Here is a 57,671-nt window from a genome sequence, read left to right as displayed (position 1 = left end):
CGTGCCGATTCGGGAGGAGCAGCGCCTCGCCGATGCCTACGCGCGCTTCAAGCAGCGGCTCGAGGCGGCCGGCTTCGAACTCGTGCCGGATCGGACGCCCTGAGCCGGTCGATGGGAGCGCGACACAGACGGCCGTCGCCTCCGGTCGCCGTCGGCAAGCGCGCGGGCCGGCCGCCGTGCGGTCCGCCGGCGCGACGGCGGGTGTCCGCCGAGCTTGGTAGGTCACGACCCATCAGGCTCGGCCAGACGCCTCAATGCCGGAAGTGGCGCATCCCCGTGAACACCATCGCGAGGCCGGCCGCGTCGGCAGCGGCGATCACCTCGGCGTCGCGCATCGATCCGCCCGGCTGGATCACCGCCGTTGCACCCGCCTCCGCCGCCGCCATGAGGCCGTCCGCGAAGGGAAAGAACGCGTCGGAGGCCACCACCGCGCCCTTCGCGAGGCTTTCGGGAAGGCCGAGGCGCGTCGCGCCCTCCTGGGCCTTCCAGGCCGCGATGCGCGAGGAATCGACCCGCGACATCTGCCCGGCGCCGATCCCCACCGTGGCGCCCCCGCGCGCGTAGACGATCGCGTTCGACTTGACGTGCTTGGCCACCCGGTAGGCGAAGCGGAGATCGGCGTACTCGGCCTCGCTCGGCTGGCGCCGGGTGACGACGCTGAGCGGCATGTCGTCCACGATCGCGGCGTCGCGATCCTGGACCAGCAATCCGCCCGCGAGGGTGCGCACCGTGGCACCGGCCGCGCGCGGATCCGGCAGGCCGCCCGCGATCAGGAGGCGCAGGTTCTTCTTGGCGGCCACGATCGCCGCCGCCTCGTCCGAGACCTCCGGAGCGATGATCACCTCGGTGAAGATCTCCACGATCCGGCGCGCCGCCTCCGCGTCGAGCGGCCGGTTGAGCGCCACGATGCCGCCGAAGGCCGAGGTCGGATCGCAGCTGAGCGCGCGCTCGTAGGCCTCGAGCAGGCTCGCCCCCTCGGCCACCCCGCACGGGTTGGCGTGCTTGATGATCGCCACCGCCGCGGTCCGGGCGGGATCGAACTCGGCCACGCATTCGTAGGCCGCGTCGGTGTCGTTGAGATTGTTGTAGGAGAGCTCCTTGCCCTGGATCTGGCGCGCGCTCGCGACACCGGCCCGCGCCGGGCCCGGCGCCCGGTAGAAGGCCGCCTGCTGGTGCGGGTTCTCGCCGTAGCGCAGGGCCTGGACGAGGCTGCCCCCGAAGGTGCGGTAGGGCGCCGGACCCGCGGCCTCCACGCGGTCGCCGAGCCAGGCGGCGATGGCCGCGTCGTAGGCGGCGGTGCGGGCATAGGCCTTCTGGGCGAGGCTGCGGCGCAGGGCGAGGCTCAGGGTGCCGGCACCCGCCTCCAGGGCCGCGAGCACCGCGGCATAGTCCGAGACGTCCGTCACCACGGCGACGTCGCGGTGGTTCTTGGCCGCCGCCCGGATCATCGCGGGCCCGCCGACATCGATGTTCTCGACGCACTCGTCGTCGGGCCGGCCGGCCAGGATCGTCGCCTCGAACGGGTAGAGGTTGACCACGAGGAGGTCGATCGCCCCGATGCCGTGGGCGGCCAGCGCCGCCTGATGCTCCGGGTTGTCGCGCACCGCGAGCAGGCCGCCGTGCACGGCCGGATGCAGGGTCTTCACCCGGCCGTCCATCATCTCGGGAAAGCCCGTCAGGTCGGCGACCTCGGTGACGGGCAGGCCCGCCTCGCTCAGCGTCCTGTGCGTGCCGCCGGTCGAGACCAGATCGATCCCGCGGGCCTGCAGGGCCCGGGCGAAATCCACGAGTCCGGTCTTGTCGGAGACCGAGAGGAGCGCGCGGGAGACCCGCACCTGATCATGGGACATAGTCTTTGGTCTTCGCGTCTTCCGCGGGGCTTGGCCGGGGCCGCCCGCGCCTGCCGGGATGCGGCGCCGGTAGCACGGAACCGGGCGGGCCGGCCAGGGCGGCCCGCACGCGGTCGGTGCGGGCGGGGACCGCTCCCACGCGAGGGAACCCGTTCGCGCCTCAGGGCCGGGCGGAGGCCACCACCCGGCGGAAGGACCAGCGCACCTCGGTGTCCTCGGCGACCCGGAGGTGCAGCACGATCTGGTCGGTGCGCCGGGCGCCGGTGAGGCCCGCGAAGTAGACGCTCTCCTCGATGGCGATCTCGGCGCCCTCGGCCTCGAACAGCCAGACCTCGCCCAGCGGCGCAGCGAGTTCGAGCCCTTGCCCGGCGCCGCGCACCGCGATCGCCGGATGCAGGTGGAAGCGCACCGCCACCTCCTGCGGCCGCAGAGCGCCACCGCCCCGGCTTCCGCCGGGTCGCCCTCCCCGCAGGAAGGCGTCCCGGCCTTCCAGGCGCCCCTCCGCCGAGAACAGCTCCCAGCGGCGCTCGTGCACGATGCCGAAATCCGGCCCGTAGCCGTCGTGGCGCGCGGCGAGCACGGTGCTGCTGCCCGTCTCGGAGCGCTCCGCCCGGACCTCGGCGGGCCCGCGCAGCACGACGGGGCCGATGCGGGCCATCAGCCACTCCGCGGCCGCGCGCTCGGCCCACCAGCCCGCGCCGCCGAGAAAGCGGCAGGAGGAGGCGTCGGCCACGCAGGCGGTGGAGTGGGCGGCCGTCGAGCGCGCCACCCGGCGCAGCTCGGGCCCGCTGGCGGGCAGGCCGCAATTGACCACGATGCGCTGGGGTCCGCTCGACATCTCAAAGGCGAGGCAGCCCGCCCCCGCCTTGAGCGAGTAGGGCAGCGGCGGGCTTCCGCCGACGTCGGCGACCACGAGGACGCGCCCGCCTTCCAGCCGCTCGTAGCCGGAATTGGGGGCGTGCATCAGCGGCCGGGCGAGCGCGCCGTCGTAGACGAGAAGCGTGGCGAGCTGGTCGGCGGCGGTCGCGCCCATGCCGTTGAAATGGCTGAGCGAGGCGTCGGCGTGCCGCAGCAGCCGCAGCAGCGGCAGCATCCGGTCGATCGCCCCGATCAGCGCCGCGGGCGGCTCGACGTTGCGGCTGAGATAGCTCTGGCGCAGCGGCAGTAGGTCGAGGAGCAACTCCATGGCGAAGTGCGGGTCGCGCGAGCGGTGGCCACCATCGGCCATGATCTGCCGCTCGAGCTCGCGCGTGAGGATGCGCGTGGCCCGGCGCAGGATCGGTTCGATGCCCTCGCAGCACAGGCCGGCGTAGCAGAGCGCCACCGCCGCGCAGAGGCGCCATTGCGGCGGCACGCCCCGGCGCAGGTCGCGCTCGAGCTGCTGAGCGCCCCTGGCGATCGTCCTGAGGAACCCCTGGTAGAAGGCGTGGTCGGCCCCCTCCAGCACCAGCGGCGACTGGCACAGGAAGGAGATCAGACGCCGCGCGGCCACCGGCGTGCGCCGGGCGAGCGCGGGATCGCCGCGGCCCGCCATGAAGTCGGCGACGAAGGCCCGTGCGTTGGCCCGGGCGAGCGCCGTGTCGGCGGCGCGCAGGTGGCGCAGCCAGCCGAAGCCGTAGAGCACCTCGGCCCATTCGGGCGAGGGCGGAGCGTAGTCGAAGGGCGAGCCGCCGCTCGCCGCGAGCGAGCGCCCGGCGAAGACGAAGAGCCCGGCATAGATGTCGTCGGCGAAGGTGGCGTCGGCGGTGCGCAGGTCGTGTGGGGCGATCACGAGCCCGCTCACCCGCAGCCTGGCTAGGATGTCCGGCGGCGCGCTGAGGCGCGCGCTCGCGGCGCGGACCAAGCCCGCGGCCTCGCGCCCGAGAAGCCGGTAGAAGCGCCAGCGATCAGGCCCCCAAGCCACGCGATCTCCTCGGGCCCGGATCACGGCCCGGCCAGTCAGTCGGTCAAGCTAGAGCGGGCCTCTTAACCATCGGTTTACGCTCTGTCATGGGTGAGGCGCATCCGGTCAGGGCCGCTGCGGCTCCGCCCGGCTCGCGCTCTCGGCCGCATCCGCGCCCCCGAGCGCGGCCGCGAAGGCGCTCAGGTTCGCGCGCATCATCGCGAGATACGTCGGCGCCGGCCCGGCCGGTCCGGAGAGCGAATCAGAATACACTTTCGCCCCGACGCGCGCGCCGCTCTCGCGGGCGATCTGCTCCATCAGGCGCGGATCGGCGATCGTTTCCAGGAACACGGCCGGGACCTTGTCGCGTCGGATCTGCCGGATGATCCGGGCGACGTCCTGCGGGCTCGCCTCGCTCGCGGTCGAGACCCCCTGGGGGGCGATGAAGGCGAGGCCGTAGGCGGCGCTGAAGTAGCCGAAGGAATTGTGCGCCGTGATAACGCGTCGGTGCTCGGGCGGGATCGACGCCACCGTCGCGCGGATCGCGTCGTCGAGGTGCGCGAGATCCGCGTCGTAGGCGGCGGCGTTGCGGGCGTAGTCTGCCGCATGAGGGGGATCGGCGTTGGCGAACCCGTCGCGGATGGTGGCGACGTAGCGTCGGGCATTGGCCACGCTCTGCCACGCGTGGGGATCGATTGCCCCGCCGGCCTTGGGGCCCGATCCGTGCGCGTGATCGGGGTCGCCCGGCAGCGTCGGGATGCCCGCGGCGGCCACGATCACGGGCGCCCGGGTGCCGGAAGCCCGGATCAGCCGGTCCATCCAGCCCTCCAGGCCGAGCCCGTTCACCACGATGACCTGCGCGGCGGCGAGCTTGCGGGAATCGGCAGGCGCCGGGTTGTAGCTGTGGGCGTCCGAGTCCGGGCCGACGAGGCTCTCCACCTGGACATGCGCGCCGCCGACCTGACGGGCGAGATCCGCCAGGATCGAGAAGGTCGCCACCACCCGCAGCGGCTCCGCGGCCCGGGCGGTCCGCGGCTCGGCCGCGCGTGCGAGGAGGGTCGCGAGCAGGAGCAGGACGAGGCCCCGCGCCAGGCCGCCGTATCGCGTGTCCATCATGCGCCGTTCCATTCCGGAAACCCGGCGGAGTAATGTAACAGTGTTGCATACACAAGCCGGATACACCCGGCGCGCACAGAGCGGACCGCGGCTGCCGCACATGAACGCGATGTCATGTCCCGGACAGCGGGGCGCCACCCGAGCTCGGCCATTGTGGTCGTCGGCGCCCACCCCGATCCCGCGGAGCGGCGGGCTGTGGCGCGCAGGATGGAGACTGTCATAAGCCGACGCACGATCCAGGGTGTCCTCCTCGCGGGCGTGGCCGCCCTCGGGCTCGCGGGCGTCGCCGCCGCGCGGGACGGCCGGCCCGACCCGTTCCACGGCGGGCGCTGGAGCTCCCTCTCGCCCGAGGACCGGGCCGCCTTCGCGGACGCCCGGATCGCCGCGCTGCACGCCGGCCTCCGCCTGACGCCCGACCAGGAGAAGCTCTGGCCGCCGGTGGAGGCCGCGATCCGCGACATGGCCCGCCTGCGCCGCGAGCGCAGGGCGGCGATGCGCGAGCGCGGCCGGATGATCGACGACGCCCCAGGCGCGCTCCGCGCCATGGCGGACGCGGCCTCGGCCCGGGCCGACGCACTGCGCAAGCTCGCCGACGCCTCCGCGCCGCTCTACGCCACGCTGGACCAGGACCAGAAGCGGCGCGCCCTCGTGCTCGCCCGTCCGATGCGCCCGCATGGCGGCTGGCGCCATCACGGCCGCGGCCCGCGAGAGGACGGTCCCGGCGAGCCGCGTTGAGCGGCTCGCGGAGGCCATCGCGTCCCCGCTCCCTTGATCCGCGGCGGCGGCGGCTGCAAACCGCGGCCGACCTCCGCGGATTGGACGAGCACCCCATGGCGCGCCTGAAGGGCGACACGATCCCGCTTCTGCGCCGCCTCTGGCGCGAGTGGCTCTCTCCCCACCGGGGCACCCTGGCGGTGGTCCTCGTGCTGATCGCCGTGGTCGGCGCCGCCACGGGGCTCTACCCGGCCCTGATCAAGGCGGCCTTCGACGCCTTCGACCACAAGGACCCGTCGGCCCTCACCTACGGGCCCGTGGTGGTGATCGCCGTCACCGCCCTGCGCGGCTTCGCGCTGCTCGGCCAGACCGTGCTGACGAACCGCGTGGTCACCCGGGTCGAGGCCGACATGCAGGCCGCGCTCTACGGGCATCTGATCGAGGCCGACCTCGCGCAGCTCGGCCGCGAGAGCCCGGCGGCCTTCACCCAGCGCTTCACCACCGACTTCGCCTTCATCAAGGAGGCCCTGACCCGCATCTCCACCGTGCTGCTGCGCGACGTGGCGATGCTGCTTGGTCTGGTGGTGGCCCTCGTCTGGATGGATCCGGTCCTGACCCTGGTGGCCGCCGTCACGGTGCCCTTCGTGGCCGGGCCGATCGGGCGGATCGGCAAGAAGCTCCGGCGGGTCTCGACCACGACGCAGGAGCAGATGGGCGCCACCGCGAGCCTGATCTCCGAGAGCCTGTCGGGCGTGCGCGTCGCCAAGACCTACGCGATGGAGGGCTATCTCAAGGAGCGGGCGCGCCAGTCCCTCGACGAGGTGCGCCGCCTCAAGATGAAGGCCGCCAACGCCCGCGGGCGCCTCGATCCGCTGCTGGAGATCGGCGGCGGCCTCGCGGTGGCGGCGGTGCTGGTTCTCGTCGGCCAGCGGGTGATGTCGGGCGAGCGCACCGTCGGCGACTTCACCGGCTACGTCGCCGCGCTCCTGCTCGCCGCCCAGCCGGCCCGGGCGCTCGGAACCCTCAACGCGATCCTGCAGGAGGCCGCCGCCGCCCTGCGGCGCTACTTCGATCTCCTCGACGAGGCGCCCACCATCCGCGAGCGCCCCGGCGCCCCGGCGCTCCGGGTCGAGCGCGGCGCGATCCGCTTCGAATCCGTGCGCTTCCGCTACCGGGAGGACGCGCCCGCCCTGGAGCAGATCGACCTCGAGGTCGGGGCCGGCACCACGACGGCGCTGGTCGGGCGCTCGGGCTCGGGCAAGTCCTCGCTCCTCAACCTCGTGCCGCGCCTCTACGACGTGACCGCGGGCGCGGTCCTGATCGACGGCCAGGACGTGCGCGCCGTCACCCTCGGCTCCCTGCGCGCCGCCGTGGCCGTGGTCTCGCAGGAGGTGATGCTGTTCGACGACACGATCAGGGCCAATATCGGCTTCGGCCGCCCGGGCGCGGACGAGGCCGCGATCGAGGCGGCGGCCCGGGCGGCGGCGGCGCACGATTTCGTCGCCCGCCTGCCCGAGGGCTACGCCTTCCGGGTCGGCCCGGCGGGCCAGCGGCTCTCGGGGGGCGAGCGCCAGCGCATCGCGCTGGCCCGCGCCTTCCTGAAGGACGCGCCGATCCTGCTCCTCGACGAGGCGACCTCGGCGCTCGACGCCGAGTCCGAGCGCCTCGTGCAGGAGGCGCTGACCCGGCTGATGCGGGGGCGCACCACCCTGGTGATCGCCCACCGCCTCTCCACCATCCGGGAGGCCGACCGGATCGTGGTGATGGAGGCCGGCCGCGTCGTCGAGACCGGCCGGCACGCGGAACTCCTCGCCCAGGAGGGCGCCTACGCCCGCTTCCACCGGATGCAGCGCGACGAGCCGGACCCGCCCAGGCCGATCGCCCCGGTCGCCGCGTCCTGATCGCGGACACCGGTCTGGTCAACACTCAATCCGCTTGACCATATGGATGGCCGCGGAGGGTGGGACGCGGCGGTTGGCTCGATGCCCCGAAGCGGACGCTGTCTACCTTGCTTGGCTTTCGCATAAGCGGCGCGTGTGTGTAGACGGCGCACGTCCCGCAGACGGTGACCGGCGCCATGCTGATCCGCATAGAAACCGGCCCGAACCTCTCGGTCACGGGGGGCTCGCGACGATGCTCTGCCTCACCGTCATCCGTCGCGAGGGGTAAGACGTCGGCGTCTGGAGCTTCCTCGAGCTCGGCCGGCTGGTGATGCCGCGTGCCCTCGTGCCGGCGGTGGCGGGATTGCTCCTCATCTGACCGGCGGCTCGCACCGCCGGCGCAAGTTTAGGCGCAGCTAACCAAGTCGCTGGTCGGTGTGCTCGGCGGTACCGGCGATGTCGGCCGCGGCCCCCGATGCACCGGGATGCTCCGCCACGAAGCGCTCGAAGGTGGCGCGGTCCTTGGCGCGCTTGAGCCTGTCGACGAAGCCCTCGAATTCCTGCAAGCGGGTTTCAAGAGCGCGACGCTGGGCCTCGATCCGGCTGATCTCGCCCTCGCGCCATTCGTCGAAGGCGGTGTTACCGCTCGTCCGTATCGACGTGGACCAAGCCTGTGCGAGGGGCCTGACGCCACGCCCGAAAGGTCGGCGCATTTGTTCTAGACCGGGGAGGCCGGACAGCTTCAGATCGTACCGACCGAGCGCCTGCCGCGCCACGAGGACAAGGCCGGCGAGCCCACCGACGTAAAGGGTATCGTGGATCCAGGGCATGATGGGCATGTGAAGGCTCCATGCGCGCGTATCGGCGCTGTTGGCGATGACCGAACCATGCCACCGTGCCGCTGCTGCAGGCTGAACTGGTTGGTTCAGACTGGGTTAAGCTTTCCGCCACCTGGGCAGAGCGTTCCTCGTCAGCTTGCACGACACGCTAGACCCACTCCTCGTCGTCGACGGGCTCTGGCCACGGTCCCTAACGGGCGAGGGCGAAGCGCCCAATCGCTCTCGCTCAAACCCCTTGCTCAGGTGGCAGGAACGGGCATCCCGGGGGATCGTCCAAGTGATCTGACGCCTTCGTGATGTCCCTTGAAGGGCCTTCCGGCACGCCCGATCTCCAGCGGGCGCCTGCGGATGGGCGCTCTACGGAGAAGATCATGCCGCACCACGACACCGTGGCCCTGACGGGCACGATTGAACACGTCTTCGCACATCGCTTCACACTGGCGGCGGACGGGAAGACCCACCTAGCCGACCTGACCCCAAAGGGGTTGGAAGCATTCCCCCTGAGCGAGGGGCTTCGCGTATCGCTTGAGGGTGAGCGCCGGCCTTCCGAGATCAAGGTCACCCGCATCGCAACCGACGGCCGCGAGCCGGTGCGGATCGAGCACAAGAAGCCGAACCACGCTCCAGGCCATAAGCACGCGAACGTCCCTGCCGACCTGGCTCGCGTCCTCGACGCGGTGACGGCCGAGGGCTGGGTCCATAAGGGCGAACCGCGGCAGAAGCCGAAGCACTTCGAGGTGTTGGCAATGCAGGGCAGCGGTCCCTGGACCGAACTTCACGTCGACTTCGCCGGCACGATCTACAAGCGGAAGCCCGCCGACGCCGAGAAGTGGAGCTTGGCCGGATGATGCCCGACGCGGGGCCGCCCAGGCAGCCCCGCGCCTCGATGCAGTCAGACGACTGGGCAATTCGTGCCGCGGTCAGACCAACGGTCGAGCCGGTCGGGAAAAGCGAGCCGCCCACAGGGCATCGACGTCAGCTGATAGGCCTGCGACCGCTCGGCCCCATTCTGACAAGTGGCGGACGACCGGTCGTGAACCACACACCCAGTTTACGGTTCTCATCGGGCTCCGAAGCGGACCGGCCGCTTACGGTCACCATCGGTCGCTAGTGCCGCTCATCAGAAGGCCCGAAAGCGGACCTTCCGAGGGGCCGTGAAGGGTCGGATGCCGACGCGCGCGGTCAAGCGGATTAAGTTAAGACCCTTGGATAGGGCCTCTGGATAGGGCCTCGTCCCGAGGGCAGGAGCGGCGATGGCGGGCGAGACCTTCGGGATCACGCAGGACGGGCGGGCGGTGACGCGGTTCACCCTCGCCCGCGGCCCGCTGCGGCTGCAGGCGATCGATTACGGCGCGATCATCACCCGGCTGGACGTGCCCGACCGCGACGGACGCGTGGCCAACGTGGTCCTCGGCCTCGACGCGCTCGCCGGCTACGAGACGGTGAGCCCCCATCTCGGGGCCGTGGCGGGGCGCTACGCCAACCGCATCGCCAACGGGCGCTTCGACCTCGACGGGCAATCCTATCGGCTTCCGGTCAACGAGCCGCCCAACACCCTGCACGGCGGCCCGGAGGGCTTCGCCAAGCGGCTCTGGCGCGCGGAGACCGTGGAGCCCGCCCGGCTCGTGCTGGCGCGCCGCTCCCGCGACGGCGAGATGGGGTTTCCGGGCAATCTCGACGTGACGGTGAGCTACAGCCTGCCGGAGGACGGGCTTCTGCGCATCGACTACGCCGCCTGGACCGACCGGCCGACGGTGCTGAACCTCACCAACCACAGCTACTTCAACCTCGGCGGCGAGGGCTCGGGCGACGTGCTCGGCCACCGCGTCGCGGTCTTCGCCGACGCCTTCACGCCGATCGACGCGACGGGCATCCCGACCGGCGAGATCCGCCCGGTGGCCGGCACGCCCTTCGACTTCCGCGAGGCCGCGGCCCTGGGCGCGCGCATCCGCACGGGCGATCCGCAGATCGTGCGGGGCAAGGGCTACGACCACAATTTCGTGCTGCGGGGCGAGGCCGGCCGCCTGCGCCCGGCCGCCACCTGCCTCGATCCGGGGAGCGGGCGCCATCTCGCGGTCGAGACGACCCAGCCGGGGCTCCAGCTCTACACCGGCAACACCCTCGACGGCACGCTGGTCGGCCCCTCGGGGCGGACCTACCGTGCGGGCGACGGCGTCTGCTTCGAGACGCAAGGATTCCCCGACGCGCCGAACCGGCCGGACTTCCCCTCCACGGTTCTGCGGCCGGGCGAGCGCTTCCGTGCCGCCACCACCTTCCGGTTCTCGATCGTCGGGTAGGAGTCAGGCCACGTTCAGCCGCCGCCCGCGGTTCCAGGCCAGGAACGGCACGCCCGAGAGCAGCCCCCGCAGGGCGGCCTCGCTCTGGTGGCAGCCGTTGACCGAGACCCGCGGCAGGGCCTGCAGGTGGCCGGCATGGGCGGGGAACAGGTGGCCCGGCCGGGTCGTCACAGCCGTGGCGAAGCCGAGATCTCGCGCGAGGGCGAATTCCCGCGCGCCCGCCGAGCCCGGGTCTCCCACCGGGTAGGAGAGGTGGCGCACCGGCCGGCCGATCTCCGCCTCGATGCGCGCGCGGCCCTCCGCGATCTCCCGGACGGCCGTCTCGCGGTCGTGCTTGGCCAGCATCGGATGGCTCACCGTGTGCGCCCCGATGGTGACGGCGGGGTCGCGCGCGAGGGCGCGCAGCTCGTCCCAGCCGAGGCAGAGCTCGGCCGCGACGCCGCCGGGCTCGAACCCGGCCTCGCGACAGAGACCGCTGATGCGGGCCAGCAGCTCGGCCTCCGGGCCGGCCCGCAGGTCGCGGTAGAGCGCCTCGAAGGCCAGCGTCTTCTCGGCGGGGCTGCGCGCCGGCAGGTCGAGCCTGCGTCCGCCCACCGGAACCCGGACGACCGGCAGGGCGGCGACCGCCCGCTCCAGCTCGACCCACCAGAGCCGGCCGCGCTGATCCGCGAACGCGCTCGTCACGAACAGCGTCCAGGGCGCGCCGTGGCGCGCCAGCACCGGGGCCGCGTGCCGGGCATTGTCGCGGTAGCCGTCGTCGAAGGTGAGGACGGCGAAGGGGGGCCCGTAATCCGGGGCCGCGAGGCGCTCGGGCAGGGCGTCGAGGCCGATGATCTCGAAGCCGTTCCGGTCGAGCGCGCGCAGCGTCGCGTCGAGGAAATCCGGGGTGATCGCCAGGAGCCGGTTCGGTGCGAAGGCGGCCGGCGGCTCCGGTGTGACGTGGTGGAAGGTGAGGATCACCCCGGCGCCGCGGGCGGCCGGTGCCAGCCAGCGGTCGGCACCCGTCGCGGCGACGGCCCGGAAGCCGGCATCGAACAGGCGGTGGCGGGTGCGGGAGGAGACCATCGGGGCGCTCCGGACGGAGGCCGCGAGTGTTCGGCGCTCCGGGTAAACGAATCGCCAAGGCGCGGCCGCCTCGGGAGGTGTCCCGCAAGGCTTCGTTACCCCTGTTCGGGCTCGACCCGCCCGGAACGCGGTTCCCGCGGGGGCCGTACACCGCCCCTTAGGGAGGCGCGCGCCAAGCCTGCTCCGGGCACGGCCCGGGGCCGATCCCGGGCGCGCGAGGGGATGGGGCATGGCCGTTCTCGTTCAGGACGTCGAGCCGCTGCGGGCCGGGACCCGGGCGGCCCGGGCGCAGAGCCTGCAGGCCGAGATCCTGCCGGGTCTCGCCGCCGCCGAATCCCTGTGGCGGGCGCTCGAGGTCCAGCCGGCCGCGCTCGGCACGCCCTATCAGCGCTACGACTGGCTCGCGGCCTTCGCCCGCACCCTGCCGGATCCCGAGGCGGTGCGCGTCCTCGTGCTGCGGGACGGGGCCGGACGCCCGCGCCTCCTCCTGCCGCTCGTCCTGCGCCGGGTGCGCGGGTTGAGGCTTGCCGTCCCGCTGGGCGGCGCCCAGGCCAATTACCACCTGCCGCTGTTTGCCGGGCGCGACGCGGCGGCGATCCCGGCCGAGGATCTGCGGCTCGCCCTGCGCGCGGCGGGGCGCGCGATGGGCGTCGACGTCCTCGCCCTCGGCCACCAGCCGCGGAGCTGGGACGGGGCCCTGAACCCGCTCGCGCTCGGCGCGGATTCCGCCCCGAGCGACGCCTACGGCATGCTGCTCGGACCCGATCCGGAGGCGAGCGTGCGCCGGGCCTTCAGCGGGGACGCGCGCAAGAAGCTGCGCTCGAAGGAGAAGCGCCTCGCCGAGGCGGTCGGCCCCCTCGCCTATCGCCGCGCCGAGGGCCCGGAGGAGGCGGCGCGCTGCCTCGCGGCCTTCCACACGCAGAAGGCGGCGCGCTTTGCCGCGATGGGCATCGGCGATCCCTTCGCGGCGCCGGCGACGCGCGCCTTCCTGGAGGCCGCCGCCGCGGGCGCCGACCCGGCGATCGAGATCCACGCCCTCGTCGCCGCGGAGGGCGGCCGGGTGCTCGCGACCTTCATCGGCGCGGTCGACAGGCTGCGCTTCAGCGGCATGGCCACGTCCTTCGACGCCGACCCCGCGGTCGCGCGCTTCAGCCCGGGCGATCTCCTGCTGCAGCATCTCGTGCGGGACCAGACGGCCCGCGGGCGCCGCGCCCTGGACCTCGGCATCGGCGAGGCCCGCTACAAGGCGAGCGTGTGCGACGAGACCATCGAGATCGCCGAGGTCGTCCTCGCCGTGAGCCTGCCGGGCCACGCCTACCGGCTCGCCGCCTCGAGCCTGACCCGGGCCAAGCGCCGGATCAAGCGCGATCCGAGGCTCGGGGGGCTGCTCGACCGCCTGCGCCGCCTGCGCGACCGCGCCTGAGGCCCGGGCGGGCGCCCCGGACCGGCCTCAGGCGGCCGTCAGGCGCAGCCCCGTCTCGGCGTCCTCCCGTGCCGCCTGGGCCGGCCGGTCCTGCGCCACGAGCACCTGGCCCGCGCCCGCCTCCTCGACGAGGCCGAACAGCGCGCCGAGATCCGGATCGTCGGCCGCGGCGTTCGAGGCGAGGACGACGCTGTCCATGTGCCGGGCCACCGCGGGCACCAGCGCGACCGGGCCGGCCGCGAGGCGCAGGCGGCAGATCACCCAATCGTAGCTCTCCGCCGTGGCCTCGAGCATGATCGCCAGGGTCTCGGGCTCGGCGAGCAGGACCTCGCCCTCGATGCAGCCGGTGGCGATGCGCTGGAACCCGGCGCGGCCGGTGGGCTGGATCACGTCGAGGAAGGCGGCCTCGCCCGCGACGAGATCGGTGAGGCCCGGCAGGTCGGCCTCCGTCTCGGGACCGTTCAGGTCGATCTCCAGGACCGTCGCGCCGACGCAGAGGCTCCGCGCGAGGGTGCCGGTGAGGTCGGCCGTGCCCGGCTCGGTCTCCACCACCAGCACCGTCCGTCCGCTGCCCCGGCGCGGGCCGCTCCGCAGCCGATCGACGAGGGGGCCGAGGTCGAAGCCCGCGATCTCCGCCACGGGCGCGGCCTTCTCGGCCTGCGCGCGGGCCGGGACGGGCGCCAGAGCCTGCGCGGGCGGATTCAGCGTCTCGGGGGGCGGCGGCACGAAGCCAGGGGCGGCGGCGGGCGGCGCCGCCGCTTCGGCCGCGGCGGGGCGCAGCGCGGGCGCGCTCTCGACGTCCTGCCACCGGCTCGGGGGCAGCGGCTCGGGAAAGGCGAAGCTCTCGGCGCGGACCGGATGCAGGATCGCCCCGCCCTCCCCGTCCGCGGCGCCCGGGTGCTGCCCGCCGCCCGCCGGGTCGGCCAGGAGGTGGCGGCCCACCACCGAGCCGGCGGAGAGCATCAGGGCGATCAGCGTCGCGAAGACGAGGATCGGCACCTTCTTGGGGAAGGACGGGAGCTCCGGCCGCACGGCGCGGGAGACGATGCGGGCATCGGCCGGCGTCGCGCTCTCGGCGTCGCGGGCGGCGGCCTCGCGGTAGCGGGCGAGATAGGATTCGAGCTGCTCGCGCTGGACCTTGGCCTCGCGCTCCAGCGCCCGCAGCTCGATCTCGCTGGTATTGCCCTTCACCACCACGTCGCGCTGGCCGTCGACGGCGGCCTGCAGGCTCTCGACCCGGGCGGTCGCGATCTTGGCGTCGTTGTCGAGGGTGCGCACGACGCGCTCGGCGGCGGACTTGATCTGGGCGTCGAGCTCGGCGACCTGCGCGGTGAGTTCCTTGATGCGCGGGTGGGCCGGCAGCAGGGTGCGCGACTCGAGGGCGAGCTGGGCCCGGACCGTGATGCGGTTCTCGACGGTGCGCCGGATCAGGTCGTTGTTGGCGACATCCGGGATCTCGAAGGCGCGACCGTCCTTGATCATTCCCTTGATCGACTTCACCCGGCCCGAGAGATCGGCCTGGATGGTGCGGGCCTGGGAGAGCTGGGTCGAGAGCTCACCGAGCTGCTGGCTGGTGAGGCGCTGGCCCGTATTGCCGACGAGCCCGTTCCGGGCGCGGTAGGTCTCGACCTTCGCCTCCGCCTCGGCCACGCGCTTGCGCAGCGACTCGATGTTGCTGCCGAGCCAGGTCGAGGCGTAGCGGGCCGTATCCACCTTGGCCGCCTCCAGCGAGGCGAGGTAGAGTTCGGAGACGGTGTTGGCCGCGTCCGCCGCCAGCGCCGGGTCCTTCGCGCGGAACTCCACCGAGATGATGCGCGACTTGCCGGCCGGGTAGACCAGCAGGCGGTCGAAATAGGTCTCGAGCACCCGGTCCTCGGCCGGCCGGTCGAGGGGATTCTGCGCGAGGCCGAGCAGCATCAGCAGGCGCTGGGCGATCCCGGGCGTGCCCGCGCTCGGGTCGAATTCCGGGTTGCCCACGAGCTTGAGCCGGCGGATCGCCTCGCGGGCGAGATCGCGCGACATCAGCACCTGCACCTGGCTCGCCACCGCCTGCTCGTCGATCGGCGCGACCTGGTCGGCGCGCTCCAGCGCGGTGCGGGCGAAGGCGGGGTCGCGGCTCTCGAGCAGCAGCTTGGCCTCGCCGGTGTAGCGCGGCGACACCAGCTGGACGAAGGCGCCCGCCGCGATCGCGACGAGGAGCGTCGGCACCAGGATCCAGGCCCAGGCCCGCCGGAGCACCCCCGGGAGCTGGGCGAGCGTCAGGCCGTCCCCGGTCTGGGCCGCGGCGAACGCCGTGCGCGAGCTGGTTCGAGACATGGGCGGCCTTCAACGCGAGCGGCGATGGGCAGGACACCGCACCCGCCGCACCGCATCAAACGCCGTTAAGGTTGAGCGAAAGTTAAGGCCCGACCTCGACTGCAGGACCCGCGCTCCGAGTCAGTCTTCCTTAACCTTAACAGATTACGCCGAACCGGATCCGGCAACCACGATGGCCATGGTGATGAACCGGCGCGCACTTCTCCTGGGACTTTCCGTCAGCCTCGCGCTCGGCGGCTGCCTGCGGCCCGATTACCGGACCGCCGATCTCGATGCGACGGGCACCGGCTCGATCGGCGCCCGCTACACGCTGGCGGCGGGCGACAAGCTGCGGGTGATCGTGTTCGGGCAGGACAACCTCTCGAACATATACGCGGTCGACGGGGCGGGGCGCATCGCCATGCCGCTGATCGGGACCGTGACGGTCGGCGGCCAGAGCACCGGCCAGGCCGCCCGCACCATCGAGGCGCAACTCGCCTCGGGCTACGTGCGCGAGCCGCACGTCACCGTCGAGGTGGATTCCTACCGGCCGTTCTACATCCTGGGCGAGGTCACGACCTCGGGCCAGTACCCCTACGTCAACGGCATGACGGCCGAGAGCGCGGTCGCCATCGCGGCGGGCTTCGGTCCGCGCGCGGCCCGCGACTACGTCGTGCTCACCCGCAACGGGCCGAACGGCCTCGTCTCGGGCATCGTGCCGATGAGCTACCCCGTCCGCCCCGGCGACACGATCGTCGTCAAGGAACGGTTCTTCTGAGCGCCCACGCCGCCCGGACCGCACCCCGGTCCGGGCGGCCATCCCTCGGGCGAGCCCCGATCGCGGGGCTCCGAAGCCCCGGCTTCCGTCGCGATCCGTGCGGCTCCCGGTCGCGCCGCCCGGCCCGATCGGCCGGCCCGTCGCGAAGGACGCGCGGCCCTGGGCCGTCCCGATCACCCGTCCCGCTCCCGCTCCGACCCTGCCGGCGCCGCGGGCGGCGTCCCGAGGGGCCTCCCCGCATCGACCCCTGGAGCTCTCTCCGCCGAGGCGGATGCCGGCTCGGCGCGCGTGGCAACCACGGCTCGGAGGCGTGACCCGGCCTCGCGTGGTCGCGCACGAGCCTAGGGTCAAAAATCAATCCGCTTGACCGGATAAATGGCCCCCGAGGGCGGGGGGCGGACCCTTACCCTTCGTCCTGAAGCAGACGTTCCGGCTCCGACCCATGACAGCCATCCCGACGGCCATAGGCGTTTCCCGGAAGCGGTCGATCTTCCGTCCGGCAAATTCGTTTCGGGGTAGTGAGCGGCCTTCTACGCTATGGCCGAGATCAGACGTTCGAGCCAGCAGCGGTCAATCCTGTTTTCACTGGATATGATTCAGCGTGACGGTGGGACGGAGTTTGCCGCTGAAGCTGGCCGCACTGTCTCGTTACGCTTAATAACGGCTCATCACTCTTCAATTCGCCCCCATAGGCGCATGACGGCGGTTATGATCGGGCCAGGCTTATCCCCTGATCGTCGACCAGCACTTTGCACTGCCGGATAATCTCACAGAGTCAGAGTGTGGGTTTGACAGACTGACCGACGCTCAATTGAGCATGCTTACGACCTATTGCTACTTTCCGAAATCTCATACACTATGGGCCATCAGCATAATTTCATTGAGGGTGCGCAATGGCTGAGGCGACCAACAGCGGAAAGCGAGTTGAAGTAGCGAAGAAAGCTATAGACCTCGCTATTGCGTATAAAGGGTCGGCATACAGCCAGACTGGCAAAAGTACCACGGCAATGGATTGTTCTTATTTTGTCTATCTCGTATTCAAAGAAATATTTCAAGATTATGAATACTTGAATTCTGATGGAATAACGTCTAGTCAAAAGTTCAAGACATCGTCTGGCATGAAAGTTGGCGATGTGATATTCTTCGCTGCAGGCAAGGTTCCTTATGAGGTAGAGAAGAAAAAGAATAACAAAGAATTCGGCAACCATGTTGGTATAGTGATAGGAAATTCCACATGGGTCGGCAGGCAGACGAGTAAGCTAGGAATTGTTGGTATCAATGACGCTTGGTGGTGGCCTCGTGGTCCAAAATTCTACTCGTACGTTGGCTTAGACGAGTCTTTTGTTGCACACTCTGCAGACAAAATCAGGCGCTCGATTGCATGATTAAGAGCGCACTATGCATAGCGATCATCACTGCTGTTCTGTGTAGCTCGTCAGCTGCTAAGGAAAATTCTCTATTTGGGGAATGGATGGTAGTTGATACGGCTTGTGCCGGCTGCGAGCAGAAAGGCAGAAGCGAAGCTGTACAAAAAATCAGCATCTCGCCGGCTCGAATTCTCGATCCATTTAGCGGTGGCTGCCAGGAGGATCCTTCGTTTGATGATATCAAACCCATTACTATTGAAATTTTGCAAAAAGATAAACCTATTATGAAGTCTTGGTTAAATCTTGTTAAAAATAAGACTGAACTTCGAGCTGGTTTTATAAGCTGCATGAAAATGAATTATATAAAAGTTGCTGTGTTGAGCTCCGATTATCTCATATATTTTTATGAAGACACCAGCTCGTTTCTGCTAAAGAAAAACAAATATAGATAGAATTTGCTCTAAAAAAATAAGATTTTTGCGCAATATAAGCTGCGCGTGTTTAGTATAATAATTATTGACGTTCGACCGTTCACATGCGCTTCGGCAAGCCATGGCATGAGACTGCTCTGATCGCGCAATGGAGTTCAGTTCGTGAGCGAGCGCGGCGGCGATGTCTGCTTTCATGCTTCATCGCCCGTAACCGGAACGACAAGAAACCACCCAGCCCAGACATTTTACCATGTCTCAGTGAGCCTGACCCATAGGTCCGTCCCCCCGAGGTCCGGCGGACGACCGCCGCCGCGCCGTCGCGCGGGCAGACCGCGATGAGTCGGGCTCATCGCGGTCTGGTATTCGGTCATCCTGTGCCAACTGACCTCGAAGCAGACCTTCCCTGGGTCGACAAAGGGTCGGATGCCGGCGCGCGCGGGCAAGCGGATTGAAGTCTGACCCTAGCCGGGCGGAGTGGCGGGCGCGTCGGCGCGGGTCTGGGCGCCGGGCTGGTCCCCGGTCCCGTCTCCGGGTTTGTCCCCCGCCTTGCCGCGATCGGGGATCGCGGCCTCGGGATAGCGCTTGCGGTACTCCGACAGGAAGGCGGCCAGCGTCTCGGCCTTCGAGGCGCGCTGCGCGATCTCGCGGAAGCCCGGCTGGCGCAGCGGGTCGGCGCCGGTGATCAGGGCGAAGCTGCGGGCATCCGCGCTCTCCGCCATCGCGGCGGAGAACTTCGCCTTCAGCCGCTCCAGGCCCATGCGCTCGTCGGCGAGATCGTAGGCGATGCCGGCGCGGATCACGTCGGCGCGGGCCGCCTCGTCGAGGGGTTTGGTGCCGCGCCAGACGTCGCCGAGCAGCGCCTCGTGCGCCTCGCCCGCCGCCCGCCAGCGCCGCGCCGACCACAGGATGTCGGCGCGCAGGCGCTGCACCTCCGGCCCGGCCTCGTCCGCGATCGTCTCCAGGGCGAGGTCGGTGCGGGTGAGGTCCGAGAGCGCGCGCGCGCGCACCAGCGCCCGGGCGCGACGCAGATCGGCGGGCAGCTCGGGCAGGTAGGTGGCGTCGATCGCCTCGAGGGCCATGAGGGGCTTGGCTTCCATCAGCCGCACCGCGGCCAGCCGCGCCGCCACGCTCGCCCGGGCCGTGCCCGTGAGACGGTGATCGACCTGGTGCTGGAGCAGCTCCGCCGCGGAATCGAGCAGATCGAGCCCCACGAGCCGGTCGGCGAGGCGGCGTACGACCTCGTCGCCGCGTCGGCCGATCGGGGCGAACTCCTTGAAGTCGAAGTAGAGCGCCACCGCGTCGATGCCCGGGAGCCCGTCGCCGCGCCCGCCGAGATAGATGTCGTCGAACAGGGCCTGCGCCTCGGCATTCAGCATGCGGGCGGTCTCCGAGTTCGGCGCGATCGCGCTGGCGCGCCGCGTGGCTGCGAAGGCCTCGCGGTAGCGCCCGCTCGCCGCGTAGATCCGGGCGAGGCCGGCGATGATCGCCTCCTCCGTCGCGCCGCCGTGCCAGGTCAGGCCCAGGCCCTCGAGCCGCTCGAGCGCCTCGCCGGCCTTCATCGCGCCGGTGCTCTGGGCGAGCAGGACCCGGCGCAGCGTCGCGGCCGTGGCGACGGGAAGCGCCGCCGCATCGCCGAGCCGCGCGTAGGTGTCGAGCGCCGCCACGGTCTGGCCGGTCAGCTCCTCGACCCGGGCCTTGACCAGGGCGAGCCTGTCGCGGACCAGCGCGTCGCGCGGGCGCTCGTTGGCCCGGGCGATCCGCGCCACGGCGGCGTCGATGTCGCCGGTCTCGACGGCCGCTTCCGCGGCCGCGGCCAGGATCTCGGCGCGCAGCTCGTCGGGCAGGCCGTCGGCGAGGCCGAGCGTGCGGCGGAAATCGGTCTCGGCGGCGCGCCACGCCCCGTCCCCGGCCTCCGCGGCCGCGCGCCACAGCACCGCCTCGGGATCGCGCCCCAGCACCTCTCCGCCGAGGGTCCGGCGCGCGTCCGCGAACCGGGCGGCGCGAACCTCGGCGAGGCCGCGCAGGATCGCGGTCCGGCGCTCGGCCGCGACCAGGGGATCGTCGCCGGAGGCCGCCGCGAGGGCGGACAGCGCCTCCAGCTCCAGGCCGTTGGCGATCAGGGCGCGCGCATAGGCGACGCGGAGCGGGCCGCGCGCGCCCGGAACGGCCGAGGCCGCCGCCTGGAACTGCGCGCGCAGCGCGGCGGCCACGTCGCCGAGCTTGGCCTGTTCCCAGGCTTCACGCTCGATCACCGGGGCGCCGGCCTCCGCCAATTCGGTCTCGGGCGGGCGCGGCACCGAGGTGACGGCGAGGCCGCCCTCGCGCCCGATCGTCACCCCGTCGAGGTCGGGCCGCACCGCGAGGTCGTCGGCGCCCGCGAGCACGGCGAGGCCGTAGCGGCTCGGCAGCAGCTCGAAATCGACGAAGCGCAGGCGCTTGGACAGGCTCGCCGGGCGCCGCGTCCGTGTGGTCACCACCGCGACGCGCTCGCCGTCGAGATCGACCCAGGTGGCCGCGCCCGGCTGGAGGAGGTCGACGGCGATGCCGAAATGCCCTGCTGAATCGGGGCGTCGGGACGGGGTGAGGACGCCGCTCGGCCTCAGGGTCTCCCCGGCCACGAGTTCCCAGCCCGCGCCCTCCCCGACCGCGACCGGGATGAGGTCGAGCAGCCGCCCCTGCGGCACGGAAAAGCGCAGCAGCACGAGGTTGCCGGTCCGCCGCGGCGCGCCGAGCGGCTGCAGCGCCGCCGCTCCGGGCGGCTGCGGGCTCACGGATTCGTCCGTTTCGAAAGCGAGCGTCGCGATGCCCGCCCGCTCGAACAGGGCGACGGGCGGCAGGCTGCGGAAGCCGAAGACCAAACCGGTGCCGGGCGCGCGCAGCGGCGGCTCCGCCGGCCTAGCGGGCGCGGCCGCAGGGGCGGGCGCGTCGGCGCGCGTGCCGGTCCCGGCCGGCCGCGCCTCCGCCGCCTCGCCTCCGGCCGGCGCCCCGCGCTCGGCGGACGGGGTGGGCAGGATCTGGCCGGAAGCGGGCTGGCCGGAAGCGGGCTGGCCGGGGATGGGCTTGCCGGGATCGGGCTGCGGCGCCTCGATCTTCGCGACGTCGATGCTGACCTCCCCCTCCTCGCGCTCCACCGTGACGGCGTAGCCCTCGGCCGGGGTCAGCAGCAGGCTCGCCTCGGCGTCCCGCGACTCCGCCGCGAGGGCGGCCAGCGCCGGCTTGGTGCGGCCGTTGGCCTCGGCGGTGTCGATCGTCCAGGCGCCCGGGATGCGCAGACGGGTCGCGGGACCCTCCTGCACCGTCTCCGTGCGGATCTCGGGCGGCAGGCGCAGCGACAGCCGCGTGAGCGTCGGCAGGTGGGCGAGTTCGAGAGCGAGCGTCCGGCGCACCGGCGGCGGCGTGCGCGCCCGCAGCGCCGCCTCGGCGGCGACCGCCCTGCGGGCGAGATCGGCCACCACCTCCGGCGGCAGCGGCGGCGGCAGGCCCGCCCAGCCCTCGGGCAGCAGATCGACGAAGACCTGCTCGCCTGCCTCCTGCACGTTGACGCGGTAGGGTTTCTGAAGGCCGAGGCGCAGGCCGCTGCCGTCCGGATCGCGCCGCACCAGCGCGATGTAGGCCGGCATCTCCTCGGCGAGGCGATCGCCGCCCGCGCTGATGCGCTCGCCGTAGCTCAGCACCAGCACGCCGCCGGAGACGCGCGCCTTGACCGAGACCGGCTTGTCGAAGGTGAGCGCGATCCGGCCGTAGCCCTGGGGCTCGGCGCCCCTGGCGGCGACCAGCCGCGCCGCCTCGGCCGGCGCGAGCGCGAGGCCGAGGACCAGCGCCGAGGCCAGCCCCGCGCCCATCGTCCGCCGCAACCGGGGCGGCCGGCCGCCTCCTGTCTGCCGCCGGCGGCCCCGCCCCTCGCCCATTCCACCTGCACCCGAGTGCGGCGGGCGTCCCCGTCGGGGGACGCGACGCCCCGCCGCCACATGGGGGAAGTCTCGCGCGGCGCGGCTAACGCGGGCTTAAGATGCGGCCCCTCGGATGCGCCGATCCACGACGGAGCGCCTCCGTCGCGGCGGCGCCTCAGCGGCGGGCGATCAGGTCGGGGACGATGCGGCTTCCCGGGCCGAAGGTCTCGATGGCGCGCCGGCAATTGGCCGCGACGTCCTGGCGGTAGCTCTCGCGATAGGCATCCGTCGCGAGTTTCAGCACGCCGCTGCCCAGATCCGCCGGCTCGACGCCGAGGCGCCGGATCGCGGCCTCGAGGCGCCCGGCATCGCCGCGCAGCTCCGGGCAGGCGGCCTCGACGAACCCCACCAGCCCCGTGAGCTTGGCCGCCATGCTCTGGGCCCGGTCGAGCTGCGGCGGCGGTCCCGCCTCGGGCCCGGTCCCCTGCGCCGTCGCCGCTCCGGCCGAGACGGCGAGCAGCGCCGCAAGCCCGATCCGCCTCATCCTGCTCTCCCGCCTCGCCCTTCGGTCGCCCGGGCTATCAGCTTCCGAGCGCGATCGCACGCGCGAAGGCGGGCGCGAAGCCGGCGAGCGGCAGGGTGATGGCGACCGGCTCGCCGCCCGAGGCCTTCTGCCCGGTCACCACGAGCGCCTTGGCAGTCTTCATCGCGTCGGTGGCGAGGGCGGGGAAGCTGATCGGCACGAGGCAGCCGTCGCCGGTGCAATAGGCGTAGAAGGCGCCCTTCCCGAGCGCGGCCTCGTCGAGCTTGAAGGTCACGCCCGGCTCGATGGCGAGGCCGAACGGCATCAGGATCAGGCCTTCGGCCCGCCCGTCCCGCGGGGCCCGCAGCTCCAGGGCGAACTGCCGCCGGCCGGTCGCCTTGTCGCCCTGGGACTGCGCGACCATACAGGTCGTGCGGCCGTCTCCGCGCGCGCAGCTCGTCGTCCACTCGCCGTAGGTTTCGCTGAGGGTGTCGGCGCCCGCCGGCCAGATCGCGGCGGGCTGGGTCGCGGCAGCCTGGGCCGCGGCGGGCTGGGCAGCCGATTGCGCCGGGCCGGGCTTGGCCTCGGCGGCCGGCTTCTCCGGCGGCTTGGCCCGCTGCACCGGCTTCGGCCGCGGCCTTGCCTTGGGAGCGGGCTCCGCCGCGGCCGGCGGATCCGCGGCGGGCGCTTCCGCGTCCTGAGCCGCGCAAGGCGCCGCGCCCAGGAGCAGGAGGGCCAGCACGGCCGCACGCCGACGCGCCGGGCGGACGGGTTCGGAACGAAGCGCGCGTGTCGCCATGGCTGGATCGATTCCCCCAGCGCCGCCGGTGCGCCGCCGCTGCGACGGATCCCGGAAGGCACATACGATCAAGAGCTTAGAGTCGTTTCAAGATCCCGGTGGATCGTTGCCACGGCTCTAGCGCCTGTCGGGGAGGGACGCAATCATGCCCGTTTCGGAAGACGATCAGGGCAGGCGGTAGGCGTCGACCGTCCGCGGACCGCGACCGCGCAGGCGGCGGGCGAAGCGGAAGGCCAGGGTGAGCAGGCCGGGATCGCGATCCACCGGCTCCTCGGTGTGATCGGGCAATTGCGAGACGAGAACGGATAGCATGGCACGCTCCTGAGTGAGCAGGCGCTTCCCGTGGGGCCTTGGACCCTTCTGTTGCATTGCAATATCGAGGCTGCGTCGGACGCGGGCAACGCGTGCTTTTGCGGATGACGCATGCAATCCAATCATGGATCAAGGCGGCGACCTCAACCGTCCGGTAACCTCTGGCGCGCCGGTTGACCCGCAGGGTCCCGGGCGTCAGTAAGGGCCGCGCGGGCGATGCCCTGGGGCGCGGCACGGGCCGGCGCCGGTCCGGGCTCGGAACGCCGGGCGGCTCTCCGCCCGCCGCTTCGGGCGGCTGTCGCCGATCCGTCATGGATGCCGCTTAACCACGGGCCGCCTCCAGCCATAAGGAACCACCCCACGATGACCGATCAGCCGACCCGTCACCCGATTCACGGCCGCATCAGCGGTCCCATCGTGATGATCGGCTTCGGCTCGATCGGCCGCGGCACCCTGCCGCTCATCGAGCGCCATTTCACGTACGACCGCGCCCGCTTCACGGTGATCGATCCGGTCGACACGCACCGGGCACTCGCCGAGACGCACGGGCTGCGCTTCGAGCAGGTGGCGCTGACGAAGGAGAACTACCGCGACGTGCTCACCCCGCTGCTCACCGAGGGCGGCGGCCAGGGCTTCTGCGTCAACCTCTCGGTCGACACCTCGTCGCGCGCCATCCTGGAGCTCTGCCGCGAGCTCGGCGCCCTCTATATCGACACGGTGGCCGAGCCCTGGCCGGGCTTCTACTTCGACAAGTCGAAGAGCCAGGGCGACCGCACCAACTACGCCCTGCGCCAGGACATCCTCGATGCCCGCGCGCAGAAGCCCGGCGGCACCACCGCGGTCTCCTGCTGCGGCGCCAATCCCGGCATGGTCTCGTGGTTCGTCAAGCAGGCGCTCCTCGACATCGCCCGCGACACGGGCGTCGAGACCCCGACGCCGAAGAGCCGCACCGAGTGGGCGGCGCTGATGCGGGAGCTCGGCGTCAAGGGCGTCCACATCGCCGAGCGCGACACCCAGCGCGCCAAGCACCCCAAGCCCCAGGGCGTCTTCGTCAACACCTGGTCGGTCGAGGGCTTCGTGTCGGAGGGCAACCAGCCGGCCGAACTCGGCTGGGGCACGCACGAGACCTGGATGCCCGGGAACGCCCGCGAGCAGAAGACGGGCTCGCGGTGCGCGATCTACCTGCTCCAGCCCGGCGCCGACACCCGCGTGCGCTCCTGGACGCCGACGGCCCAGGCGCAGTTCGGCTTCCTCGTGACCCACAACGAGGCCATCTCGATTGCGGACTACTACACCGTGCGCGAGGGCGAGACGCCCGTCTTCCGCCCGACCTGCCACTACGCCTACCACCCGGCCAACGACGCGGTGCTCTCGCTGCACGAGATGTTCGGCAACGCCGGCCGGGTGCAGGAGCGCCAGCACATCCTCGACGAGACCGAGATCGAGGACGGCATCGACGAGCTCGGCGTGCTGGTCTACGGCCACGCGAAGAACGCCTACTGGTACGGCTCGCAGCTCTCCATCGAGGAGACGCGGGCGATCGCCCCCTACCAGAACGCCACCGGCCTGCAGGTGACCTCCGCCGTGCTCGCCGGCATGGTCTGGGCGCTGGAGAACCCGGAGGCCGGGATCGTCGAGGCCGACGAGATGGATTTCCGCCGCTGCCTCGAGGTGCAGACGCCGTATCTCGGCCCCGTCGTCGGCGTCTACACCGACTGGACCCCGCTCACGGACCGTCCGGGCCTGTTCCCGGAGGACATCGACGCGAGCGACCCCTGGCAGTTCCGCAACGTGCTCGTGCACGGCTGAGGCCGCGCCTGAGACCGAACGCCCCGCTGTTGCGGGGCGGGCGGGCGATGCTACCATCCGGGCCGACGTTCACACGCTGAGGCCCCGATGGCGCTGGCCGCGAGACGCGACGCCCCGATGCGCGTCCAGGAGTACCGCGGCTGGGTCGAGACCCGGCCGGACGAGGAGCGCTGGGAGTTGCTGGACGGCGAGCCGGTGCTGATGGCGCCGGCCAAGCACCGCCACCAGAAGATCGTCTACAACCTGCTGCGCCGTCTCGGCGACTTGGCCGATGCGCGCGGATGCGACGCGCTGCCCGGCCTCGCCATCCTCAGCGAGACGATGGACGATTTCGCACCGATTCCGGACATCGTCGTGCGGTGCGGGCCGCCGCTCCCGGACGGCTATGCGAGCGATCCGATGCTCGTCGCGGAGGTTCTCTCCCCCTCGACGATCCTGAACGACCGCGGCCGCAAGGCATCCTTCTACCGCACGGTCGCCAGCCTCCAGATCTTCCTGATCGTCTACCAGAACGAGCCTAGGATCGAAGTCTGGCGCCGTGCGGCGGATTGGGAGATGCAGGTCCTTGGTCCAGGTGACCGCATCGAGCTGCCCGAACTCGGCGGCGACGTCGCCGTCGCCGACGTCTATACCCGCGTCAGCTTCTGAATTTTCGTTAGGTCCGTCGCCCTTGCCCCACTTCGAAGAGTTCTACGCCGACAAGCTGCGCGGCTCCCTCGGCGTCACCGATGCCGAGGCGGTGCTCGACCTGCGCGGCGCCGACCGCGTCCGGGCGGAGGCCTCGCTCAAGGACATGCTGGAGCGCAGCCGGTTCGGGAAGGGCAAGAGCGTGGCGATCCGCCTCGACGCGCCGCCGGAGGGCGGGGGCGAGACCCTGTTCCAGCCGATCGGGCGCCAGCTCCTCGACGCCAAGCGGCGCGGCCTGGTGGAGCGCCTGCAGACGCTGCCCGCCCAGGACGGCCTCGGCTTCTACGTCGCGCTCTCGGGCAAGACGCAGCGTCCGGCTCCGTGACGCCCCTGCGGCGGCTCGGCGGCCGCAACACCTTGGAGCGCCTCGCCCGCTTCGGCTACGGGGCCCGCGGGCTCGTCTACTGCGTGGTCGGCGCTCTCGCGGTGCTCGCCGCCGTCGGCCGGGGCGGGCAGGCCGACGGCAGCAAGGGCGCCCTGCGGGCCGTGCTCGGAGGCCCGTTCGGCGCGGTGGTCGTCGGGATCATCGCGCTCGGTCTCCTCGGTTTCGCCCTGTGGCGCCTCGTCGAGGGCATCACCGACGCCGACCGGCGCGGCAGCTCGGCGAAGGGCCTCGCGGTCCGCGGCGCCCACCTCGTCAGCGCCGGGATCTATGCGGGCCTCAGCCTCACCGCCGCGAGCCTCAGCCTCGGCCTCGGCCTGCACGGCGGCGACGGCGTGCAGGATTGGAGCGCGTGGCTCATGGCCAAGCCGCTGGGGCGCTGGCTCCTGGCGCTGATCGGGCTCGCGGTGGTCGGCGGCGGCTTCGGCTTCCTCGGCAAGGCGATCTCCGGCGACGTCACCGAACGCCTCGCCCTCGACGCCGGCCGCCTGCGCTGGGCGCGGCCCCTCGGGCGCTTCGGCTACGCCGCGCGCGGCATCGCCTTCCTGATCATCGGCGGCTTCCTCGTCGCGGCGGCGTGGCACCAGCGCTCCTCGGAGGTGAAGGGTCTGGCCGAGGCCTTCGGGCTGCTGCGGGCCCAGGTCTACGGCTGGGTCCTGCTCGCGCTGGTGGCCGCCGGGCACGTCGCCTTCGGGGCCTTCGGGCTGATCCAGGCGCGCTACCGACGCATCGACGCCCCCGACATCGACGAGACGGACGACGCGGCCGCGCGGGCGCTGCGCGAACTGGCCTGAGCACGATCGCGTCGGGGACGATCGTGCTCGGGCGCGACGAGCGCCCTGCCGAGCGGGCCTGGGCCCGGCCGCGGGAGCGAGCGGAGCGCGCGCCAAGGTCGCGGAGGCCGCCGCTGGGCTACGCGGCGGGCGGGAGTCGGGGTGACCGCGTCAGCGATGGCCCCGGCCCGAGGCGCCGGCCGCGTTGACAGCATCCGGCCGTCGGCGGATACCGCGCCCACCCATGCAGCCGCGCCACACCAAGACCGCCGTGATGGTCGTCCACGATCTCGTGGCGACCGCTCTGGCCGTGGTCCTCACCTTCAGCTTCCGCTTCACCGGGGCGCCGCTCTCGGAGCGGCTGCACGCGCTGCCGCTGCTGCTGCCGCCGTTCCTCGCGCTCGCCGGCCTCGTCTACGCGCGGTTCCGGCTCTACCGGACCAAGTGGCGCTTCGCCTCGCTGCCCGATCTGGCCGGGATCGTGCGCGCGGCGAGCGTGCTGGCGCTGACGCTGCTCGTGGTCGACTACGTGCTGGTCTCGTCCGACCTCTACGGGTTCTACTTCTTCGGCAAGATCGCCATCGTCCTGTACTGGGTGCTGCAGATCTTCCTCCTCGGCGGCACCCGGCTCGCCTTCCGCTACCTGAAATACGCCCGCTCGCGCCAATCGAGCGCGCGGGCCGCCACGGTGCCGACGCTGCTCCTCGGCCGCGGCGGCGACATCGAGGTGCTGCTGCGCGCCATCGAATCGGGCTCCGTGAAGAAGCTCGCGCCCCGGGGCATCCTCTCGCCCCGCGCCGACGAGGCCGGGCAGATGATGCGCGGCGTGCCCGTGCTCGGCGGCTTCGCCGATCTCGAGCGGGTGCTGGCGGCCCTCGCCGAGCGCGGGCCCCCCGTGCGCCGCCTCGTGGCGACGCCGAGCGCGCTCGCGCCCGAGGCCGAGCCCGACGACCTGATCGCCCGGGCCCGCCGCCTCGGCCTGCCGCTGGTGCGGGTGGCGAGCCTCGGCGAAGGCGTGCGCGACGCCGAGCTCGCGCCCCTGGAGATCGAGGACCTGCTGCTGCGCCCGACCGTCGCGATCGACCGGACGCGGCTGGAGCGCTTCCTCTCGGGCAAGCGGGTGATCGTCACGGGCGGCGGTGGCTCGATCGGCTCCGAGATCTGCCTGCGGGCGCTGGCGTTCGGCGCCGCCCGCATCCTCGTGGTGGAGAGTTCCGAGCCCGCGCTCCACGGCATCCTGAGCCAGCCGGCCGTGCTGGCCTCGGGCGGCGCCGTGACGGGCGCGCTCGCCGACATCCGCGACGGGGCGCGCCTGCGCGCGGTCTTCGCGGAGTTCGGCCCGGACTACGTCTTCCACGCCGCCGCGCTCAAGCAGGTGCCCTACCTCGAGCAGGATTGGAGCGAGGGCATCAAGACCAACGTCTTCGGCTCGATCAACGTGGCCGACGCCACGCTGGCCGTCGGCGCCCGGGCGCTGGTGATGATCTCCACCGACAAGGCGATCGAGCCGGTCTCGCAGCTCGGCGTCACCAAGCGCTTCGCCGAGATGGTGGCCCAGGCCCGCGACGCGGAGCAGGCCGCGGTGCCGGGCCACCCGACCCGGCTCATCGCCGTGCGCTTCGGCAACGTGTTGGGCTCCGTCGGCTCGGTGGTGCCGGTGTTCAAGGCCCAGATCGCCCGCGGCGGCCCGGTCACCGTCACGCATCCCGAGATGGTGCGCTACTTCATGACGGTGCGCGAGGCGGCCGACCTCGTCCTCACCGCGGGCTCGCACGCCGACGGGGAGGCCCGCGCCCTGCCGCCTGCCGAGGCCGACCGGCGCGCGGCCGTCTACGTGCTGAAGATGGGTCAGCCGGTGAAGATCCGGGAACTCGCCGAGCGCATGATCCGGCTCGCCGGCTTCGAGCCCGGCGAGGAGATCGAGATCGCCTATTCGGGTGCGCGGCCGGGCGAGCGCCTCAACGAGATCCTGTTCGCCCGGGAGGAGCCCCGCGTCGGCCTCGAGGGCATCGACGGCGTGATGGCGGCGAGCCCCGTCTTCGCCGACCGCGCCCGGCTCGATGCCTGGATCGCGGCCCTGCGCGAGGCGGTCGCCCGCGGCGACCGGGCGGCGGCCGACGCGGTGTTCGAGGCCGCGATCCCGCATTTCCGCGAGCGCCAAGCCGGGCAGGCGGTCCGGGTCGAGGCCGCCGAGGCCGCGGCTTCCCGGCTTCCCGCTCCCGCGGCGCTGCCCTCCGCCTGATCCGCGTCCCGCGGGCGCGATGGCCGGCCCGGCGCAGGGGGCCGGCCGCGCCGGATCGGGCAGGACGATTCCGCCGATCCCGACGGGCCGGACCTCCGGAGTTCGGGTATAGGGGAGGCACGCGGACCGTTGCGGCCCATCGGGACCGCCGGGCGCCCTGGGGGAAAGAACAGATCCCATGATGACGACGCGCCGTCCGTCCGCTCCCGGCACGGGATGCCCCCCGGAACGCGCCCCCGCCCCGTCCCGCTGCCGCCTGGCCTCGCGCCCGGCCGTTGTCCTGGCCGCCGCGCTGACCTGGGCCTCCCCCGCCGCGGCGGAGGAATCCTGCAGGGCCACGCTCGGCCCGAGCCGTGCGGCCACGCTCGTCGCGCGCTGCGCCGCGGTCTCCCCCGCGACGCGCCCGCCCTGCAACGCGGCCAACCCGTGCGCCCTGATCGAGGAGGAGATCGCCCGGGGTTGCGCGCTCCTCGACGACGAGGCGCCGGATTTCTGCATCGCCTACCGGCTGGAGCGCTGACCCGGGCGGCCGAAAACCGAGCATTCAACCGTCAAAACCGGCTCGATCCGGATCGGAGCGAGCCAAGTTCTGTGCAGAAATAGAATTCAGCCGGATTGTCTTGCCGTACAGCGCCGATGTTCTGGATAAAACTCGGATGGTTTGAGATCTGAATATCGGGATATGTGCCATATTTATTACAGCGCATCGCCGATGTTTCGAGCTTGTCTTTTGCGCCTGCTTTGCGCCGTGCTACGGTGACCTGATCCTACGCGAGCTGGCGTCCCGACAGCGCGCTTCGTCACGGAGCCCGCGATGGACGGAGATCCAGTCCTTCGGACCCTTGCCACCGTGCAGGCCGGCGGGCGCCAGCGCGTCCTGGCCGGGCTCGTCTGCGCCGCCTTCGGTGCCGTGACGCTGGCGCTCCTGCCCGTCGCGGCCCAGCCCATGCCGCGGGTGCCGGGCTTCGTGCCGGTCTACCAATCCGCGCTGATCGTGGTCTACGCCCTGACCACCTACCTGTTCTTCGCCCAGTACCGCCGGACCCGCTCGGTGCCCCTGCTCGTGCTGGGGGCGGGCAGCCTGTACGTGACGCTGATCGTCTCGGCCCAGCTCCTGTCCTTCCCGAATCTCCTGGCCGAGGGGCGCCTGCTCGGCAGCGGGCCCGACACCACGATCTGGCTCTGGACGCTCTGGCATGTCGGGCCGCCCCTGTTCGCCCTGCCCTACGCGATCATGGAGAGCGACAGCCGCACCCGGCTGGTGCCGCCCGCGCGCGTCGCCGGGATCGGCTGGCTCGCCGTGGCCGCGACCGGGGCCGCGGTCGCGCTCGCGACCGTCGCGGTGACGCGCTACGTCCACCTGCTGCCCAAGAGCGTCGTGGGCGACGATTACGGGCTGCTGACGACGTCGGGGATCGGACCCGTCGTGATGGCGCTGACCGTGGCGGTGCTCGCCATCCTGTGCTGGACCACGCGTCTGCGCACGATCCTGCAGCTCTGGCTGGCCGTCTCGCTCCTGCTTCTGGCGTTCGACAACCTGATCACGCTGCCCGGGGCGGCCCGGGGCACGGTGGGCTGGTTCGCCGGGCGCCTGGAGGCGCTCGCGGCCGGCCTGATCGTGCTCGGGGTGTACCTGCGCGAGGTCGACTTCCTCTACGCCCGCGCCGAGGCCGCGGCCCGGGAGCGCGAGCTGCGGCGGGCGGAGCTGCAGCTCGCGCGCGACAACCTCGCCCTCGCCCTCGAGGCCGCCGAGATGGGCGATTGGGAGCTCGATCTCCGCTCCGGCGTCTCGCGGCGGACGGGGCGGCACGATGCGATCTTCGGCTACGACCGCCCGGCGGCCGAATGGACCGTCGAGACGTTCCTCCGGCACGTCGTCCCGGAGGACCGGGGCATGGCCCAGGCCGCGCTCGCGGATTGCGCCGGGACGGGGCGCCTGGATCTCCATTGCCGCATCCGGCGGGCCGGCGACGACGCGCTCCGGTGGATCGCGATGCGCGGCAAGGTCTATCGCGACGCGACCGGCCGGCCCGCGACCCTCGCGGCCCTCGTGATGGACGCTACGGCGCGGCACGAGACCGAGGAGCGCCTGAACCAAGCCCAGAAGATGGAGGCGATCGGCCAGCTCACCGGCGGCGTCGCGCACGACTTCAACAACCTGCTGACCATCATCGTGGGCAATCTCGACATGATCGTGCGCCGGCCCGAGGAGGCCGGGCGCGTCGCGCGGCTGGCGAATTCGGGGCTGCAGGCGGCCCGGCGCGGGGCCGAGGTCACCGAGAAGCTGCTGGCCTTCTCGCGCCGGCAGGTTTTGCGCGCCGAGACGGTCAACCCCAACCACCTGCTCAAGGATTTCGAGGGCCTGCTGCGGCGCGCCGTCGGCGAGACCATCGCGGTGCGGCTCGATCTCGATGCGAGCCTCGACCCCGTCCGGCTCGATCCCGGCCAGTTCGAGAGTGCGATCCTGAATCTCGCGGTCAACGCGCGCGACGCCATGCCGGGCGGCGGGACGCTGACCGTGAAGACCCACAATGCGAGCCTCGACGCCGACGCGCTCGCGGAGCGGCCCGACCTCGCGCCCGGACCCTATGTCTGTGTCGCCGTCTCCGATACGGGCCACGGGATGGAGGCCGCCACGGCGGCCCGCGCCTTCGAGCCGTTCTTCACCACGAAGGAGGTCGGGCGCGGCACGGGCCTCGGTCTCAGCCAGGTCTACGGCTTCGTGCGGCAGGCCGGCGGCCACGCGCGGATCCGGAGCGGGCCGGGCCAGGGCACGGTGATGGAGCTCTACCTGCCGCGCTCGGGCGAGCGCGTCGTCGCGAGCCGGACGGACGGCGCGCTGCCGCTCCGCCGCGCCGCGGCCGGCGAGGTCGTGCTGGTGGTCGAGGACGAGCCGGCCGTGCTGGAGGTGGCCGTCGAGAGCCTGGGCGAGCTCGGCTACCGCACGCTGACGGCCACGCAGGCCGCCGAGGCCCTGGACCGCTTGCGGGGCCCGGAGCGGATCGACATCCTGTTCTCGGACGTGGTGATGCCGGGCGGCATGAACGGCGTGCAGCTCTCCGTGGAGGCGCGCCGCCTGCGGCCGGGCCTCAGGGTCCTGCTGACCTCCGGCTATACCGGCTCGGCCCTCGACGATCAGGGCCTCCCCGCCGACCTGCCGCTGCTCAGCAAGCCCTATCAGCGCGACGAGCTCGCGAACCAGCTGCGGGTGGTGCTGGGCCGGCCCTGAGACGACCCGTCCGGGAATCCGCGGGCCGGATGGCGGGGCCGTCCACGCCGCGGGCCTCGTCGCGTGAGAGGCGAATGGGTTCGCGCGAGCCCGGGACGGCGACCGACATCGGGGTCGATCGCGTATCGCACGGGCTCGGTCGCTCCGGCCGGTCCACCGGTGGGGTTGTCGCCCGTGCCGCCTTCAGAGGCCGCCCACCAGGGCCGGCTGCCGGGCGGCTGCCTTGTGCTGGCGCATCATCTGGTTGAGCGGGGTCTCGAGCCATCGATAGGAGGCCGCCCCGATGAGGACGGATACGACGACGGCGCCGATGCGGTAGCCGAGCTCCAGTCCGGCCGGCAGATGCAGGAGGCCGGCGAGCTTGCCGCAGGCCGACAGGACGAACCAGTGCGACAGGTAGAGGCTGAAGGACGCGTTCCCCAGGAACCAGGCCGTACGGTTCAACCGGTTGTCCGTTTGCAGGCGGCGCCGTGCGAGCACCCCCAGGGTGAACAGCGCCGCCGCCGCCGCGATGCGCATCACCAGATGACGGCTCCACGCGTCGCCGAGCCAGAAGGCGATCGCCAGCGCGCACAGGCAGCCGGCCCCGATGACGAGGCGGATCCGGGTCTCGCTCTCCTCGGCGCAGCGGAAGAGCCAGCCGAACCCGAACAGCAGCATGTAGGGGGTGAGCAGATGGAGCGTCCAGGCGCCGTGATCCGCGCTCCGCCCGAGATAGCAGCCGACGCAACCCATGAGGACCAGCGCGCCGCCGACCAGGGGCTTCGTCCGCCGCGTGAGGGGCGTGACGAGGAGGACCGCGGCGACGACCTCATAGAAGAGCATCTCGTGCTCGAGCGTCCAGCCGGGGCCGAGCAGCGGGAACCGCATCTGCGGCCACATCAGGTAGGATTGGGCGAGGTAGGAGAGGCTCAGGTCGGCCGGGGAGAGCAGCCACCGGGGCTTCGTGAGATGGACGAGCAGCGCCAGTGTGGTGAAGATCGCGTAGAGGGGCAGGATGCGTTTGATCCGCGTCCGCAGAAATTCGCCGGCGCTCGGAGAGCGCGGGGCGACCATGCAGATGATGAAACCCGATACCAGGAAGAAGATCTCGACTCCGATGCCGCCGAATGCGGCGTAAGGCGCATCCAGGATCGAGGCATCGGAAAAGTGCTTCGTTGCCAGATCGGAGTGAATCACGACGACCTCGATTGCCGCGGCGGCTCTGATCCACTGGATGTCGCCTCGACGATCCGTCACATCCAATCCCCCCTCGATCGAGCCGGCCCCGGCGGGAGGGCAGACGAAGCCCAGCCTTGACGGGTAGTACCAAACCCCTGCCATCTGCCCTTGCGTCTTCCACCGGATAGGCGAAAGGAGTGCGCGAGATTTTTTTAGCAGGTTTGTCGACCCGAGCGCGCAACATCGAAGTACTAATCCGGAAGCGTCAGCTGCAGAAATACTTGATTGCGCCCGGTCCGGCACGCGCGCCGTCGACGCCGAAGCGGTCGTCGGACAAGAGATTCTCCACCCCGAGCTGGGTCAGCAGGATTGCCGGGAACCTGGCGGCGCTCTTACCGGCCAGCGGAAACCGGTTCCGGTTCTTGCCGAAGCGCGACCCATCCCGGGCCGGATCGTCGACACCCCAGCCCGGGAATCGGCGGACCATCAGGTCGCACCCAGGCCGCCCCCTCGCCTGCCGCGCCGAGCGGATGGAGGAGACCGCCCGCAGGAGCCTCACCCGCCGCATCTCAGGCGGAGGCGACGGACGACCCATCCGAGCCGCGGAGCGCGCGGAGACGGCCCCGCGCGGCGCGGCGATCGGGATATCCCGCCCGGTGCAATACCGCGTGAAACACGCCCGGTTCGGCCAAGCCACGGAGGTCTTCGGCAGCCCGCTGAGGCCGGCGACGCGCCGGCCGGGCGCGCGGACGGCTAGAGCCCGGCGGTCCGACGAAAGCCCAAGCCCCTTCGCAGATCGGCCGCCCGGCCCGGGGCACGCGCGATCACCGTCCCTCATCCGGGCGCGTTCGGAGTATCGCCGATGATCCTTTGCGAGGACGGCGCCCGCGTGAAATCGTCCGCGTCGTCGCAGCAGCCGGTCACGCCCCACGCCATCGCAGTCCTGCTCCTCGGCGGGCCGCCGTCATGGGTCTGAATCCGTCTGCCTGCGGGACTGCGAATTCTTTGAAAGGTCGAAGTCCTCATGGCAACGAGCACCCCCACGCTGCTCTTCGGCTCCGACCAGGACACGGGATTATCGGCCACCGACGGCGTGACCAAGCGCAGGACCATCACGGTCACCGGCAAGGGCACCCCGGGCAACCGCATCATCCTGTTCGATGACGTCAACCGCGACGGGGTCGCCGATTACCCGGACAACGCCGTCGGCGGGGTCTACGTGGCCGCCGACGGGACCTACACGGCGACCATCACCCTCGCGGATGGGGCCTACCGCCTGTTCGCGATCGCCGATGACGGGACCAGCAACTCCGCCCTGTCGCAGCCGCTGCCGCTCACCATCGACACCCTGGCGCCGCGCCTCTCGACGATCGCGCTCGTCGGTGCCGCGGCGACGACCGCCGGCACCGTGCAGTTCACGGTGACCTTCACCGAAGCCGTGACAACCCCGCAGATCGGCGATTTCAGCCTGGTCACGACCGGGACGCTGCAGGGCGCCACGGTGGCCAAGGTCACGGCCGTCGCCGGGTCGGGCGGAACGGCCTTCACCGTCGATGCCACCACGGGCACGGGCAGCGGCACGCTCGCCCTCAACCTCGTCGGCGGCAGCATCGCGGACATCGCCGGGAATCCCTACGGGGGGGCCTTCGGCCCGAGCACGACCTACACGGTCGGCAACAATCCGGGCTCCGTGGCCGTCGCCGACGTCAACCGGGACGGCATCCCGGACCTGATCGTGCCGAACCTCCACAGCTCCCCGGTGAACGCCGACGGCACCTACGGGGCCGGGACCATCTCGGTGCTCCTCGGAAATGGCGACGGCAGCTTCCGTCAGCCCAGCTCGGTGACGGCGGGCGCCGGGCCCTACGTCGTCCAGACGGGCGACTTCAACCATGACGGCAACGTCGACATGGCCGTGCTGAACGCCTTCGCGGGCTTCCGGACCGGGGTGGCGGGCAACGGCAGCGTCTCGATCCTGTTCGGAGATGGGACGGGGGCATTCCGCAAGGGCGCCGATTACGCCGTCGGCGTCGATCCCGAGGCGATGGTTCAGGCCGACCTGAACCATGACGGGCTGGCAGACCTCATCGTGGCGAACGCCGATGCGGACACCGTGTCGGTGCTGCTCGGCCGGAGCGACGGGACCTTCCAGGCGCAGGCGACCTACCGGACCGGCAGCGGACCGAACTTCATCGCGGTCGCGGATCTGGACCGGGACGGCAATCCCGATCTGATCACCGCCAACAACTTCGACGGCACCCTGTCGATCCTGCACGGGACCCCCGGCGGCACCTTCGGAGCCGCCACGAGCGTCGCGGCCGGTTCGATTCCGAACGGCATCGCGGTGGGCGACCTCAACGGCGACGGCCGGCCCGACCTGGTCGTGGCCAATTACGGCGACAACGCCGTCGAGGTGCTGCTCGCGACCGCGACCGGCAGCTTCACGGCCGGGCCGATCTATCAGACCGGGGCCGAGGCCTACGCCGTCGCGCTCTCGGACGTGAACGGCGACGGCCGGCTCGACCTCGTGGTCGCGAACGGGGGCTCGGCCTCGCTGTCCATCCTGGCCGGCAATGGGGACGGCACGTTCCAGCCGCAGACCACCGCCGCGACGGGCAATTTTCCCTCGCTCTTCGCCCTGTCGGACCTCAACGGGGACGGCCGGCCCGATGTCGTGGTTCCGAACTACAACGACGGGACGATCTCGGTCCTGTTGAACCAGACGCCGCAGGGGCTCGGCCCGAGCTACCAGATCAGCCGGACGACGGGCGGTGGCGGCCCGACGATCACCTCGAACGGCGGCGGCGCGAGCGCCACGCTGTCGGTCGCCGAGAATACCGATGCGGTGACGCGCGTCACGGCGACCGATTCCGATCCCAGCCGGACGGTGACCTACACCCTCCTGGACGGCGGCGATGCGAAGCTGTTCGCGATCGACCCGTCGACCGGACGGCTCACCTTCCGGACGGCGCCGAACTTCGAGGCGCCGGCCGATGCCGACGGCAACAACATCTACACGGTCACCGTGCAGGCCTCCGACGGTCTGCTCAGCGCGACGCAGGCCCTCGCCATCGGCGTGACGAACGTCAACGAAGCCGCGACCGGGAGCGCCCACATCGCGGGCTACACCCAGACGAGCACGAGCGTCACCTTCACGGCCGGCAACGACATCTCCGACCCGGACGTGGCGAAGCCCGCGGTGAGCTACCAGTGGGAGCGCTCCACGGACGGCGGGGCGAGCTGGAGCGCCATCGCCGGCGCGACCGGCGCCAGCTACACGGTTGCGAGCGCCCAGGCGAGCGCCCTCCTCCACGTGGTGGCGACCTACGGCGATGCGTTCGGCACCTACCGCCTCGCCTCGCCCGAAACCGCGACGGCCGGCACCGGCAGCGCCAACGCCCTCGGCGGTACGGCCGGCGCGGATACGCTCGTCGGGCTGGGCGGCAACGACACGCTGAGCGGCGGAGCCGGCAACGACATCCTCGACGGGGGTGCCGGCAACGACAGGCTCGACGGCGGGACCGGCGACGACATCATGATCGGTGGCGCGGGCAACGATACCTACGTCGTCGACAGCCTCGCCGACGTGGTGACGGAGGCCGCGGGCGGCGGAACCGACACCATCCAGACCGGGCTCGCGGCCTATTCGATCGCCGATCTCGTGAACGTCGAGAACCTCACCGGGCTCTCCGCGGTGGGACAGAGCCTCACCGGCAACGCGGTGGCCAACGTGATCACGGGCGGGGCCGGCAACGACAGCCTGGTCGGCAATGCGGGCAACGACACGCTCCTGGGCGGGGCCGGGAACGACACGCTCGCGGGCGGCACGGGCAACGATACGCTGACCGGTGGGGCGGGCAACGACATCTTCCTGTTCAACACCGCGCCGAACGCCTCGACGAATGTCGACCGCATCACGGATTTCAGCAACGCGGCGGGAAACGACGACACGATCGCCCTCGATCACACCGTCTTCACCGCCCTGATCACCGGCGCGCTGCCGAATGGCGCCTTCGCGTCGAACCTCGCGGGCCTCGCGACGGAGGCCGACGATCGGATCATCTACGCGACCGGCACGGGCCGGCTCTACTACGACAGCAACGGTTCCGCTGCCGGCGGTGCCGTCCAGATCGCGACCCTCGCCCCCGGTCTCGCGCTCACGGCGGCGGATTTCCAGATCGTATGAGCCGGAACCCCGCGGGCCGCGCCCTCCTCCGACGCGTCTCGATCCGGGAGGTTCCGGATCGGGGCGACATCCCACCGCGCCGTCCCGGGCTTCGCGCCGGGCGGCCCTTCCACCCGGAGCGTCCATGCCCAGAGATCCTCACTCCGGACCCTTGAGCGGGACCGCCGCATCGCCTCGGCGCGCGGGCCGGCCGGCCTCCGGGCGCAGCGATCTCGCCTGGGTCGTATCGATCCTCGGCGCCGCGATCCTGGCGGGCTTCGCCCTGCGCCTCGGCGGTTATGTGGGAGGCGCCTACAGCTGGTTCTTCGGCACGGGCGCGCTGGACGATTCCTGGATGCCCATGGGGCTGGCCTACGCGCGGATCCGGGCGATGGATCCGCGCCCGCTCTACGACCTGTTCTTCGTGGATCACGTCAAGTTCCAGTATCCGCCGAGTTCCCTGCTGCTCTATTCCGCCTTCGACGCGTTGGGCATCGCGCCGACGGTGCAGGCCATGAACCGGCTCGTCTGGATCAGCATCCTGGCGATGCCCGTCCTGTCCTTCCTGATCTCGATCGCGGCGGCACGGCGCTTCGGCGGCGACGAGCCCGGGAACCGCGTCGCCGTCTACGCGACCGCTGCCGCCTTCGCGGTCGGCGTGCTGTTCTTCTATCCGGTGATGATCGCGTGGCGGCTCGGACAGGTTCAGGCCTTGCTGAACCTCGCCTTCGCCGTGTCCTGTCTGTGCTGGCTGTATCGACGGCCCGCCTGGTCAGGGGTCGCGATCGGCCTGATCTGCCTGGTCAAGCCGCAATTCTCGCTGTTCCTGGTCTGGGCCCTGATCCGCCGGAACACGGGATTCGCGGTGGGCCAAGCCTGTGTCCTCGTGGTGGGGCTCTCCGTCTCGGTCCTGCTCTACGGCTTCGGCAATCACCTGAACTATATCTCAGTCCTGCAGTACATCTCCCAGCGGGGCGAAATATTCTGGGACAATACGTCGATCAACGGTCTCGTCAACGGACTGAACTTTCCCGATCAAGTCCTCATCTTCGACTACAAGGCATTCCCGCCGGTCACGACCTCGACCTATCTGGCGACGGCCCTGTCGTCGGTCGCGATCATCGCCTACGCGCTGCTGCCGCGGCGCGGCGGCGGACCGGCCTCCGAGAGCCTGGATTTCCTCACCGCCGCCGTGGCGTTCACGCTGGCGTCCCCGATCGCCTGGGGCCACCATTACGGAATCACCTATCCGGCGCTCGTCATTCTGTTCGCCGCGCTCGCCGTCGAGGCCGATCCTGCGCGTCGCCGCACTGGATTGGTGCTCTGGGGCATCTGCGTCCTCCTGCTGAGCAATTACTGGAACATCTCCGAACGGCTGGCCGGCACCCTCGCCAGCCCGTTGCAATCCTGGCGCCTGATCGCTGTCGTGACCATGCTGGGCCTCCTTCACAGAGCGCAGACCGCGGCGAGCAGACCCGATCCGGCCGGCTCGATCCGGCCTGAGGCCTCCTGGCGCGGAGGGACGTCCGAGGCCACGGCAGCCGGACCCCGATGACGTGAGGGGCCGGCCGCCGCAAGGATGCCGATGGCGGCGCGTGCCCGCGACCCTGGCCGGGGACGGCGTGCATCCGCCGGCATCCCGATCGCCCCCGGCCGCTCATCGTCGGGCGCCCGGTCGCGACGGCGGAGGCCGCGCCCGCCCCGGAGAGCCGGGACCCGGGAGCCGGCCTGCCGGCACAGGGAGGGGCCGGCCCTGCGCCTCCAGCCGGACGAGGTCCGGCAGACTGGATCCGGGCCCTTGACCCGAGCCGTCGCGGCCTTCGGGGTGGCCTGGATGATCCGGTCTCACGGCCACGATCCGTCACCCGCGCGAGCCGGTTTGTGGTCCAGGATCCGAGATGCCGCGTGGTGTCCGCCGAGGTGGAGCCGGCTCGATGCAAGGCAGCCGTCACGATCCGGGTCCGGAGGGGCGCCCCGTCGCTCCGCGAGCGGGCCCGGCTCAAGCCGGGGGCAATCGCGACGCCGGCACCGTGTCACGCCGGCCTGACCACGGCACCGGTGCCAGGACGATCTGTCGGCGCGCCCGACTTCGGTCAGCAGGGCGCCGAGTTTCGGTGCGCGGTCCGGCCCTCCGGGCCCGGCCTCTGAGCGCGGAACGTGACGCTGCGGTGGCCGAGGAAGTTCAGCACCGCCCCCGCCGCGATGGCCCCCGCATGGGCGGCCGGCTCGGCGACATGCCTCGGCAGGTACGGATCGAGGAGCCCGGCGAGCAGGTGCGCGACGATCGCGACGGCGACGCTGGTCAGAAGATTGACGATCAGGAAATCCCGCAGCTCCAGCCAGATGCCGCGCCGCGAGGCGGGAAAGACGAACCGGCGATACAGGACGAAGCCCGCGGCCATGCCGATCAGGGCCGACGTCCAGACCGCCAGCCAGAACGGCATCACCGTCGAGAGCGGAAACCTGACGATCCAGTTCAGGGCCGCAGCACCGCCGCCCGCCAGGAGGAAGCGCAGGATGGTCTCGGACCGGCCCGGACGGTCGCCTGCCGCCGCGGTCACGCGAACACCCCGGACCAGGCCAGGAGGAAGGCGGCGCACATCGTGGCGCCGAGTCCGAGGCTCGGCGGATCACGCAGCGCGAACGCGACCGGATCGTCGTTCAGGGTGTTGCGCACGGCCATGAGCCAGATCCGGCAGATCCAGAGGAACATGATCAGCGGCATCGCCCAGAGCCAGACGGTATCGCCGTAGAAGGTCCGCTTGAAGGCGTCGAAGATGATGTACAGGACCATGATCGCGATGCTGGTCATGCCGGTGCCGAGGCCGACCGCGAGGATCAGGGGCACGTCCTGGGCCTCGTACCCGCGGCTGTTCACCGATGTCCGGCCGAGCGCCGCCGACCGCACGATCTCGACGTAGCGCTTGGCGAAGCAGAGTGAGGCGAACAGGAACATCGAGAAGATCAGCAGCCAGGGCGAGGGCTGCACGCCGGAGCTGACGATGCCGAGGACGATCCGGGTGGTGAACAACCCGGCGAGGCAGCTCACGTCGAGGACGGGGATGCGCTTGCCCCGGAACGAGTAGAACAGCGTGAGGGCCAGGTAGAAGCCGATCACCAGCATGACCTGATGCGAGACCGAGGCTGCCAGGAGCACGCCGACGCCCAGCAGGATCGGGACGGCGGCGGCGGCCGTCGCGATCGGCAGGGCTCCGCTCGCGATCGGGCGGTTGCGCTTCGACCAGTGCTGCCGATCGTCCGCCACGTCCCACAGGTCGTTGATCAGGTAGGTCGCCGAGGCAACGAGGCAGAGAGCGACGAAGGCGAGGCTCGTCGCCGTGAGCGCTGCGGCGTTGTTCATGGCACCGCCGAGGATCGGCGGCAGGAACACCAGGGTGTTCTTCGCCCATTGATGGGGCCGCAGGCCTTCGAGCAGGGACGCCCAGCGCGAGGGCACCGTGAAGGCCCGGACGGGACGCCCGAAATGCGCCGCGACCCGCTCGGTGCGGTGCGCGCTGCCCACCGTGATGATCTCGGCAGCCCGCGCCCAGACCGGAAAGTCGGCCCGGCTGTCGCCCGCGTAGGCGAAGCCGTCCGGGAACATCGCGGCGAGGTGATCCGCCTTGACCTGGCCCTTCAGGTTGACGCCGCCCTGGCTGGCGACGACCCGCTCGAACAGGGGGATGCGCCGGGCGATGGTCTCCGCGACGGTCTGGTCGGCCGCCGTCGCGAGGTAGAGCTTCCGTCCCCGAGCGTGCTCCCGGACGGCGAAGGCGTGGAGATCCTCGTTGATCGGCAGCGCCTCGGTCGCAAGCGAGGCCCGGATTGCGACCTCGCGCTTGAACCGGGCGCGCCCCTGCCAGAGCCAGAGAGGCATCCGCATCAGGCTGAGGGGGCGCTCCCTGGCCAGGGTGAGCACGCTCTCGAACAGAGCGTCGGTCCGCAGAAGCGTTCCGTCGAGATCGATGACGAGGGGACGCTCGACCGGCGCGGGTTCGGCTCGGTCGATGGCGAGGACGGGCGCGGCCCGGACCGTCCGGCGCCCGAACAGCCGTTCGGAAACGCCAAGACGCATATCGGCCCAGGACCGCCTCCTCTTGGGAAGCATCGTCGGCGAGATATCGCTGTTGTCCAATCCGCCCGTCGGCATTCCGGCCTCCGAAATCCATGGGCCGAGCACACCATGGCGGAACGTCGGGCCAAATCAGATTTCCGGACTAGCTCCGTGGTTAGTCTGGCTAAGTCGCCTCGGGGGCGATGCCGCCTTGGAACTACTCCGTTCGGTTGCGCGGAGCAGCGCGCCGGTCGGTTCCGGCGCGATCCTGACGGCCGCCGCGGCGCGCAGGCGGGCGCAGCGGATGGTCCGCATCGGGCCGGGCGTCCTGGTCGCGACGTTTCGACGATCACAATGTTGATCGGAGAGACGGCGCGCTGGGCATCCCGGCCCTCGGCTCGCCCTGACGGAGGCCAGGCGGCGCGCAGGGATAGCGCGGGCGCAGAAGCCCAGGCCGGCCTTGGCGCGCCGCGCGGATCGTATCGGCGGAGGGGCCGGAGAGCGAGGCGATCCGCGTTGATGTCGGAGCGGACGCCGACACGGTCTCGAAACGACCTACCGCTTCGCCCGGCACCGCCGCGCCATCAGCTTGTCCACCAACGCTGAGGCGGCGCGTGATCCGCGCTGCTTCCTGCGCGCCGACCCTGGCGATGGGCTGAGAAGCGGACACCTGACGGTGAAGGAGGGGTCCAGAAACCAACCCCTTCATCCGGCTCGGAAATTCGATGGTACCACCGCCCCGGCTCGAACGGGGGACCCCCAGATCCACAATCTCGGGAAACAAGTGGTCAGGAGCGGTCAGGAGTGATCTAAGGCATTGATTTTAATAGGGACCATCAAGTTTGGTGTAGCCAGAGTGACCTTGCCCCCTGGCCTGCCCTCGCTCTGAAGCTAGGGTCCGTCGAAGAGGAGACGGACGATGAAGAAGAGCCGGTTCAGCGAAGAGCAGATCATCGGCATCCTGAAGGAGCAGCAGGCCGGGCTACCGGTCGCTGAGATCTGCCGTCGCCACGGCATCAGCGACGCGACGTTCTACACGTGGCGCTCGCGTTTCGGCGGCATGGAGGTCTCCGACGCGCGTCGCCTAAAGGCGCTCGACGAGGAGAACCGCAAGCTCAAGAAGCTCCTGGCCGAGGCGATGCTCGACGTGGCGACGCTGCGTGAGGCGCTGGGAAAAAACTTCTGACGCCCGGCGCACGGAGAACGGCCGTGAGCTGGGCCATCGAGGAGAAGGGCTATTCGCAGCGTCGCGCCTGCGGGCTGATCGGCCTTGAGCCGAAGACGTACCGCTATGCCTCGACGCGAGGTGACGATGCGGCCGTGCGGGTACGCCTGCGCAGCCTGGCTGGCGAGCGCCGCCGGTTCGGCTACCGACGTCTGCTGATCCTGCTGCGGCGGGAGGGCCTCACCCTGAACCACAAGAAGCTCTTCCGTCTCTACCGGGAGGAGCGGCTGTCGGTGCGCAGGCGCGGTGGGCGCAAACGAGCCCTTGGCACGCGGGCACCGGCCGCCGTGCCGCAGGAGCCGAACCAGCGCTGGAGCCTCGACTTCGTCTCCGACACGCTCGACGACGGGCGGCGCTTCCGCATCCGCGTCGTGGTCGACGACTGCACGCGGGAATGCCTGGCGCTGGTGGTCGACACGTCGCTGTCCGGCCATCGCGTCGCACGTGAACTCGACTGGATCATCGCTGGCCGCGGCAAGCCGCTGATGATCGTCTCGGACAACGGCACCGAACTGACCTCGCACGCGATCCTGCGCTGGCAGGAAAAGCGTGCGGTCGAGTGGCACTACATCGCCCCCGGCAAGCCGCAGCAGAACGGCTTCGTTGAAAGCTTGAACGGGCGCTTGCGCGACGAGTGCCTGAACGAGCATCTGTTCCGGAGCCTGCCGGCGGCCCGGACCATCATCGAGGCGTGGCGGGTCGACTATAACACCTCCCGCCCGCACACGAGCCTCGGTGGGCTCACCCCGAACGCGTTTGCAACCCGGTCCAAACACGACCAGAACCAGAACGGACTCTGGTTATGAACGGGGGCAAACAGGGGGCAAGGTCAGTTCCGGCGATGGTGCAGGCTCTCAGCTCGCGAGAATTGGGGTGGAATGACCACGTTGCAGGCAGCTGAGTGTGCATTGCCGCAGAGTGGATTACTGGCAGGCGCTGCTTAAAAAGTTTCCACCCACATACTACATACGAGTTGAGGAGGAAGAGATGGCTTTCTTCTATCAGACGGGCAGCGGCCTCCTTCATGAGGATGCGTTCGAGAACGACGGCAGTCCTTCAATGGAGAGCCGCCGGCGCTACAACGGCATCGAGGACCTCTCGCCCGGAGACGTACTCGTAAGCGGCAGCAAGTTCACCACCATCACCGCTGAGATGATAGCGGCGGCCCAGGCGGAGGGGCGGAGCATGGACGCGTCCGGTGTCTGACCTCGAGTTCTGGAGCTTCGTCCTGCTCGCAGTGCCAGGGCTGCTTCTGCCAGTCGGGCTTGCGTGGTGGAAAGGCCAGGGTGTGGGTGCGGTGGCCATTCTGAGCCTCGTCTTCTGGCCTGGGGCGCTGGTCCTAGCTTTGCGGTTGCAGCGCCGACCAGCTGTCAATCCTTAGGCATCCCGCCCGCGGCGGCGTATGATCTCCGTCGCGCTACTTGGGCGGTAATTGAGGCGAGGACGATGCCAGGTAGAGGCAGGCCCTTCGGAGCAGGTAACCTTGGCAACACGGCCGGCAGGCCAAAGGGTGCCCGCAACCGCGCGACCTTGGCCGTCGAGGCGATCCTCGACGGCGAAGCCGAAGCTCTGACCCGAAAGGCAGTCGAGTTGGCTCAGCTCGGCGACACGGTCGCCCTGCGCCTGTGCCTCGATCGCTTCGTCCGCCCCGCAAGGAGCGCCTCGTCAGCTTCGCGTTGCCGCCGATCGAGAGCACGGCGGACCTGCCGCGGGCCACGGGCGCGCTGCTGCGAGCGGTGGCCGCGGGCGATCTGACGCCCGGAGAGGCGGCAGACCTCGGCAAAGCGGTCGACGCGCATGTGAAGGCGATCGAGGTGCACGAATTCAGCACTCGTCTGAGCGCTTTGGAACAGGCGGCAGGAGGATCGCAATGAATCCCAAACTGACAGATCGGTTGCAGCGGCTTGAGCAGACCCGACGCTCGTGCGCGGAGATCCAGATGACGCCTGAGGAAGCGGCTCACGCCTACGAGGAGACCCTATATTGTGCCGCAGAGGCGGATCCGTTGCACGACGCCTATATCCGCAGCCGCAACCTCCTGGAGCTCGCGGCGGATACCGAAACATATATCCGAGGGGGTCCAGAGCCTTGGTTGTGATCGTGCGTGCCGGCTTTGTGGGCAGGTTCTGAACCCAATCTGGAGAGGCAGAGAAACCAAAGTGAATTATTTCCTTACCGTGTTCCCATAGCTCATGAGGTCGAGCTTTGCCCCCCGAAGGCAAAGGTCACACGTTCGAATCGTGTCGGGTGCGCCAAGCTTCTCAATGACTTAGCCCCATCCACAGTTTCCGCCGTTCAGGCTGGGGGACTTCTGGGAGACTTTCCGAATGCGATCAGGCGGTCGGCCCAGGCTTCTGGACCAGATGGCTGCGACGCCGGAACGCGATTCGCGGAAAAGCCGACGGCTTATCTCAGCCGTCGGCTTTTCCGCTTCAGCTCGGCACCGCATCGGCGGAGCGGGACCGTACCCGCCTGGGCCATTTCTTAGTCGGTGGCGTACGAGTCGAAGGCGCCCCGCTCGAAGGCCCATGGGTTGAGCGCATTCACTCGCTCCCACACAGCGCGCGGCGCCGCAGTGATGCTGAGGAGGGATAGCATCACCCGCCGATCATCCGAAGCGCGCTCGAAGTCGGCGCGCTGTGGGTCAAGCACGAGCCGCACGTTCAAGAAGCAGTCGCAGTGATCCCGGTAGGCTCTGACGGTCGCCGGGATGATGTAGGACGCGGGCATATGCATGCCGCCGAAATTCCAGCTCGGCCGTGTACATCTCACTATAACGCGACCTGTGACCTGACCGGCTGGCTTTGGACCGGGCTGATTGAGAGGATCAGCCTGGACCGGAGGAGTTGGAGATGAAGTGAGGACAAAGGCCGAGCGCGGAACAGGTCGTGCTGATGCTGCGCCAAATCGAGTTACAGACGGCGCAAGGCAGGAGCAGCGCCGTTGCCTGCAAGGAAGTAGATGTCTCCGAGCAGAGCTGCGCGGCGAGTGTCTGCGCCAAGAGATCTTCTACTCGCTCAAGGAAGCCCAGACCGTGGTCACCCTGTGGCAGAACATCTACAGCCGCGTCCGGCCCCACTCTTCGCTGGGCTATCGACCACCCGCGCCCGTCAGCTACCCAGACCTGGTCTTCCAGCTACCCGTGGGCGCGACCATGCACTAGCCTCGCAACTATCCGGGTTCAAAATACCGGTCAGGTCAACTTCGCTTCATATTCAGCTCCTTCATTCCTGGCTGATCCTCTTAATCAGCCCGTTCCAAAGCCGTCCGGTCGGGTCACCTACGATCAGCACCTACACGGTGATTGACAATCGTCTTCTTCATAGACCACGTCAGTTTAGTGCTGGCGGCAAAGGACGGGCGGGCCATCCCCTAATACGGGTGTAGCTGTCTTCCTCTAGTGCTAATCGACTCCAGACCCTGAAACAATTAATGCAGTCTGAATGACAGTAAATATTAATTTAAAGAGTTATTTTACTGATTTACAGGCGCATGAATAAGAAATATATAGATATTACTCAGGATAGATTGTTTAAGAGGGCGCCGCTAATATTCACGTTTAACAGCTATCAATATATTATCTATTCAATAAGTTCGAGACGAAAACCTTTACCGGCTGCCAGAGCTAGTATTCCCTGCTGCCCCGGCAGATGCGCTAGCCCCACCGCAATGAACGCTCCGCCCGCCTCTAGCAGCGGCTGGATTCGATCGAGCAACCTCCGGTTCCGCGCCGTAATCAGCCGATCCAAAAACATCGGAGGGACGACTGTAGTCCGCTGTCCTGGGATCATTGCCGGCGATCGCATCCAAGCTAGGAGTCCTCCCGCATCGCTCTCCTTGTAGCGCTGCAACATCGTTTCGACGACGTCGTCGGCGAAGTGGGCTTGAGCGATGATAGCCTCAAGGAGCTGCCGCTCGACCGCGGCGCCCAGGCCGTCTACGGCTGAGATCTGCTCCGCCAGCGTCTCCAAGCCGATCACCTGTAGGCCCCGCGTTCGGGCTTGGGCGACGAGTTCGGCATCGAGATAGCTCTCATCGGAAGTGCCGATTGCGCAGGGCGGAAGGTCTAGAAGCAGCGCGAGGACTGTCGGCTTGAGCTGACGCGCCAGCTGACGCGCGAGGCCACGCCGCGCCGCAACGTCGACCAGCGAGGAAAATTGGTGCGCATCAAGCAAACGATCGGGGCGCTGCGCCGGCGCCGCGAGCAGCATCCTGGTATCCTGACGGCCGAGCGCATGCGACACGAGCACCTCGACCGCGACGACCTTGGTTTCGGCCAAAGCCGCCTGCGCCCGAACCGACAGCTTGTTGGCCCGTGGATCGGCGAGATGAATCGTTCCGAGGAGATAGGAAGGCGGCCTGCCAGTCGACGTTACGCGATAGAGGCGTCCGAAACGGAAGGGCAGGGTCGCAGCCTCAAAGCGAATCTCAGACGGGTCGGCGGTACCGAGCGCGCCCGGTGGGGGAAATAGGTCGCGTCCGGCACAGGCTCCCCAGGTCGGCGTCGGCATGAGGCAAAGCGCCCATAATCCCGCGAGCGTGGCTCGCGCACGCGTTCCCGGCCTATGGGTGGGCTTGCGGGACCCTGCGCGCACTGGCTGTCCTGCACCGGTGTTGATTGATGCAGCGCGCAGGGCAGCCTGGGCCGTCGCTCGCCAAGTTGGGACCCGGACGATCGGGTGCCCAAGCACAATCTCGTGACGGAGCATGAGGGACCCAAATCAGACCGGATGCACGCGCGTGGGTTCTCGCCCATGGTGACAGGCCGCCCGATGCTTAAATCGAATTTTCGCTCGCCTGCAATCGGCCGGGATGGTAGTCCCGGGGAACCTAATGAGGCGTCGAATTCGGCGGCGAAGATCGTGATGCTGTGGCGGGTTGCGGTGGTTGCGTGGGGAGCGCTGCTCTCTGCGCCGAGCCTTGCGGGCGATCTGGATGCCTGCAGCCGGTCGCTCTCCGAGCCGGCCGAAGGCATTCGCTCCTGCACGCGCCTTCTCAACGAGGCGCGATCGAGTCCCGACGCATCGAAGTGGCTGAACAATCGCGGTCTCGCCCGCCTCGTGCGCGGCGACACGACCAGCGCGATCGCCGACTTCACCAGCGCGCTGAATCTCGATCCCGACAGCGCCGAGTCCTATCGGTTCAGAGCCCGCGCATGGCAGTCGAGCGGCGAGCTGGACAAGGCGGTCGACGATCTCGGACGCGCGATCCGGATCGCCCCGCGGTCCGAGGCCCTGTTCAATGATCGCGGATCGGCACTCTTCGGCAAGGAGGAGTACGAGCTCGCGATCCGGGACTTCAATCGGGCACTCGAGATCAACAAGGATTACCATCCGGCTTTTCTCAACCGCGGCCTTGCCTATCACTTCCGGCGCAGACTTCAGGACGCGATCGAGGATTTCTCCACGTATATTCGTCTCGCGCCTACGGACCCGCGCGGCTACGTCAATCGCGCTGGCGTCCTCATGGATCGCGCCGATCTTGAAGGGGCCATCGCCGATTACACCGAGGCGTTGAAGCACGATCCGAAAAACGCCATCGCGCTCAGTGCCCGAGGCGAAGCGCATCGTCTGCGCGGCGAGCTCGATGCCTCTCAGGCCGATCACGACAGCGCCGTCGCGATAGCTGGTTCGGCCGAGGTCTACGTGAACCGCGCCCTGCTCTGGCGCAGCCGCGGCGATCTGAACAAGGCGATCGCCGATTGCAGCCAAGCGATCCTCATCAGTCCGCGAAACGGTTTGGCCTATGCCAATCGCGGGGAATTGCGCCGGATCTCCGGTGATCTGCGCGGCGCCTTCGCCGATCTGGACAAGGCAGTGGCTCTCACCCCACGCTCTCCGATCGCACTGACCTATCGGGGCGTCGCCCGGCGCGACCAGGGAAACCTGAAGGATGCGTTAGCCGATCTCGACGCCGCAATCCGCTTCGTGCCGGATTTCGTCGCCGCCTTCGAAGGACGCGGCGCAACCTACCAGAAGAGCGGCAGGCTTGCGGCGGCACGCGCGGATTTCGAGAAGGCACTCGCTCTGCCGGCGTCGATCGACGCCGCCATGGCACGCCCGGCCCAGGAGCGGGCGCGGGCACAGTTGCAGGCGCTGAACGCAGAGCAGACGAAGGCCGACGCACGAGCCGCGGAGACCGCGCAGATCGCCGCTCTTGAGAAGACGCGGCGCCTTGTGGCCGAACAATCGGCCAAGGAAGCCGCGGAATTTCGGCGCAAGGCCGACGAGGAGGCCCGAATCCGTGCGGAGGCGGAGCGGGTCGCCTCTCTCGAGAAGGCGCGGCGCGTTGCAGCCGAACAGGCGGCCAAGGAGGCCGCAGACCTGCGCCGCAAGGCGGACGAGGAGGCCCGCGTCCGGGCGGAAGCCGAGCGGGTTGCGCGTCTCGAATTCGAGGCCAAGGTCCGGACCGAGTCAGCCGCGCGGGCCGATGCCCAGTCCAAGGCGGTCCTTCAGGCTGCGCTCGATCGGATGAACGCCGAAGCGAAGGTCAAGGCCACGGAAGAGGTGCGGATTCGCGCGCAGTTGGAAGCCAAAATCAGGGCCGAGACCGAGGCTCGTGCCAGGAGCGAATATGAAGCGCGTCTCAAACAGGAGCTCGAGGCGCGCCTCGACAAGCCCCCCGTCAAGCAGGATCTGCCGAAATCTCCCCCGGAGCGTCGTATCGCGCTGGTGATCGGCAATTCAGCCTATCGCGACGTTCCTGCGTTGCCCAACCCACAGCGTGACGCTGAGATGATCGCCGCTGCTCTAAGATCGGCTGGCTTCCAGACTGTCATCACAGGATTCAATCTCACGCGAGAGCAGCTGATCGAAGTAATCCGTAATTTTGAGGATCAGGTGGATCAGACCGATTGGGCGATGGTTTACTATGCGGGCCACGGATTTGAAGTAAATGGCCGCAACTACCTTGTGCCAGTAGACGCACGTCTGCGTGCCGACCGCGATATCGCGGATGAGACCATCAGCTTCGATCGGGTCCTCCTCTCGGTCGAGAAAGCCAAAAAGCTGCGTCTGATCGTGCTCGATGCCTGCCGAGAGAATCCGTTCGCATCCCGTATGAAGCGCAGCGCATTCGCTCGCTCGATGGGTCAAGGTCTGGCGCGAATCGAGCCGGACGGCGGCACTTTAGTCGCCTATGCAGCGCGAGATGGGCAACTGGCCTATGATGGAAAGGGGCAGAACAGTCCCTTCGCTCGCGCCATTGTTGATAATATTAAGAAGCCTGGAGTTGAGATCAGTATGATGTTCCGTTCCATCAGAGACGATGTGCTGAGTTCGACTTCTCGCGCACAGGAGCCGATGACCTATGGATCGCTTCCGAGCGAAAATTTTTACTTTACGAGAATCAACTGAAGGTAGTGCTTAGACCGTACTAACGCTAGTCTAGCAAGAGATATCTCTGACCTGGCCGGTGTTTGGGACTGGACCAGATGGAAGGCTGCTGCGCAGTAGCGGTCAAGCATGTTTTGAATGCCAGATCCGGAAACCTGATGGGCGCAGGAGGCCGATAGGCCGACGATGCCTACGGCCAGAAACGGCCGTGGAGAGTCTGCCATAGGTCGATCTCGATTTGTGCTTCGTTCAGCAGTTAGCTGAGCTTCTGTCTCGGACATTCGTCCTGAAGATTGCAATTAAAATTCTCACAGTAGCCCTTTCCCCAAGGCAATCCATGTACGATGAATTGGCTATGCGCGCCAGCTTCGGCAGCCCACTTGTGGCGCGCCTTCGAGATCATCTCCAATACGTTATCGGACGGGGAAACGCGGGCAGTCGGGGGCGTTAGCAACAATGCAGTTGATTGGCGTGAGCGCGCAAACGTCTCGTCGTCTCAGCATCTGTCGACAGCCCAAGTACGATCAGTTTCATAGGCGAAGCGCCTGAGCACAAAAACAGGGACGCCTTGAGCCTATTTGACTGTCCTGCGATGAGCTAAATCAGATCTTATTCGAAGCGACATCTGGCCGCGTCGGGCGAGATCTGCAAGTCTTACGTGGCAACCCATTCCGGCATGCTACTCGGCACTGGACGGGGGGGCACTTCGGCGAAGATCGATCCAGGGCAAACCAGGATCGCTGCATGACTGAAACGGGCGTCCGTCACCACTGATATCGGACGCCTCCCCGGCCACCGGCGGCGAAGTAGCGGTCGCCACCCCGGACATCGCCCTGGACGAAGGTCGAGAATCCGTTGCCGTGATCAAGGGCGAGGGTGAGAATGCCCTGGCCGCGCAACTTACCCTCATCGTTGAGAGCGAAGACGTTGCTGCCGAAAGCGCCCGCCTGGATGAAGCCACCGGAGATCACGACGTTTTCGTAGGCCAGGCCGGTCAGGATGGCGGTGACGCGTGTGGTGCCGATGAAACTCTCGTAACCGATCCGAGCGCCGCCCTGGACACGGATGAGATAGCCATCACGCAAGCCCAGCTGCGCGGCGCCGGCATCATAGTAGGAGTTGGTGTACTGGTAGCCGACTGTCGGCTCAATCCAGGCGTTGCCGAACGTGAAGATCCTATAGTTCATATTGCCGATCGAGGAAAATTGCGTCAGATCCGCCTTCCCGGCGCCGGAAATTAAGGCATTGGTTACGACAGGATTCCTAAAGGCAACGCTGCAGCAAAATCCGAGACTTTCGGTAAAGCTCTGATTTAAGCTGTAGAAATCCGCCTTTAATGTCTGATCGATCGAGAACCCTTGATTGAAATAAGTCGCGAACGCGCCCACGGATGGTCCGGAAAGCGACACTTTCGTCAGGGATTGGCCTGGCGGCACATCGTTCGTGGATACTGTACGGGTCGTGATGTCGATCGATGTATTGATGTATCCGCTCAGTAAACCGGCAATGATGCCGTCTCCCGGCTCGACCAAGTTGCGCGTCGTGACATCGACGCCGCCCGTGAAGCCTGTCGTTGTCGTCGCGCTCTTTTGCAGGACCGCAAAGGGCTTATCTTCTACGGGGTTCAGCGGGCCAGCCTGATAGCGCAGCAGCGTGTCCGCTCGGCCATTTCGGCGCTCGAAATCGCCGAAGCCTTGCGCGAAGGCGCCGAAGCGCGGGCCCTCCGGCAGGTACACATTAGTAGTTGGAAGAACCGGCACGACCGGATCGTAACCCTTCCGCACTATCTGAGAGGGCGCTCTGGCCGGCGCGATCTCCCGCTCATCGGCGGCCCTGAGACCCCGCGCTCGACGCGCTGCACCCAGCCGGCGGGTCTCGGCGGCCACTGCCCGACGGGTCTCGGCGCCGACCGGTGCCCGTTGGGTCTCGACCTTCACCTCCTGTGACGGCTGGTTTGGGCGCCGACGGACACGAGGCCGCTCGGCCCGAAGGCTTTGCCTACGATCCAGTTCGCGCGCGCGCTGCTCGTCGATCTCTCGCCGACGCGCGTCCGCAACAGCTGCGGAGCGTTGGCGCTCCTCGGTTCGGCGCCCATCGATTGCGTTGCTGACGGATCGGTTCGTCTCGGTCGTTGCCGATTGTGAAAGGTCGCTGAGCGCTTGCGTCGCTAAGGCCGCTCCTGAGAAGGCTCCGGAGCCGTTGGTGCCGTTGGTGCAGCTTCCATTCTGCAAAGAGTAATCGGCAGAGCCATTCGGTCCGCCGGCTGTGAACGTTAGATTGCCGACCTGCGCCGTCACCGCCGCGTTCGGACAATATATCGATTGCGCCAGGGCAGGCGTGGTAAAGTAGGCAGAAGACAAGATGCAGGGTGTTGAGAGCGTGCTCAATAAGCTGAGCTGGCGGATTTTCCTAGACATCCCGACCCCTCGGATTCATGTAAGTTTTATAGGCGCCAGGCGACATACTTTGTGTGCCTAAATAGTCACACAATTCGGAAAATTGGTGAAAGATTCTTCCTATCGTTTGGTCGTCGCGGCCAACCTGGAACACCCACCTGCAGACCAAAAGCATGTGTAAATTCGGTGCTGACACTATGGAATTTTATAGTTAAATTTTAATGAACTTATAGGAAATGCGTGTGGCTGTGTTGACCTGAACAGCCGGCTTTGGACCGGGCTAAGGAGCGGTTCAGCTAAGTCAGTTGTCGCTGAACAGAGTGCAAATGAATCTGATGTCCGATCGATGTCGGGTGGGTCCCGCTCCAACTCGCGCCCTCGTTGCCGCGTTCGGACCGCTTCGCCGTCAGCGCTTCCGCTGCAAGGCTGGCGACGGCCTTACCGCTGCCGTCGCAGCCCGGTCCTGCTGGTGATCAACCTCGTCCCGGACGCCGCGTCCCGCCATCATGATCTCTAGCAGGAAGGCCACGACGGCTGCCACGGTGCAGATCAGCGCCGCACCAAAGCACGCAAACAGCACTGAGGCCGTTGCTGCATCCCGCAGGGCTCCCACGAACAGCGTCAGCACCGCAAGCCCGATCAGGCAACTGCCGAGGGATGCGAGCACGACAGCAATGTCGAGCGCGACGGAGCGGCGCCGCAGGTAGGCCAAGCGACGGGAAAGGCGAGATGCATCGGCCGACGAGGCCCTTGCGATTTCCGCGGAGAGCGCATCGACCTTGTCGGAGATCCGGCCCAAGCGTGTCGAGAAGACGTTCAGAAGCGTCGCCAGTGCGGACAGCAGGAAGGCGGGTGCCAGGGCGACTTGGATGATGTGCGCGATGCTGTCAGGAGAGTTTGCGGTCAGCGTCACATCAAACATGGAAGAGCCCATGGCCGGCGCTCATGGCAGGTAGCCCTCGGCCTTCAGGTGCTCGGAGAGGACAGGACTTGCCTGAAGCATACCAGCGGCCTGTTACCTCTGAACATGGGCGATGCGCCATCGCGCCTCGCATCGGCACTGCCTGACCCGAGCCGCCTGGTTCGATCTGCGCCGCGCCAACAGTCTGATGCGGCTTGCGGCGGATCGGATGGAGGCGTCGGGACTGCACAAGCTGGCGACACCTTCGGGAGTGCCGGCCTGCGTGCGGGCACGGTGGCGAATTTAATTGCGAGAGAGCGGTGCTGAATTTTCGGCACTAGCTGCCTGGGAGGCGCTAGGGGCGCTGTTACCCCTAGCGTTACCCCTGACCGAACTTCGAGATGTCCGAAATCAGCTAAGTGATGGTACCACCGCCCCGGCTCGAACGGGGGACCCCCAGATCCACAATCTGGTGCTCTAACCAACTGAGCTACGGCGGCACTGCGCGGCGATGTATCGTGCGCCGACCGGCATTTCAAGCACGGAGTTCGCGGACGATGGACGGTGCGGGGCGTTGGGCCCTAAAGAACATCCCGTGAGCCAGCGTCCCGCCCGCCCGCCCAAGCCCGCGCCGCCCAAACTTGCGTCGCCCAAACTTGCGCCGCCCAAACTTGCGCCGCCCAAGCCCGCACCGGCCGCGCGGGCGGCCGTTACCCGGCCGGCGCCGCGCCGGAGCGGCCCCGCCTGGATCCAGGCGCCGGAGCGCCTGCGCGCCTTCGTGCGCCGCAGCGAGACCGGGATGGTCCTGCTGGCGGCGCTCACCGGCTGCGTCGGGGGCGTCGCCGTCTCGGGCATGAACCTCGCCACCCAGGGCCTGCGCGAATGGCTCTACGGGCTGCCTTCGGGCATGCGCCTCAGCGCCGCGCCGGGGCCCGAGCCCCTGGCCCTGCTGCTCGGGCCCTGCCTCGGCGGGCTCGTCCTCGGGCTGTTCATCCTCGCGGTCGGGCGGCTGCGCGCCGGCCGCCGCCGGCCGGCGATCGATCCGATCGAGGCCAATGCCCTGCACGGCGGGCGCATGTCCCTGCGCGACAGCCTCTTCGTCTCGGTCCAGAACGTGATCTCGAACGGGTCGGGCGCCTCGGTCGGGCTCGAGGCCGGCTACACCCAGATCTGCTCCGGGATCGCCTCCTGGCTCGGCATCGCCTTCGAGATGCGCCGGGGCGACCTGCGGACGCTGGTGGGCTGCGGGGCCGCCGCCGCCATCGCCGCCGCCTTCGGGGCGCCGCTGACGGGGGCGTTCTACGCCTTCGAACTGATCATCGGCACCTACTCGATCGCGACGCTGACGCCGGTCGTCGCGGCGGCGCTCTGCGGCAGCCTCGTCGCCCGCGCGCTGATCCGGACCGAGCCCCTCGTCGTCTTCGACAACATGCAGGCGGTGACGACCTCCACCGTCACCAGCGCCGAGATCCTGCCGAGCCTCGCTCTCGGCCTCGCCTGCGCCGGGCTCGGCATCCTGATCATGCGGGGCGTGACCCTGATCGAGCGACTGGTCCAGGCCACGCGGATCCCGCGGTCGCTCGCCCCGGCCCTCGGCGGCCTCTGCGTCGGCGGCCTGGCGCTCGCGGTGACGCCGCAGGTGATGTCCGGCGGCCACGGGGCGCTGCACCTGCACTTCGCCGAGCACGCCCAGGATTACGGCATCGGCGCGCTGGCGATCCTGTTCGCCGCCAAGGCCACGGCGTCGGCGATCTCGATCGGGTCGGGGTTTCGCGGCGGCCTGTTCTTCGCCTCGCTGTTCCTCGGCGCGCTCGCCGGAAAGCTTTTCGCCGCCCTCGCGCCGCTCCTCGTGCCCGGGATGGCGGCCTTCGGGCTGACGCCGCTGGCCTACGCGGTGATCGGCATGAGCGCGCTCGCGGTCGCGGTGATCGGCGGCCCGCTGACCATGACCTTCCTGGCGCTGGAGGTGACCGGCAGCCTGCCGATCACCGGTCTCGTCCTCGCGGCGGTGATCGCCTCCTCGCTCACCGTGCGCAAGACCTTCGGCTATTCCTTCGCCACCTGGCGCTTCCATCTGCGCGGGGAGAGCATCCGCAGCGCCCACGACATCGGCTGGATCCGCAATCTCACCGTCGGGCGGCTGATGCGCCGCGACATCCGGCCCGTGGCCCTCGACACCCCGCTCGCGAGCTTCCTGCGGGCGCACCCGATCGGCTCGCCCTCCCGCGTGGTGGTGGTCGACGCGGCCGAGCGCTACGCCGGCATGGTGCTCGTCCCGGAGGCCCATGCCGCGCCCGCGGACGCGGCTCTCGCCGACGTGGTGCGCCACCCGGGGGATTTCCTGACGCCGGAGATGAATGCCAAGGAGGCCTCGGCCGCCTTCGACCGCACCGAGAGCGAGGCGCTGGCGGTGGTGGACAGCACGGACGAGCGCCGGGTCATCGGCATGCTCACCGAGAGCCACACGCTCAAGCGCTACAGCGACGAGCTGGAGCGCCAGCGCCGGGCGATCGCGGGTGAGCCCGCATGACGTGTCGGCCGCGGCCGGAGCGTCCGTCCGGATCCGGAGGACCCCTTCGGGATCGCGGATCTGGGCTTCGCTCGAGCGCCGCGAGGACTTGGCGTGATACACGCTCCGGTTCGAGCAACCGGCGCCCGTATCAGCCCGGTTGACCGGAGCGGCGCCCTTCGCCAGTCGGGACGGGACGCAGACAGCCAAGGAGTGCATCATGGCCAACCCGGCGCGGAGCTACCGGATCGCCGTCATCCCCGGCGACGGCATCGGCAAGGAGGTCGTGCCCGAGGGCGTGCGGGTCCTGGAGGCGGCGGCCAAGCGCCACGGCTTCGGCCTGCAGCTCGACTGGTTCGACTTCGCCTCGTGCGATTACTACGCCGCGCATGGCCGGATGATGCCCGAGGACTGGAAGGCGCGGATCGGCTCGCACGACGCGATCTTCTTCGGCGCCGTCGGCATGCCCGACCAGGTGCCGGACCACGTCTCCCTCTGGGGCTCGCTGATCCTGTTCCGGCGGGAATTCGACCAGTACGTGAACCTGCGCCCCGTGCGCCTGATGCCCGGCGTGCCGAGCCCGCTCGCCAACCGGAAGCCCGGCGACATCGATTTCTGGGTGGTCCGCGAGAACACCGAGGGCGAGTACTCGAACGCGGGCGGGCGGATGTTCGCCGGGACGGAGCGCGAGTTCGCCGTGCAGGAATCGGTCTTCACCCGGCACGGCACCGACCGGGTGCTGCGCTTCGCCTTCGAGCTCGCCCAGGCGCGACCGAAGCGCCACCTGACCTCCGCGACGAAGTCCAACGGCATCTCGATCACCATGCCGTACTGGGACGAGCGCGTGCGGGCGATGGCCGAGCACTACCCCGACGTGCGCTGGGACCAGTACCACATCGACATCCTGAGCGCGCATTTCGTGCTGAACCCGGATCGGTTCGACGTGGTGGTGGCCTCCAACCTGTTCGGCGACATCCTGTCCGATCTCGGGCCCGCCTGCACCGGCACGATCGGCATCGCGCCGTCCGGCAACATCAACCCGGACCGGCTGTTCCCCTCGGTGTTCGAGCCGGTGCACGGCTCGGCCCCGGACATCGCCGGCCAGGGCATCGCCAACCCGATCGGTCAGATCTGGTCGGGCGCGATGATGCTGGAGCATCTCGGCGAGACGCAAGCCGCGGCCGAGATCGTCGCGGGCATCGAGCGGGTGCTGTCCGAGCGCACGCTGCGCACGCGCGACCTCGGCGGCAACGCCGACACGCAGGCCTGCGGCCGGGCGGTCGAGCAGGCCCTGGGCTGACGGCGCCGGGAGCGGTCGCTCGGCGCGGGCCGCTCCCGCGCCG

General features: G+C 69.6%; 42 protein-coding genes, 1 tRNA gene and 1 pseudogene (1 of these 44 running past the window's edge). 26 read left to right on the top strand and 18 right to left on the bottom strand.

Annotation, left to right across the window (positions count from 1 at the left end; all coding sequences use genetic code 11):
• A protein-coding gene (locus ACS5RC_RS23665; RefSeq protein ID WP_478346376.1) for a hypothetical protein crosses the window boundary here: on the top strand, positions 1 to 103 show its final stretch. It extends 227 nt beyond the left edge of the window; only the last 103 of its 330 coding nucleotides appear in the window; its start codon lies off the left edge, out of view; the stop codon is at positions 101 to 103.
• Between the two features lie 148 nt (positions 104 to 251).
• Here ACS5RC_RS23665 and purH read toward each other — a convergent pair whose 3' ends face one another.
• The 3 genes from purH to ACS5RC_RS23650 form a co-directional block, all read right to left on the bottom strand.
• Complete coding sequence (purH, locus tag ACS5RC_RS23660) at positions 252 to 1,850, bottom strand: bifunctional phosphoribosylaminoimidazolecarboxamide formyltransferase/IMP cyclohydrolase (RefSeq protein ID WP_478346375.1); 1,599 nt, start codon at positions 1,848 to 1,850, stop codon at positions 252 to 254.
• A gap of 160 nt (positions 1,851 to 2,010) precedes the next feature.
• Positions 2,011 to 3,753: a heparinase II/III family protein gene (locus ACS5RC_RS23655; RefSeq protein WP_478346374.1), complete on the bottom strand. Its 1,743-nt coding sequence runs from the start codon at positions 3,751 to 3,753 to the stop codon at positions 2,011 to 2,013.
• 105 nt (positions 3,754 to 3,858) lie between these two features.
• Entirely contained in the window at positions 3,859 to 4,848 is a 990-nt protein-coding gene (locus ACS5RC_RS23650) for a metal ABC transporter solute-binding protein, Zn/Mn family (protein ID WP_478346373.1), read from the bottom strand.
• Between the two features lie 207 nt (positions 4,849 to 5,055).
• Between ACS5RC_RS23650 and ACS5RC_RS23645 the strand changes: the two genes are divergently transcribed.
• The gene (locus ACS5RC_RS23645) at positions 5,056 to 5,583 is read left to right on the top strand and encodes a Spy/CpxP family protein refolding chaperone (RefSeq protein ID WP_478346372.1); all 528 of its coding nucleotides are present in this window, start codon (positions 5,056 to 5,058) and stop codon (positions 5,581 to 5,583) included.
• Positions 5,584 to 5,678: 95 nt separating this feature from the next.
• Positions 5,679 to 7,463 carry an ABC transporter ATP-binding protein gene (locus ACS5RC_RS23640; protein WP_478346371.1) on the top strand — a complete coding sequence of 595 codons (1,785 nt, stop codon included), beginning with the start codon at positions 5,679 to 5,681 and terminating at the stop codon, positions 7,461 to 7,463.
• Positions 7,464 to 7,858: 395 nt separating this feature from the next.
• Here ACS5RC_RS23640 and ACS5RC_RS23635 read toward each other — a convergent pair whose 3' ends face one another.
• Positions 7,859 to 8,281, bottom strand: a complete 423-nt coding sequence (locus ACS5RC_RS23635) for a DUF2852 domain-containing protein (protein WP_478346370.1) — start codon at positions 8,279 to 8,281, stop codon at positions 7,859 to 7,861.
• A 371-nt stretch (positions 8,282 to 8,652) separates the two neighbouring features.
• Between ACS5RC_RS23635 and ACS5RC_RS23630 the strand changes: the two genes are divergently transcribed.
• On the top strand, positions 8,653 to 9,129 hold the full coding sequence (locus ACS5RC_RS23630; protein WP_478346369.1) for a hypothetical protein: 477 nt from the start codon (positions 8,653 to 8,655) through the stop codon (positions 9,127 to 9,129).
• Positions 9,130 to 9,534: 405 nt separating this feature from the next.
• Positions 9,535 to 10,578, top strand: coding sequence for an aldose epimerase family protein (locus ACS5RC_RS23625; protein WP_478346368.1), 1,044 nt, complete (start codon positions 9,535 to 9,537; stop codon positions 10,576 to 10,578).
• Positions 10,579 to 10,581: 3 nt separating this feature from the next.
• On the opposite strand, the gene ACS5RC_RS23620 is transcribed toward ACS5RC_RS23625, so the two are convergent.
• A complete protein-coding gene (locus ACS5RC_RS23620; protein ID WP_478346367.1) occupies positions 10,582 to 11,643 on the bottom strand; it encodes a polysaccharide deacetylase family protein in 1,062 nt (353 codons plus the stop codon).
• A 229-nt stretch (positions 11,644 to 11,872) separates the two neighbouring features.
• Here ACS5RC_RS23620 and ACS5RC_RS23615 point away from each other — a divergent pair, with 229 nt between their 5' ends.
• Positions 11,873 to 13,066, top strand: a complete 1,194-nt coding sequence (locus ACS5RC_RS23615) for a GNAT family N-acetyltransferase (protein WP_478346366.1) — start codon at positions 11,873 to 11,875, stop codon at positions 13,064 to 13,066.
• Between the two features lie 27 nt (positions 13,067 to 13,093).
• Here the strand turns inward: ACS5RC_RS23615 and ACS5RC_RS23610 are convergent, their stop codons facing one another.
• Entirely contained in the window at positions 13,094 to 15,382 is a 2,289-nt protein-coding gene (locus ACS5RC_RS23610) for an exopolysaccharide transport family protein (RefSeq protein ID WP_478346365.1), read from the bottom strand.
• A 178-nt stretch (positions 15,383 to 15,560) separates the two neighbouring features.
• Here ACS5RC_RS23610 and ACS5RC_RS23605 point away from each other — a divergent pair, with 178 nt between their 5' ends.
• From ACS5RC_RS23605 to ACS5RC_RS23595, 3 genes are all read left to right on the top strand, one after another.
• Positions 15,561 to 16,139 (top strand): polysaccharide biosynthesis/export family protein, encoded by a 579-nt coding sequence (locus ACS5RC_RS23605; protein WP_478346470.1) that lies wholly within the window; start codon positions 15,561 to 15,563, stop codon positions 16,137 to 16,139.
• A gap of 893 nt (positions 16,140 to 17,032) precedes the next feature.
• A complete protein-coding gene (locus tag ACS5RC_RS23600) occupies positions 17,033 to 17,524 on the top strand; it encodes an NlpC/P60 family protein (RefSeq protein WP_478346364.1) in 492 nt (163 codons plus the stop codon).
• On the top strand, positions 17,521 to 17,958 hold the full coding sequence (locus ACS5RC_RS23595; protein ID WP_478346363.1) for a hypothetical protein: 438 nt from the start codon (positions 17,521 to 17,523) through the stop codon (positions 17,956 to 17,958). The genes ACS5RC_RS23600 and ACS5RC_RS23595 overlap by 4 nt, the downstream gene beginning before the upstream one ends.
• Positions 17,959 to 18,398: 440 nt before the next feature.
• On the opposite strand, the gene ACS5RC_RS23590 is transcribed toward ACS5RC_RS23595, so the two are convergent.
• The 4 genes from ACS5RC_RS23590 to ACS5RC_RS23575 all read right to left on the bottom strand — a co-directional run bounded on the left by ACS5RC_RS23590 (position 18,399) and on the right by ACS5RC_RS23575 (position 23,461).
• The gene (locus ACS5RC_RS23590; RefSeq protein ID WP_478346362.1) at positions 18,399 to 21,779 is read right to left on the bottom strand and encodes a hypothetical protein; all 3,381 of its coding nucleotides are present in this window, start codon (positions 21,777 to 21,779) and stop codon (positions 18,399 to 18,401) included.
• A gap of 223 nt (positions 21,780 to 22,002) precedes the next feature.
• Positions 22,003 to 22,371, bottom strand: a complete 369-nt coding sequence (locus ACS5RC_RS23585; RefSeq protein WP_478346361.1) for a hypothetical protein — start codon at positions 22,369 to 22,371, stop codon at positions 22,003 to 22,005.
• Positions 22,372 to 22,408: 37 nt separating this feature from the next.
• Positions 22,409 to 22,972: an invasion associated locus B family protein gene (locus ACS5RC_RS23580; protein WP_478346360.1), complete on the bottom strand. Its 564-nt coding sequence runs from the start codon at positions 22,970 to 22,972 to the stop codon at positions 22,409 to 22,411.
• Between the two features lie 342 nt (positions 22,973 to 23,314).
• Entirely contained in the window at positions 23,315 to 23,461 is a 147-nt protein-coding gene (locus ACS5RC_RS23575; RefSeq protein ID WP_478346359.1) for a hypothetical protein, read from the bottom strand.
• A gap of 363 nt (positions 23,462 to 23,824) precedes the next feature.
• Between ACS5RC_RS23575 and ACS5RC_RS23570 the strand changes: the two genes are divergently transcribed.
• From ACS5RC_RS23570 to ACS5RC_RS23540, 7 genes are all read left to right on the top strand, one after another.
• Positions 23,825 to 25,270 carry a homospermidine synthase gene (locus ACS5RC_RS23570; RefSeq protein ID WP_478346358.1) on the top strand — a complete coding sequence of 482 codons (1,446 nt, stop codon included), beginning with the start codon at positions 23,825 to 23,827 and terminating at the stop codon, positions 25,268 to 25,270.
• A gap of 87 nt (positions 25,271 to 25,357) precedes the next feature.
• Entirely contained in the window at positions 25,358 to 25,918 is a 561-nt protein-coding gene (locus ACS5RC_RS23565) for a Uma2 family endonuclease (RefSeq protein ID WP_478346357.1), read from the top strand.
• Between the two features lie 22 nt (positions 25,919 to 25,940).
• Positions 25,941 to 26,282, top strand: coding sequence for a hypothetical protein (locus ACS5RC_RS23560; RefSeq protein WP_478346356.1), 342 nt, complete (start codon positions 25,941 to 25,943; stop codon positions 26,280 to 26,282).
• Positions 26,283 to 26,287: 5 nt separating this feature from the next.
• Positions 26,288 to 27,133: a DUF1206 domain-containing protein gene (locus tag ACS5RC_RS23555; protein WP_478346469.1), complete on the top strand. Its 846-nt coding sequence runs from the start codon at positions 26,288 to 26,290 to the stop codon at positions 27,131 to 27,133.
• A gap of 223 nt (positions 27,134 to 27,356) precedes the next feature.
• Complete coding sequence (locus ACS5RC_RS23550) at positions 27,357 to 29,354, top strand: SDR family NAD(P)-dependent oxidoreductase (RefSeq protein ID WP_478346355.1); 1,998 nt, start codon at positions 27,357 to 27,359, stop codon at positions 29,352 to 29,354.
• A 178-nt stretch (positions 29,355 to 29,532) separates the two neighbouring features.
• Positions 29,533 to 29,874, top strand: coding sequence for a hypothetical protein (locus tag ACS5RC_RS23545; protein WP_478346354.1), 342 nt, complete (start codon positions 29,533 to 29,535; stop codon positions 29,872 to 29,874).
• Positions 29,875 to 30,168: 294 nt separating this feature from the next.
• Positions 30,169 to 32,583 (top strand): MASE4 domain-containing protein, encoded by a 2,415-nt coding sequence (locus ACS5RC_RS23540; RefSeq protein ID WP_478346353.1) that lies wholly within the window; start codon positions 30,169 to 30,171, stop codon positions 32,581 to 32,583.
• A gap of 183 nt (positions 32,584 to 32,766) precedes the next feature.
• Here the strand turns inward: ACS5RC_RS23540 and ACS5RC_RS23535 are convergent, their stop codons facing one another.
• Positions 32,767 to 33,906: an acyltransferase family protein gene (locus ACS5RC_RS23535; protein ID WP_478346468.1), complete on the bottom strand. Its 1,140-nt coding sequence runs from the start codon at positions 33,904 to 33,906 to the stop codon at positions 32,767 to 32,769.
• Between the two features lie 103 nt (positions 33,907 to 34,009).
• Positions 34,010 to 34,231 carry a hypothetical protein gene (locus ACS5RC_RS23530; RefSeq protein ID WP_478346352.1) on the bottom strand — a complete coding sequence of 74 codons (222 nt, stop codon included), beginning with the start codon at positions 34,229 to 34,231 and terminating at the stop codon, positions 34,010 to 34,012.
• A gap of 537 nt (positions 34,232 to 34,768) precedes the next feature.
• On the opposite strand from ACS5RC_RS23530, the gene ACS5RC_RS23525 reads away from it, so the two are divergent.
• Both ACS5RC_RS23525 and ACS5RC_RS23520 read left to right on the top strand, forming a co-directional pair.
• Positions 34,769 to 37,930 (top strand): beta strand repeat-containing protein, encoded by a 3,162-nt coding sequence (locus ACS5RC_RS23525; protein WP_478346351.1) that lies wholly within the window; start codon positions 34,769 to 34,771, stop codon positions 37,928 to 37,930.
• A gap of 124 nt (positions 37,931 to 38,054) precedes the next feature.
• Entirely contained in the window at positions 38,055 to 39,464 is a 1,410-nt protein-coding gene (locus ACS5RC_RS23520) for a glycosyltransferase family 87 protein (RefSeq protein WP_478346350.1), read from the top strand.
• 538 nt (positions 39,465 to 40,002) lie between these two features.
• Here ACS5RC_RS23520 and ACS5RC_RS23515 read toward each other — a convergent pair.
• On the bottom strand, positions 40,003 to 40,470 hold the full coding sequence (locus ACS5RC_RS23515) for a GtrA family protein (RefSeq protein ID WP_478346349.1): 468 nt from the start codon (positions 40,468 to 40,470) through the stop codon (positions 40,003 to 40,005).
• Entirely contained in the window at positions 40,467 to 41,984 is a 1,518-nt protein-coding gene (locus tag ACS5RC_RS23510) for a UbiA family prenyltransferase (RefSeq protein ID WP_478346348.1), read from the bottom strand. Before ACS5RC_RS23510 ends, ACS5RC_RS23515 begins: the two co-directional genes overlap by 4 nt.
• An 898-nt stretch (positions 41,985 to 42,882) precedes the next feature.
• Between ACS5RC_RS23510 and ACS5RC_RS23505 the strand changes: the two genes are divergently transcribed.
• The 5 genes and pseudogenes from ACS5RC_RS23505 to ACS5RC_RS23485 form a co-directional block, all read left to right on the top strand.
• A protein-coding gene (locus tag ACS5RC_RS23505) for an IS3 family transposase (RefSeq protein WP_478346347.1) occupies positions 42,883 to 43,994 on the top strand; the annotation gives its coding sequence in 2 pieces (ribosomal slippage) (positions 42,883 to 43,132 and positions 43,132 to 43,994; 1,113 coding nt in all).
• A 181-nt stretch (positions 43,995 to 44,175) separates the two neighbouring features.
• Positions 44,176 to 44,394: a hypothetical protein gene (locus ACS5RC_RS23500; protein ID WP_478346346.1), complete on the top strand. Its 219-nt coding sequence runs from the start codon at positions 44,176 to 44,178 to the stop codon at positions 44,392 to 44,394.
• Between the two features lie 240 nt (positions 44,395 to 44,634).
• On the top strand, positions 44,635 to 44,943 hold the full coding sequence (locus ACS5RC_RS23495) for a DUF5681 domain-containing protein (protein WP_478346345.1): 309 nt from the start codon (positions 44,635 to 44,637) through the stop codon (positions 44,941 to 44,943).
• Complete coding sequence (locus tag ACS5RC_RS23490) at positions 44,865 to 45,062, top strand: hypothetical protein (RefSeq protein WP_478346477.1); 198 nt, start codon at positions 44,865 to 44,867, stop codon at positions 45,060 to 45,062. Before ACS5RC_RS23495 ends, ACS5RC_RS23490 begins: the two co-directional genes overlap by 79 nt.
• A gap of 1,100 nt (positions 45,063 to 46,162) precedes the next feature.
• A pseudogene (locus ACS5RC_RS23485) lies at positions 46,163 to 46,351 on the top strand (integrase core domain-containing protein); the annotation flags it as partial.
• A gap of 418 nt (positions 46,352 to 46,769) precedes the next feature.
• On the opposite strand, the gene ACS5RC_RS23480 reads toward ACS5RC_RS23485, so the two are convergent.
• Positions 46,770 to 47,699 (bottom strand): TraB/GumN family protein, encoded by a 930-nt coding sequence (locus tag ACS5RC_RS23480; protein ID WP_478346344.1) that lies wholly within the window; start codon positions 47,697 to 47,699, stop codon positions 46,770 to 46,772.
• A gap of 168 nt (positions 47,700 to 47,867) precedes the next feature.
• On the opposite strand from ACS5RC_RS23480, the gene ACS5RC_RS23475 reads away from it, so the two are divergent.
• Entirely contained in the window at positions 47,868 to 50,543 is a 2,676-nt protein-coding gene (locus tag ACS5RC_RS23475; protein ID WP_478346343.1) for a caspase family protein, read from the top strand.
• 743 nt (positions 50,544 to 51,286) lie between these two features.
• Here the strand turns inward: ACS5RC_RS23475 and ACS5RC_RS23470 are convergent.
• From ACS5RC_RS23470 to ACS5RC_RS23460, 3 genes are all read right to left on the bottom strand, one after another.
• Positions 51,287 to 52,939 (bottom strand): hypothetical protein, encoded by a 1,653-nt coding sequence (locus tag ACS5RC_RS23470; RefSeq protein WP_478346342.1) that lies wholly within the window; start codon positions 52,937 to 52,939, stop codon positions 51,287 to 51,289.
• 385 nt (positions 52,940 to 53,324) lie between these two features.
• The gene (locus tag ACS5RC_RS23465; protein ID WP_478346341.1) at positions 53,325 to 53,852 is read right to left on the bottom strand and encodes a DUF2721 domain-containing protein; all 528 of its coding nucleotides are present in this window, start codon (positions 53,850 to 53,852) and stop codon (positions 53,325 to 53,327) included.
• Between the two features lie 390 nt (positions 53,853 to 54,242).
• Positions 54,243 to 54,319 (bottom strand) — tRNA-His (locus ACS5RC_RS23460).
• Positions 54,320 to 54,618: 299 nt separating this feature from the next.
• Here ACS5RC_RS23460 and ACS5RC_RS23455 point away from each other — a divergent pair.
• A complete protein-coding gene (locus tag ACS5RC_RS23455) occupies positions 54,619 to 56,349 on the top strand; it encodes a chloride channel protein (RefSeq protein WP_478346467.1) in 1,731 nt (576 codons plus the stop codon).
• 199 nt (positions 56,350 to 56,548) lie between these two features.
• Entirely contained in the window at positions 56,549 to 57,628 is a 1,080-nt protein-coding gene (locus tag ACS5RC_RS23450) for a tartrate dehydrogenase (RefSeq protein ID WP_478346340.1), read from the top strand.
• Positions 57,629 to 57,671: the final 43 nt, after the last annotated feature.

It is taken from the genome of Methylobacterium sp. HJ2 (genome assembly GCF_056431005.1).
The sequence above is the reverse complement of the archived record's forward strand: the minus strand, read 5'-3'. Positions and strand labels throughout refer to the sequence as shown.

Excerpts from the sequence above, each read along its gene's own strand:
- purH (WP_478346375.1), bottom strand. The coding sequence starts at position 1,850 with ATGTCCCATGATCAGGTGCGGGTCTCCCGCGCGCTCCTCTCGGTCTCC.
- ACS5RC_RS23650 (WP_478346373.1), bottom strand. The coding sequence starts at position 4,848 with ATGATGGACACGCGATACGGCGGCCTGGCGCGGGGCCTCGTCCTGCTC.
- ACS5RC_RS23645 (WP_478346372.1), top strand. The coding sequence starts at position 5,056 with ATGGAGACTGTCATAAGCCGACGCACGATCCAGGGTGTCCTCCTCGCG.
- ACS5RC_RS23640 (WP_478346371.1), top strand. The coding sequence starts at position 5,679 with ATGGCGCGCCTGAAGGGCGACACGATCCCGCTTCTGCGCCGCCTCTGG.
- ACS5RC_RS23635 (WP_478346370.1), bottom strand. The coding sequence starts at position 8,281 with ATGCCCATCATGCCCTGGATCCACGATACCCTTTACGTCGGTGGGCTC.
- ACS5RC_RS23630 (WP_478346369.1), top strand. The coding sequence starts at position 8,653 with ATGCCGCACCACGACACCGTGGCCCTGACGGGCACGATTGAACACGTC.
- ACS5RC_RS23625 (WP_478346368.1), top strand. The coding sequence starts at position 9,535 with ATGGCGGGCGAGACCTTCGGGATCACGCAGGACGGGCGGGCGGTGACG.
- ACS5RC_RS23620 (WP_478346367.1), bottom strand. The coding sequence starts at position 11,643 with ATGGTCTCCTCCCGCACCCGCCACCGCCTGTTCGATGCCGGCTTCCGG.
- ACS5RC_RS23615 (WP_478346366.1), top strand. The coding sequence starts at position 11,873 with ATGGCCGTTCTCGTTCAGGACGTCGAGCCGCTGCGGGCCGGGACCCGG.
- ACS5RC_RS23610 (WP_478346365.1), bottom strand. The coding sequence starts at position 15,382 with ATGTCTCGAACCAGCTCGCGCACGGCGTTCGCCGCGGCCCAGACCGGG.
- ACS5RC_RS23605 (WP_478346470.1), top strand. The coding sequence starts at position 15,561 with ATGGTGATGAACCGGCGCGCACTTCTCCTGGGACTTTCCGTCAGCCTC.
- ACS5RC_RS23600 (WP_478346364.1), top strand. The coding sequence starts at position 17,033 with ATGGCTGAGGCGACCAACAGCGGAAAGCGAGTTGAAGTAGCGAAGAAA.
- ACS5RC_RS23595 (WP_478346363.1), top strand. The coding sequence starts at position 17,521 with ATGATTAAGAGCGCACTATGCATAGCGATCATCACTGCTGTTCTGTGT.
- ACS5RC_RS23590 (WP_478346362.1), bottom strand. The coding sequence starts at position 21,779 with ATGGGCGCGGGGCTGGCCTCGGCGCTGGTCCTCGGCCTCGCGCTCGCG.
- ACS5RC_RS23585 (WP_478346361.1), bottom strand. The coding sequence starts at position 22,371 with ATGAGGCGGATCGGGCTTGCGGCGCTGCTCGCCGTCTCGGCCGGAGCG.
- ACS5RC_RS23575 (WP_478346359.1), bottom strand. The coding sequence starts at position 23,461 with ATGCTATCCGTTCTCGTCTCGCAATTGCCCGATCACACCGAGGAGCCG.
- ACS5RC_RS23570 (WP_478346358.1), top strand. The coding sequence starts at position 23,825 with ATGACCGATCAGCCGACCCGTCACCCGATTCACGGCCGCATCAGCGGT.
- ACS5RC_RS23565 (WP_478346357.1), top strand. The coding sequence starts at position 25,358 with ATGGCGCTGGCCGCGAGACGCGACGCCCCGATGCGCGTCCAGGAGTAC.
- ACS5RC_RS23550 (WP_478346355.1), top strand. The coding sequence starts at position 27,357 with ATGCAGCCGCGCCACACCAAGACCGCCGTGATGGTCGTCCACGATCTC.
- ACS5RC_RS23545 (WP_478346354.1), top strand. The coding sequence starts at position 29,533 with ATGATGACGACGCGCCGTCCGTCCGCTCCCGGCACGGGATGCCCCCCG.
- ACS5RC_RS23540 (WP_478346353.1), top strand. The coding sequence starts at position 30,169 with ATGGACGGAGATCCAGTCCTTCGGACCCTTGCCACCGTGCAGGCCGGC.
- ACS5RC_RS23535 (WP_478346468.1), bottom strand. The coding sequence starts at position 33,906 with ATGGCAGGGGTTTGGTACTACCCGTCAAGGCTGGGCTTCGTCTGCCCT.
- ACS5RC_RS23530 (WP_478346352.1), bottom strand. The coding sequence starts at position 34,231 with ATGGTCCGCCGATTCCCGGGCTGGGGTGTCGACGATCCGGCCCGGGAT.
- ACS5RC_RS23525 (WP_478346351.1), top strand. The coding sequence starts at position 34,769 with ATGGCAACGAGCACCCCCACGCTGCTCTTCGGCTCCGACCAGGACACG.
- ACS5RC_RS23520 (WP_478346350.1), top strand. The coding sequence starts at position 38,055 with ATGCCCAGAGATCCTCACTCCGGACCCTTGAGCGGGACCGCCGCATCG.
- ACS5RC_RS23510 (WP_478346348.1), bottom strand. The coding sequence starts at position 41,984 with ATGCGTCTTGGCGTTTCCGAACGGCTGTTCGGGCGCCGGACGGTCCGG.
- ACS5RC_RS23500 (WP_478346346.1), top strand. The coding sequence starts at position 44,176 with ATGGCTTTCTTCTATCAGACGGGCAGCGGCCTCCTTCATGAGGATGCG.
- ACS5RC_RS23495 (WP_478346345.1), top strand. The coding sequence starts at position 44,635 with ATGCCAGGTAGAGGCAGGCCCTTCGGAGCAGGTAACCTTGGCAACACG.
- ACS5RC_RS23480 (WP_478346344.1), bottom strand. The coding sequence starts at position 47,699 with ATGCCGACGCCGACCTGGGGAGCCTGTGCCGGACGCGACCTATTTCCC.
- ACS5RC_RS23470 (WP_478346342.1), bottom strand. The coding sequence starts at position 52,939 with ATGTCTAGGAAAATCCGCCAGCTCAGCTTATTGAGCACGCTCTCAACA.
- ACS5RC_RS23465 (WP_478346341.1), bottom strand. The coding sequence starts at position 53,852 with ATGGGCTCTTCCATGTTTGATGTGACGCTGACCGCAAACTCTCCTGAC.
- ACS5RC_RS23455 (WP_478346467.1), top strand. The coding sequence starts at position 54,619 with ATGGTCCTGCTGGCGGCGCTCACCGGCTGCGTCGGGGGCGTCGCCGTC.
- ACS5RC_RS23450 (WP_478346340.1), top strand. The coding sequence starts at position 56,549 with ATGGCCAACCCGGCGCGGAGCTACCGGATCGCCGTCATCCCCGGCGAC.